At 42.4% G+C, this 57671-nt stretch carries 59 protein-coding genes, 1 tRNA gene and 1 other RNA gene (2 of these 61 running past the window's edge); 15 read left to right on the top strand and 46 right to left on the bottom strand.

All coding sequences use genetic code 11. The annotated features are described in order from the left end of the window. Window positions 1–2007 carry the 5' portion of a 3-hydroxyacyl-CoA dehydrogenase NAD-binding domain-containing protein gene (locus ACFVSW_RS06955; protein WP_387313914.1) on the bottom strand. 378 nt of this gene lie to the left of the window's left edge, so only the first 2007 of its 2385 coding nucleotides appear in the window; it begins with the start codon at window positions 2005–2007; its stop codon lies off the left edge, out of view. Between the two features lie 211 nt (window positions 2008–2218). On the opposite strand from ACFVSW_RS06955, the gene ACFVSW_RS06960 reads away from it, so the two are divergent. The 3 genes from ACFVSW_RS06960 (at window position 2219) to ACFVSW_RS06970 (ending at window position 3103) form a co-directional block, all read left to right on the top strand. Beyond that, window positions 2219–2350 (top strand): YuzL family protein, encoded by a 132-nt coding sequence (locus ACFVSW_RS06960; protein WP_024031016.1) that lies wholly within the window; start codon window positions 2219–2221, stop codon window positions 2348–2350. 103 nt (window positions 2351–2453) lie between these two features. Then, window positions 2454–2747: a hypothetical protein gene (locus tag ACFVSW_RS06965; protein WP_387313916.1), complete on the top strand. Its 294-nt coding sequence runs from the start codon at window positions 2454–2456 to the stop codon at window positions 2745–2747. A gap of 17 nt (window positions 2748–2764) precedes the next feature. Next, entirely contained in the window at window positions 2765–3103 is a 339-nt protein-coding gene (locus ACFVSW_RS06970) for a spore coat protein (protein ID WP_387313919.1), read from the top strand. Window positions 3104–3209: 106 nt separating this feature from the next. Here ACFVSW_RS06970 and ACFVSW_RS06975 read toward each other — a convergent pair whose 3' ends face one another. The 4 genes from ACFVSW_RS06975 to ACFVSW_RS06990 form a co-directional block, all read right to left on the bottom strand. After that, a complete protein-coding gene (locus tag ACFVSW_RS06975; RefSeq protein WP_387313921.1) occupies window positions 3210–3989 on the bottom strand; it encodes an IucA/IucC family C-terminal-domain containing protein in 780 nt (259 codons plus the stop codon). Then, window positions 3982–4800, bottom strand: coding sequence for an ABC transporter ATP-binding protein (locus tag ACFVSW_RS06980; RefSeq protein WP_387314119.1), 819 nt, complete (start codon window positions 4798–4800; stop codon window positions 3982–3984). The genes ACFVSW_RS06975 and ACFVSW_RS06980 overlap by 8 nt, the downstream gene beginning before the upstream one ends. A 74-nt stretch (window positions 4801–4874) precedes the next feature. Further along, window positions 4875–5930 carry a FecCD family ABC transporter permease gene (locus tag ACFVSW_RS06985; protein WP_387313922.1) on the bottom strand — a complete coding sequence of 352 codons (1056 nt, stop codon included), beginning with the start codon at window positions 5928–5930 and terminating at the stop codon, window positions 4875–4877. Continuing rightward, window positions 5927–6931: a FecCD family ABC transporter permease gene (locus ACFVSW_RS06990; RefSeq protein ID WP_387314122.1), complete on the bottom strand. Its 1005-nt coding sequence runs from the start codon at window positions 6929–6931 to the stop codon at window positions 5927–5929. Before ACFVSW_RS06990 ends, ACFVSW_RS06985 begins: the two co-directional genes overlap by 4 nt. Window positions 6932–7123: 192 nt before the next feature. On the opposite strand from ACFVSW_RS06990, the gene ACFVSW_RS06995 reads away from it, so the two are divergent. After that, complete coding sequence (locus ACFVSW_RS06995) at window positions 7124–8092, top strand: ABC transporter substrate-binding protein (protein ID WP_387313924.1); 969 nt, start codon at window positions 7124–7126, stop codon at window positions 8090–8092. Between the two features lie 45 nt (window positions 8093–8137). Here ACFVSW_RS06995 and ACFVSW_RS07000 read toward each other — a convergent pair whose 3' ends face one another. The 3 genes from ACFVSW_RS07000 to ACFVSW_RS07010 all read right to left on the bottom strand — a co-directional run bounded on the left by ACFVSW_RS07000 (window position 8138) and on the right by ACFVSW_RS07010 (window position 10404). Beyond that, the gene (locus ACFVSW_RS07000) at window positions 8138–8272 is read right to left on the bottom strand and encodes a hypothetical protein (RefSeq protein WP_387313926.1); all 135 of its coding nucleotides are present in this window, start codon (window positions 8270–8272) and stop codon (window positions 8138–8140) included. A gap of 38 nt (window positions 8273–8310) precedes the next feature. Further along, complete coding sequence (locus tag ACFVSW_RS07005) at window positions 8311–9480, bottom strand: FtsW/RodA/SpoVE family cell cycle protein (protein WP_387313928.1); 1170 nt, start codon at window positions 9478–9480, stop codon at window positions 8311–8313. A 156-nt stretch (window positions 9481–9636) separates the two neighbouring features. Beyond that, window positions 9637–10404, bottom strand: a complete 768-nt coding sequence (locus ACFVSW_RS07010) for a DUF4931 domain-containing protein (protein ID WP_387313931.1) — start codon at window positions 10402–10404, stop codon at window positions 9637–9639. A 173-nt stretch (window positions 10405–10577) separates the two neighbouring features. Between ACFVSW_RS07010 and ACFVSW_RS07015 the strand changes: the two genes are divergently transcribed. After that, complete coding sequence (locus ACFVSW_RS07015) at window positions 10578–11360, top strand: undecaprenyl-diphosphate phosphatase (protein ID WP_387313934.1); 783 nt, start codon at window positions 10578–10580, stop codon at window positions 11358–11360. Window positions 11361–11468: 108 nt separating this feature from the next. Here ACFVSW_RS07015 and ACFVSW_RS07020 read toward each other — a convergent pair whose 3' ends face one another. Next, window positions 11469–12131, bottom strand: coding sequence for an FMN-dependent NADH-azoreductase (locus ACFVSW_RS07020; RefSeq protein ID WP_387313937.1), 663 nt, complete (start codon window positions 12129–12131; stop codon window positions 11469–11471). A 293-nt stretch (window positions 12132–12424) separates the two neighbouring features. On the opposite strand from ACFVSW_RS07020, the gene ACFVSW_RS07025 reads away from it, so the two are divergent. The 5 genes from ACFVSW_RS07025 (at window position 12425) to ACFVSW_RS07045 (ending at window position 16601) form a co-directional block, all read left to right on the top strand. Continuing rightward, window positions 12425–13363 carry a substrate-binding domain-containing protein gene (locus ACFVSW_RS07025; protein ID WP_387313939.1) on the top strand — a complete coding sequence of 313 codons (939 nt, stop codon included), beginning with the start codon at window positions 12425–12427 and terminating at the stop codon, window positions 13361–13363. Continuing rightward, a complete protein-coding gene (locus ACFVSW_RS07030) occupies window positions 13357–14226 on the top strand; it encodes an ABC transporter substrate-binding protein (protein ID WP_387313941.1) in 870 nt (289 codons plus the stop codon). Before ACFVSW_RS07025 ends, ACFVSW_RS07030 begins: the two co-directional genes overlap by 7 nt. A 75-nt stretch (window positions 14227–14301) precedes the next feature. Then, entirely contained in the window at window positions 14302–15000 is a 699-nt protein-coding gene (locus tag ACFVSW_RS07035; protein WP_387313943.1) for an ABC transporter permease, read from the top strand. Continuing rightward, window positions 14997–15740 (top strand): ABC transporter ATP-binding protein, encoded by a 744-nt coding sequence (locus ACFVSW_RS07040; RefSeq protein ID WP_387313945.1) that lies wholly within the window; start codon window positions 14997–14999, stop codon window positions 15738–15740. Before ACFVSW_RS07035 ends, ACFVSW_RS07040 begins: the two co-directional genes overlap by 4 nt. A gap of 102 nt (window positions 15741–15842) precedes the next feature. Further along, window positions 15843–16601 (top strand): (S)-benzoin forming benzil reductase, encoded by a 759-nt coding sequence (locus ACFVSW_RS07045; RefSeq protein WP_387313947.1) that lies wholly within the window; start codon window positions 15843–15845, stop codon window positions 16599–16601. Window positions 16602–16636: 35 nt separating this feature from the next. On the opposite strand, the gene ACFVSW_RS07050 is transcribed toward ACFVSW_RS07045, so the two are convergent. The 10 genes from ACFVSW_RS07050 to ACFVSW_RS07095 form a co-directional block, all read right to left on the bottom strand. After that, window positions 16637–18010, bottom strand: a complete 1374-nt coding sequence (locus ACFVSW_RS07050) for a sensor histidine kinase (protein WP_387313949.1) — start codon at window positions 18008–18010, stop codon at window positions 16637–16639. Then, window positions 17988–18698 (bottom strand): response regulator transcription factor, encoded by a 711-nt coding sequence (locus ACFVSW_RS07055; RefSeq protein WP_387313950.1) that lies wholly within the window; start codon window positions 18696–18698, stop codon window positions 17988–17990. Before ACFVSW_RS07055 ends, ACFVSW_RS07050 begins: the two co-directional genes overlap by 23 nt. A gap of 555 nt (window positions 18699–19253) precedes the next feature. Next, a complete protein-coding gene (locus ACFVSW_RS07060) occupies window positions 19254–20774 on the bottom strand; it encodes a flotillin lipid rafts scaffold protein FloT (protein ID WP_387313952.1) in 1521 nt (506 codons plus the stop codon). Window positions 20775–20792: 18 nt separating this feature from the next. After that, complete coding sequence (locus tag ACFVSW_RS07065) at window positions 20793–21338, bottom strand: NfeD family protein (RefSeq protein WP_387313954.1); 546 nt, start codon at window positions 21336–21338, stop codon at window positions 20793–20795. A 704-nt stretch (window positions 21339–22042) separates the two neighbouring features. Continuing rightward, window positions 22043–22777 carry an amino acid ABC transporter ATP-binding protein gene (locus tag ACFVSW_RS07070; protein WP_387313956.1) on the bottom strand — a complete coding sequence of 245 codons (735 nt, stop codon included), beginning with the start codon at window positions 22775–22777 and terminating at the stop codon, window positions 22043–22045. Between the two features lie 105 nt (window positions 22778–22882). After that, complete coding sequence (locus tag ACFVSW_RS07075) at window positions 22883–23578, bottom strand: amino acid ABC transporter permease (protein ID WP_387313959.1); 696 nt, start codon at window positions 23576–23578, stop codon at window positions 22883–22885. Beyond that, complete coding sequence (locus ACFVSW_RS07080) at window positions 23565–24389, bottom strand: amino acid ABC transporter substrate-binding protein (RefSeq protein WP_387313961.1); 825 nt, start codon at window positions 24387–24389, stop codon at window positions 23565–23567. The genes ACFVSW_RS07075 and ACFVSW_RS07080 overlap by 14 nt, the downstream gene beginning before the upstream one ends. Before the next feature lie 146 nt (window positions 24390–24535). Continuing rightward, on the bottom strand, window positions 24536–25960 hold the full coding sequence (locus ACFVSW_RS07085) for an amino acid permease (RefSeq protein ID WP_387313963.1): 1425 nt from the start codon (window positions 25958–25960) through the stop codon (window positions 24536–24538). A 191-nt stretch (window positions 25961–26151) separates the two neighbouring features. Further along, window positions 26152–26967, bottom strand: a complete 816-nt coding sequence (nadE, locus tag ACFVSW_RS07090; protein ID WP_387313966.1) for an ammonia-dependent NAD(+) synthetase — start codon at window positions 26965–26967, stop codon at window positions 26152–26154. A gap of 62 nt (window positions 26968–27029) precedes the next feature. Continuing rightward, complete coding sequence (locus ACFVSW_RS07095; RefSeq protein ID WP_387313969.1) at window positions 27030–28109, bottom strand: serine hydrolase domain-containing protein; 1080 nt, start codon at window positions 28107–28109, stop codon at window positions 27030–27032. A 210-nt stretch (window positions 28110–28319) separates the two neighbouring features. On the opposite strand from ACFVSW_RS07095, the gene ACFVSW_RS07100 reads away from it, so the two are divergent. Next, entirely contained in the window at window positions 28320–28832 is a 513-nt protein-coding gene (locus ACFVSW_RS07100; RefSeq protein ID WP_387313972.1) for an acyl-CoA thioesterase, read from the top strand. A gap of 30 nt (window positions 28833–28862) precedes the next feature. On the opposite strand, the gene ACFVSW_RS07105 is transcribed toward ACFVSW_RS07100, so the two are convergent. The 5 genes from ACFVSW_RS07105 to ACFVSW_RS07125 form a co-directional block, all read right to left on the bottom strand. Beyond that, window positions 28863–29861, bottom strand: coding sequence for a DUF3231 family protein (locus ACFVSW_RS07105; protein ID WP_387313974.1), 999 nt, complete (start codon window positions 29859–29861; stop codon window positions 28863–28865). A 76-nt stretch (window positions 29862–29937) separates the two neighbouring features. After that, on the bottom strand, window positions 29938–30915 hold the full coding sequence (locus tag ACFVSW_RS07110; protein WP_387313977.1) for a cation diffusion facilitator family transporter: 978 nt from the start codon (window positions 30913–30915) through the stop codon (window positions 29938–29940). Window positions 30916–31045: 130 nt separating this feature from the next. After that, window positions 31046–31279: a hypothetical protein gene (locus ACFVSW_RS07115; protein WP_387313980.1), complete on the bottom strand. Its 234-nt coding sequence runs from the start codon at window positions 31277–31279 to the stop codon at window positions 31046–31048. A 296-nt stretch (window positions 31280–31575) separates the two neighbouring features. Beyond that, the gene (locus ACFVSW_RS07120; protein ID WP_387314125.1) at window positions 31576–32577 is read right to left on the bottom strand and encodes an AI-2E family transporter; all 1002 of its coding nucleotides are present in this window, start codon (window positions 32575–32577) and stop codon (window positions 31576–31578) included. Window positions 32578–32669: 92 nt separating this feature from the next. Continuing rightward, window positions 32670–33680 carry a polysaccharide deacetylase family protein gene (locus ACFVSW_RS07125; protein WP_387313982.1) on the bottom strand — a complete coding sequence of 337 codons (1011 nt, stop codon included), beginning with the start codon at window positions 33678–33680 and terminating at the stop codon, window positions 32670–32672. 353 nt (window positions 33681–34033) lie between these two features. Between ACFVSW_RS07125 and ACFVSW_RS07130 the strand changes: the two genes are divergently transcribed. After that, complete coding sequence (locus ACFVSW_RS07130; RefSeq protein ID WP_387313984.1) at window positions 34034–34255, top strand: hypothetical protein; 222 nt, start codon at window positions 34034–34036, stop codon at window positions 34253–34255. A gap of 67 nt (window positions 34256–34322) precedes the next feature. After that, window positions 34323–34955 carry a DUF2085 domain-containing protein gene (locus tag ACFVSW_RS07135; RefSeq protein WP_387313987.1) on the top strand — a complete coding sequence of 211 codons (633 nt, stop codon included), beginning with the start codon at window positions 34323–34325 and terminating at the stop codon, window positions 34953–34955. A 67-nt stretch (window positions 34956–35022) separates the two neighbouring features. On the opposite strand, the gene ACFVSW_RS07140 is transcribed toward ACFVSW_RS07135, so the two are convergent. Both ACFVSW_RS07140 and ACFVSW_RS07145 read right to left on the bottom strand, forming a co-directional pair. Further along, a complete protein-coding gene (locus ACFVSW_RS07140) occupies window positions 35023–35634 on the bottom strand; it encodes an undecaprenyl-diphosphatase (protein WP_387313989.1) in 612 nt (203 codons plus the stop codon). A gap of 267 nt (window positions 35635–35901) precedes the next feature. Further along, entirely contained in the window at window positions 35902–37149 is a 1248-nt protein-coding gene (locus tag ACFVSW_RS07145) for an MFS transporter (protein ID WP_387313992.1), read from the bottom strand. Window positions 37150–37550: 401 nt separating this feature from the next. On the opposite strand from ACFVSW_RS07145, the gene ACFVSW_RS07150 reads away from it, so the two are divergent. Then, a complete protein-coding gene (locus ACFVSW_RS07150) occupies window positions 37551–38192 on the top strand; it encodes a spore coat protein (protein WP_387314127.1) in 642 nt (213 codons plus the stop codon). 97 nt (window positions 38193–38289) lie between these two features. Here the strand turns inward: ACFVSW_RS07150 and ssrA are convergent. The 15 genes from ssrA to ACFVSW_RS07225 all read right to left on the bottom strand — a co-directional run bounded on the left by ssrA (window position 38290) and on the right by ACFVSW_RS07225 (window position 53186). Beyond that, window positions 38290–38647: a transfer-messenger RNA gene (gene ssrA / locus ACFVSW_RS07155) on the bottom strand. Between the two features lie 166 nt (window positions 38648–38813). Next, window positions 38814–39281: an SsrA-binding protein SmpB gene (gene smpB / locus ACFVSW_RS07160; RefSeq protein WP_387313994.1), complete on the bottom strand. Its 468-nt coding sequence runs from the start codon at window positions 39279–39281 to the stop codon at window positions 38814–38816. Window positions 39282–39373: 92 nt separating this feature from the next. After that, on the bottom strand, window positions 39374–41749 hold the full coding sequence (gene rnr, locus ACFVSW_RS07165) for a ribonuclease R (protein ID WP_387313996.1): 2376 nt from the start codon (window positions 41747–41749) through the stop codon (window positions 39374–39376). Between the two features lie 25 nt (window positions 41750–41774). Further along, the gene (locus tag ACFVSW_RS07170; RefSeq protein WP_387313997.1) at window positions 41775–42521 is read right to left on the bottom strand and encodes an alpha/beta hydrolase; all 747 of its coding nucleotides are present in this window, start codon (window positions 42519–42521) and stop codon (window positions 41775–41777) included. A gap of 262 nt (window positions 42522–42783) precedes the next feature. Continuing rightward, window positions 42784–43017 carry a preprotein translocase subunit SecG gene (gene secG, locus ACFVSW_RS07175; protein ID WP_024031179.1) on the bottom strand — a complete coding sequence of 78 codons (234 nt, stop codon included), beginning with the start codon at window positions 43015–43017 and terminating at the stop codon, window positions 42784–42786. A gap of 107 nt (window positions 43018–43124) precedes the next feature. Then, complete coding sequence (locus tag ACFVSW_RS07180; protein WP_387314000.1) at window positions 43125–44042, bottom strand: DUF7916 family protein; 918 nt, start codon at window positions 44040–44042, stop codon at window positions 43125–43127. 86 nt (window positions 44043–44128) lie between these two features. Further along, entirely contained in the window at window positions 44129–45427 is a 1299-nt protein-coding gene (gene eno / locus ACFVSW_RS07185; RefSeq protein ID WP_387314002.1) for a phosphopyruvate hydratase, read from the bottom strand. A gap of 45 nt (window positions 45428–45472) precedes the next feature. After that, window positions 45473–47005 (bottom strand): 2,3-bisphosphoglycerate-independent phosphoglycerate mutase, encoded by a 1533-nt coding sequence (gene gpmI / locus ACFVSW_RS07190; RefSeq protein ID WP_387314004.1) that lies wholly within the window; start codon window positions 47003–47005, stop codon window positions 45473–45475. Beyond that, window positions 46998–47759: a triose-phosphate isomerase gene (gene tpiA, locus ACFVSW_RS07195; protein ID WP_387314006.1), complete on the bottom strand. Its 762-nt coding sequence runs from the start codon at window positions 47757–47759 to the stop codon at window positions 46998–47000. The genes gpmI and tpiA overlap by 8 nt, the downstream gene beginning before the upstream one ends. 22 nt (window positions 47760–47781) lie before the next feature. Next, window positions 47782–48966 carry a phosphoglycerate kinase gene (locus ACFVSW_RS07200; RefSeq protein WP_387314007.1) on the bottom strand — a complete coding sequence of 395 codons (1185 nt, stop codon included), beginning with the start codon at window positions 48964–48966 and terminating at the stop codon, window positions 47782–47784. Between the two features lie 90 nt (window positions 48967–49056). Then, a complete protein-coding gene (gene gap, locus ACFVSW_RS07205; RefSeq protein ID WP_387314010.1) occupies window positions 49057–50064 on the bottom strand; it encodes a type I glyceraldehyde-3-phosphate dehydrogenase in 1008 nt (335 codons plus the stop codon). A 51-nt stretch (window positions 50065–50115) separates the two neighbouring features. Beyond that, window positions 50116–51138, bottom strand: coding sequence for a sugar-binding transcriptional regulator (locus tag ACFVSW_RS07210; protein WP_387314012.1), 1023 nt, complete (start codon window positions 51136–51138; stop codon window positions 50116–50118). Between the two features lie 132 nt (window positions 51139–51270). Then, entirely contained in the window at window positions 51271–51528 is a 258-nt protein-coding gene (locus ACFVSW_RS07215; protein WP_387314014.1) for a glutaredoxin family protein, read from the bottom strand. A 17-nt stretch (window positions 51529–51545) separates the two neighbouring features. Beyond that, the gene (gene rpoN, locus ACFVSW_RS07220) at window positions 51546–52868 is read right to left on the bottom strand and encodes an RNA polymerase factor sigma-54 (protein ID WP_387314016.1); all 1323 of its coding nucleotides are present in this window, start codon (window positions 52866–52868) and stop codon (window positions 51546–51548) included. Window positions 52869–53114: 246 nt separating this feature from the next. Then, window positions 53115–53186: transfer RNA gene (locus tag ACFVSW_RS07225), tRNA-Arg, on the bottom strand. 206 nt (window positions 53187–53392) lie between these two features. On the opposite strand from ACFVSW_RS07225, the gene clpP reads away from it, so the two are divergent. Further along, window positions 53393–53995 (top strand): ATP-dependent Clp endopeptidase proteolytic subunit ClpP, encoded by a 603-nt coding sequence (clpP, locus tag ACFVSW_RS07230; RefSeq protein WP_387314018.1) that lies wholly within the window; start codon window positions 53393–53395, stop codon window positions 53993–53995. Between the two features lie 98 nt (window positions 53996–54093). Here the strand turns inward: clpP and ACFVSW_RS07235 are convergent, their stop codons facing one another. The 5 genes from ACFVSW_RS07235 to ACFVSW_RS07255 all read right to left on the bottom strand — a co-directional run. Beyond that, a complete protein-coding gene (locus ACFVSW_RS07235) occupies window positions 54094–54351 on the bottom strand; it encodes an HPr family phosphocarrier protein (protein WP_024029099.1) in 258 nt (85 codons plus the stop codon). Window positions 54352–54466: 115 nt separating this feature from the next. Beyond that, on the bottom strand, window positions 54467–55417 hold the full coding sequence (whiA, locus tag ACFVSW_RS07240) for a DNA-binding protein WhiA (RefSeq protein WP_387314020.1): 951 nt from the start codon (window positions 55415–55417) through the stop codon (window positions 54467–54469). 47 nt (window positions 55418–55464) lie between these two features. Beyond that, window positions 55465–56451, bottom strand: a complete 987-nt coding sequence (locus ACFVSW_RS07245; RefSeq protein WP_387314022.1) for a gluconeogenesis factor YvcK family protein — start codon at window positions 56449–56451, stop codon at window positions 55465–55467. Continuing rightward, entirely contained in the window at window positions 56448–57341 is an 894-nt protein-coding gene (gene rapZ / locus ACFVSW_RS07250; protein WP_387314025.1) for an RNase adapter RapZ, read from the bottom strand. The genes ACFVSW_RS07245 and rapZ overlap by 4 nt, the downstream gene beginning before the upstream one ends. 21 nt (window positions 57342–57362) lie before the next feature. Beyond that, window positions 57363–57671: the 3' portion of an 8-oxo-dGTP diphosphatase gene (locus ACFVSW_RS07255; protein ID WP_387314130.1), read on the bottom strand. It continues 150 nt past the right edge of the window; the window shows 309 of its 459 coding nt (coding positions 151–459); its start codon lies off the right edge, out of view; the stop codon is at window positions 57363–57365.

Consider the following 57671-nt stretch of genomic DNA (forward strand, 5'->3'; position numbering starts at 1 on the left):
TAAGAAATTATTCTCCCGTGCTTCTTCAGCAGAAGTTGAAACCTTCGCCATCGCAATCGTTTCAAATACTTTGTTGGCCACGTTTTGCAAGTCAAATGGGACGCCGTTAGGCAGGTTTTCTAAATGCTTCATGTAAAGCTCTTTATTTCCACCGCCGCCTGGAAGCAGGCCGACACCCACTTCGACAAGACCCATATACGTTTCGGCTGATGCTTGGATATGTGCTGTCGGCATGCATACCTCTGCTCCGCCGCCAAGCGTCATTCCAAATGGGGCAGCGACAACCGGCTTCGAGCTGTATTTTACCTTCAACAAGGCCTTATGAAGCTGGCGGACAATCATATCAAGTTCAAAAATATTGTCATCCTGCACTTCCATTAACATCATGGCAAGGTTCGCGCCGACACAGAAGTTCTTTCCTTGGTTGCCAATGACAAGACCTTTATAGTTTTTCTCAACCTCATCAACCGCAAAATTTATCATTTGGACAATATCGAGACCAATTGCGTTATTTGGTGAATGGAATTCTAACAGCGCAACGCCATCGCCAAGATCAATTAAGCTCGCACCGCTGTTCTTTTTAATTACACCTGTTTGTTCCTTTATTTTTTTCAGGTCGATTGCCTTTGGATTGTATTCTACTAGTCTATATTGACCGTTATGATAGAAGAACAGCTCGCCATTTTCTTCTAAATAGAAGGATGAATTTCCTTTTTCCAGCATTTCCGTTACCCATCCTGGAACTTCCACACCGGCTTCTGTCAGCTTTTTGACGGATTTTTCAACGCCAATGGCATCCCATGCTTCAAAAGGACCCATATCCCAGCCGAAGCCCCATTTCATTGCACGGTCAATCGCGACGATATTGTCGGCAATTTCACCTAGAAGCTGTGCAGAGTATACGAGCGAAGCAGATAAAGTATTCCATAAGAATTGTCCGGCACGATCATCTGCATATATAAGCGCTTTCAATTTGTTCGCTGTGTCTTTTTCCTGCTTGCTTAGCTCAACAGAAAGCGCAGACAGTTTTTTGCGTGGACCGTATTCTAATGTTACTGGATCGAGTTCAAGTATCTCTTTGCCTTTTTTCAAAAAGAAACCTTGTCCGGATTTGCTTCCAAGCCATCCATTATCAAGCATTTTCTTCATAAATTCAGGTACTGCGAAAACTTCTTTTTCTTTGCCTTCCACTTTTTCATACACATTATTGGCAACGTGATAGAAGGTATCCAAACCGACAACATCCAGCGTGCGGAAGGTGGCGCTTTTCGCCCGGCCAATTAACGGACCAGTGATGGAATCTACTTCACCAACGCTGTAACCGCGTTTTAGCATCTCTTGAACGGTAACTAGGAGGCCATAAGTGCCAATTCGGTTGGCAATAAAGTTTGGTGTATCCTTTGCCACAACAACGCCTTTTCCTAACACATCCTCACCAAAGGTTTTCATAAACGAAAGGACTTCCGGGGCCGTATATTGAGACGGAATCACTTCCAGCAATTTCAGATAGCGCGGCGGGTTAAAGAAGTGTGTTCCAAGGAAATGCTTTTTAAAATCGTCGGAGCGTCCTTCTACCATTGCTTCTACTGAGATTCCAGAGGTATTAGAGCTGATAATACTGCCGGTTTTACGATATTGGTCGACTTTTTCAAAAACTTGTTTTTTGACGTTGAGGTTTTCTATGACCACTTCGATCACCCAATCAACATCTTTCAGCTGGACTAAATCGTCTTCAAGGTTTCCTGCTTCAATAAGCGCAATGTTCTTCTTAACTGCCAGCGGTGCCGGCTTTTGCTTTAATAATTTTTGAAGGTTGGCAGCACTGATACGATTGCGTACCTGTTTATCTGCTAATGTAAGTCCCTTTGCTTCCTCTTCTTTCGTTAATTCGCGCGGCACAATATCCAATAATAATGTTGGAATACCGATGTTTGCTAGATGGGCGGCTATTCCTGCGCCCATTACCCCGGACCCCAGTACCGCTGCTTTTTTAATCAATTGGTTCAACATTGTCTCCCCCTTCAACACTTTGAATGAATACTCATTCATTTTTTTGTCAAAAAAAATACATAATTGAATGAGTTCTGTTACTATTTACTATAAAAGATTTTGAAAATTCCTGCAACAGATAAGTGCGGAAAATTGAAATTTTTTTGAATATTTATTTTTCGCAACATAAATCCCCTGTTTGGGCATGCTATTTCCTGAGGTGATAATGATGGCGAGAGTGAAAAAGGATCCTTCCAAAGCAGGTGTAAGTGCCGCTAGTGTGAAGGGCAATGGCGGCCCGGGATACGAAGCTGCTGGGAAAGACAAACAAAACAGCCAGAATAACCAATACAAGCGATAGTGGAAACAGGCTGAGTGCTTCAGCCTGTTTTTATTATTGTATAAAAATCCCTATTTGAGAGACCATATAATCGTAAATAGTTCACTTAATCAGGAGGGGTATTATGCAGCAGCAAAATATGAATATGCCAAACATGAACATGCAGAATCAGCAAATGACGATGCAGCAGCCGCCAGGAATCGTTTCAACAAAGGATTCCCTTTATTTAACGGACATGATGTCGTGGAATTTACTCTCTGCCAAGAAAGCACACTTTTTTGCGGCTCAGTGCCAGGATCCCGAGTTGAAGGCAGAAGCAGAAAAGTGCGGCCAAATGCATCAGCGCCATTACCAGCAGCTGCTTCAGCATCTAGGCATACACGCGAGTCAGCAACAGCCGCTTAACAACATGCAATAGTAGGAGGAATTATTAAAATGAATCAAAACCAGCAAAAGATTCAAAATCCGGAAACACAAGTCCCAAAGACACCACAAATGAACGAGCGCGATTTCATTAATGATTTACTGACAACAGAAAAATATATGACCAGCTCGTATAGCATGGCAATGCATGAAGCTAGTCATCAAGGATTGTACCAGGGCATTATGCAGATTTTCACGGAAACACAGCAATGCCAGCGTGATCTTTATGACCTGATGTTTAGAAAAGGCTGGTATGCGATTGAGCAGGCAGACCAACAAAAGCTGCAGCAATCGTATCAGCAGTTTCAGGGATATACGAATCAGTTTCCGAGCGGCGGGACGGTGCAATAAGGAAAAAACCGGAGGAAATTTGGAATCCTCCGGTTTTTTATATCTGTGCTGATTTCCGATGCTGCTCATTCAGCTGTTTAATTTCATGAATCATGTGCTTCACTTTTCATGCAAAGTTTCGATCTGAGCCGCAAACATTTTCTCCATCTTGACATCTTCCATCCTTTGCAGAATGGGTACATGGGCAGGTTTTGCAGCGCTTGCCTGCTGGCAGCTGATAAGTATAGCAACAAGTTTTTCTTATTCTTATCTGCTGATCCCGTTCCTCCATATACGTTTTTTCACCAAAGTATTTTTGTAATGGATTCACGTTGTATCGACCAAATAATTGTCCCTCTGCTTCAGAAATTAAATAATCGAAGTCATTCGCAATATTATCGTTCTCGATATCTTTTAATTCGGTTTCATACATCCAGAATAAGTAGACAGCAATATTTTCCCACAAGATCAGCCTTGAAATTCCGATTGTTTTTTCCAGCATTATGATTATCGGAGAAATATTGTTGGCAAATAGGTCCTTGATAACACCTTTCCGCCAGTCAGAACGATCCTTCCCATCCCAATCCAAAAGAGTTAAATCCGTTAGAGAAATGGAAGGAAACCAATCCTTTTCTGGTTCGGCTGGTTCCATTTTTACATTATCTAATGAGACATTCATTTTTTTATTCCAGACAGTCATCGCATAAAGGGAGATGACCGCTAAAAAAGCATACCTTTTCATAAAAATGGATGCAGCTATTTTGTCCGAAGGGGCACCGAGGGTCTTGGCCAAATTTCCCATAAAGTCCTTAAGGTACGACTCATCCAGCAAATCCGCAGCAATGAATGAATGATCCAAGCTTTCAGTAAACCTATATTTTTTCAATTGAAGAATGTTGTCAGCCATTGGACGCGACCGCCTTGTTTAAAATACATCTTCCTTTTCCATAGGGAATGCATAGCGGTGTCCCAAATAATGGATCCATTGTGACCTCACAGTCCATGCCAAACACATTTTTGACAAGACTGCGATTGATGACTTGCTCAGGCAGCCCTTGGGCATACACTTGCTGGTCCTTTATCGCCACCACATTATGGGCATAGCGGCAGGCAAGGTTAAGATCGTGGAGCACCATGACAACAGTCCGCTTTTTCTTTTCATTTAATTCAAAAAGCAGGTCAAGAATTTCGATTTGGTGGGTCATATCTAAGTAGGTTGTTGGTTCATCTAATAGGATAATATCGGTATCCTGGGCCAAGGTCATCGCAATCCAGGCACGCTGTCTTTGTCCGCCGGAAAGAGAATCGACGGTTCTTTCCTTTAATTCTTCCAGACGCGTCGCCTTCAAGGCATCATTTACCTTTTTCTCATCTTCTTCAGACCATTGCTTTAACCATGATTGATGCGGATAACGGCCTTGTTTGACGAGCTGAAGAACGGTTAATCCTTCGGGTGCGGTAGGTGACTGCGGCAAGATAGCCATCTTTTTCGCAATTTCCCTTGTCGAAAGCTTGGCGATTGCTTTCCCTTCAAGAAGCACGCCCCCGGACTTCGGCTTCAAGAGACGGGCGATTGAACGAAGAAGCGTTGATTTTCCACAGCCATTTCCGCCAATAAAAACGGTAATTTCACCTTTAGGGATTTTCAAATCCAACTCATTTATAATGAGTGTCTCTCCATAGGAAAGGGATAAATTCTTCGTTTCAATCGCATTCATCATCTTGCCAGCTCCTTTTTAGCTTTTATCGAGACGGCAGGCGTGTGAAATTGCCTTCACCTGCATTTTTCGTTTTAAGCGTTTCTTGTTTTAAAAAGTAAGTAAATAAAGTATGGCGCACCAATTCCAGCTGTAAATACTCCAGCAGGCACTTCTAATGGTGAAAACAGCGTCCGCCCGATTAAATCCGCAATCATGACAAGAATTCCGCCAATTAGGGCCGATGTCGGCAGCAGTGCACCAAACGAGGAGCCCACTAACCTTCTCGCCATATGCGGCGCCATTAAGCCAACAAAGCCAATCCCCCCGGCAAACGCGACCGAGCTTCCAATCAGGGCGGTGCTGATCATTAATAGCAGAAATCGTTGTTTTTGCACTTTGCCGCCTAAACCGGTGGCAACCTCATCGCCAAGCTCTTGAATATTAATTGTCCTCGCTGCCACGATGGCAATAATGAGAAAAATAACTGTCCAAGGAACGAGCGTTGCGACGTTTTTCCAATTGGAACCATAAACCGTCCCGGTAATCCAAATATTCGCCTGACTTGCCTGATAAATCGGCCCCATAATCATCATTAATGTCGTTAAGGCCTGCATTAACGTTGATATACCGATTCCGATTAACACGAGCCGGATGGGGGAAACACCATTTTTCCATGCAAGAAGGTAGACTAAGAAAGCCACAACCCCTGCACCTAAAAATGCGGCTAACGGCAACCAGGAGATACTAACGGTTAAGGCATTATTTTTATCGCTAAAGATAGCGAGAAAAGCGACCACTGCAACTGCAGCTCCCCCTGTAATCCCAAGGACATCCGGTGAGGCCAGCGGATTGCGAATCATCCCTTGTAATATCCCGCCGGCAACTGCTAATGAAATACCAACCAGTAACGCAACAATAATTCTTGGCAACCGGAACGATTTGATAATCAGTGACTCCATCTCTGGGCCGCCGCCGAATAACACTTTTACCACGGTAAGCGGGTTAATTTTCATCTCTCCTGTTCCCGTGCTAATGACAAAAACAAAGAAAGTGATAACTAAAAGGATTGTAAAAATAAAGGCAGCTTTTCGATCAATTAAAAAGGAGAGTTTCCCCTTAAAAGGACGGAAATTTTTATAGTTATTCATCGGCCATTTAACCCCCTTCTTGCAATGTAAATAAAGAAAGGAGTGCCAATGATCGCTGTCATGACCCCGACTGGTACTTCGGAGGGCATTAAAATATATCTAGCACCGATATCGGCTGCAAGCAGCAGTATCGCTCCAAGAATACCGGATAGGGGAATGACCCATCGATGATCAATCCCGATGATTGCTCTCGTAATATGAGGGACGACAATGCCAACAAAGCCAATCGGACCGGCGACTGCTACAGCACCGCCGGCTAATAAAATTACAAGCACGCCGACGGTTATTTTTAGCAAACCAGTGTTTAAACCCAGTCCTTTGGCGACATCTTCCCCCATGGACAGGATATTCATTTTTCCGGCGATAAGAACGGCACCAATCCAGCCTATACCTATGTAAGGTAAAACGTTTTGCAATGTCTCCAATTTTCGCCCCTGGACAGACCCGGCGAGCCAAAACAAAACCTGCTCGAGCGACGCTTCATCAATAACCAATAACCCCTGTGTAAAGGAAGAAAACATTGCCGCGATTGCTGCACCAGCTAATGTCAGTTTCATCGGAGTTAACCCTTCTCTTCCAAAGGAGCCGATGGCATAAACGCTGATCGCGGCAACTGCTGCACCAATGAAGGCCAGGCCATTGAAGGCTTGCAAGTCATTCACTGAAAATAAGGTAACTGCGACAACCACGGCAAAACCTGCCCCGGCATTAATGCCAAAGATTCCCGGTGATGCCAGCGGGTTTTTTGTTAAGGTTTGCATTAGCGCACCGGCAATTGCCAGGCTTGCCCCAACTGCGGAAGCAATTAACGCGCGCGGAAGTCTCACGGTTTTAATAATGATATGTTGATTTGAGCCATTATAATTCGTAAAGGTATCGATGGCGGTTCGCCAGCTTGTTTCGGTATAGCCATAAATGACACTGGCACATATTAGCAGCAGCATCAGTAATATGGCGGCGAAAAGTCCCGCCCATTTTAATTGCCTAGTTTTTAACAGCATCATATTGAAACCTTTCTAGCATCGTCTGTAGTTATTGTTATAGGTTTAGTTTATCTCTAATTGATAATGATTGTCAATGACTATGAAAATCATTTTCAATTAACCGTTGACATCGTCCTTTCATTCATTTTATGATAAGGGTGTCATTGAAAATGATTATCATTTACATTTTTTAAGGAGGATACATATTTCATGAAAGCTATTAAAACATTACTATCCCTTTTCTCGGTCATCGCGATTTTATTATTGGCTGCATGCGGCGGCACGGACGAGAAGACAACAGAAAAGAAAGACACTCCAACGACGGCTGCCGAAAAAAGTTACACGGTTGACCATGCAATGGGCTCCACGTCAATTAAAGGAACACCGAAAAGGGTTGTTATTTTAACAAACGAAGGAACTGAAGCGTTGTTATCGATGGGTGTGACTCCTGTTGGTGCCGTTAAATCGTTTACCGGAGATCCATGGTATGACCACATTGCTGATAAAATGAAGGAAGTTAAAGTAGTGGGAGTTGAAAGTGAAGTCAACGTGGAAGCAATTGCTGCCCTAAAACCAGATCTCATTATTGGCAATAAAATGCGTCAGGAAAAAATTTATGAACAATTAAGTGCGATTGCCCCGACTGTGTTTGCAGAAACGCTTCGCGGCGACTGGAAGGAAAACTTCAAATTGTATGCTAAAGCGTTAAATAAAGTGGATAAAGGAAATGAAGTCCTGCAAAATTACGATTCCCGCATTGCGGACATTAAAGAAAAGCTTGGCGATAAAAAGAATATGAAGGTATCTATGGTTCGTTTTATGGCTGGAGAGGTTCGGATATATCATAAAGATACGTTCTCAGGTGTCATATTAAATGATCTTGGCTTCGCCCGTCCAGAAAGTCAAAATGTAGATGATTTTGCCGAAAGAAATGTCACGAAAGAACGTATTCCAGCGATGGATGGCGATATCCTTTTCTACTTTACTTACGAAACTGGGGATGGCAAAGGCTCGCAATTGGAAAAGGAATGGATTGCCGATCCTCTATTTAAGAACCTTGAGGTAGCCAAGAAAGGTGAAGTCCACAAGGTGAACGATACGATTTGGAACACAGCTGGAGGCGTGCTGGCAGCCAACCTAATGCTAGATGATATTGAAAAGATCTTTTTGAAAAAATAAGATTGAAGTTGAGGACCGTCTCTTTAGACGGTCCTTGTTTTTTGTTTATTCCGGGCCGGGAGTTCCTACTTTTTTCATGGCTGGATCATCCCCCTCGGCGATTCCGCCAACTGGAGTGGGAATCCCGCCAAACTGCACTGGGATTCCGCCAATCTCATACATATTCTCCAAAAAGCACAAAAAAAGAGCGCACCACCTGCCGCTCTCTCTCTTCGAAACTATGCTGTTGTCGAAAACATGTATTTTTTATAATGGTAGCGGATTGAAAAGATTAAACCTAGGCCCAGCATATTCCCCATTAATGCGCTCCCCCCGTAGCTGATAAATGGAAGCGGAATACCTGTGATTGGCAGCACGCCAATCGTCATGCCGATATTTTGGAACACGTGGAAGGTAATCATGCTGATAACCCCGACACAAATATAAGTATAAAAGTTATTCTTTGTTTCCATACCGACCTTGGTAATATGGTAAATCAGCAAGAAAAACAAACTGATTAACACACTGGCACCAATAAAGCCATACTCCTCGCCTACAACACTAAAAATAAAATCCGTTTGGCTTTCTGGCAAATAGACTTCACGGTTGCCCAGGCCTTTGCCGCTCGTCTGTCCTGAACCGATTGCAAGCATCGATTTGGTCAGCTGATAGCCTGTCGAGCTTTGGTAATTATAAGGATCAAGCCATGAATAAATCCGGCCAAATTGGTATTCCTGCACGCCAAGATATTTTTCTAGAACTGCCGGATTCCATAACACGAAGTAAAAAACCGTTCCAACAACTACAATACCTACCGAGAATATCGGAACCAGCAATTTCCAGGTAATTCCCGAAATAAAAACCATCCCTAATAAAATTGCCAGAAAGACAAGCCCTGTTCCCAAGTCCTCCTTGATTATCAGCAATAACGGTACCATTGTTACGATACCCATCTTGATTAACAGCCATAAATCAGATTGAATCGTCTTTAGCGTGTTTTTTTGATGATGTTGATCAATAACCCATGCAAGGCCAAGGATGATGAATACTTTGACAAACTCTGAGGGCTGAATCGTCCCAATTCCAGGAAGCTTGAACCAGTTTTTTGAGCCATTGATTCGTGGCGCAATCGAATCCGGTGCAAGGATTAATAGAATAAGGAGCAAAAGTCCAAACCCATATACATACCAGGTAAGCTTCCGCAGCTGGTCAGAATCAAAGGTCATAACAACTCCAATGATAATGCAGCCGACAACATACCAGCCAATTTGAAAAATTAAAAAGTTCCGATCATATTGCCCGCTTGATTGAGCACTATAAATTGCGGCACAGCTCGCCAAAAACAAAAGCAATAATATTAGAACAAGACTGTAATCCAGTTTAGAAGTTGTGTTTTTATTTGAAGTCAATTTTAAGTCTCCACCTTAAAAGCACGCATGAGTTTCGACTCCAACCCAGGCATGGAAATAAATTTAATAGAAAAACTATACATTCCTTCATTATATTTTTAAAAACAGCAAATCACAACTTCTAACTGCGAATGGTTTTATTTACATACCAATGTCCTACATATTAAAATAAATTCTCCTCACCTCGCCCGCCATCCATTCCAGATTATTCGGCACTTGGGGAATGCCGTATCCGATATACAGTGGGGTTGTAACAAAACGGGAGACAACCTTCGCATAGATTTTATTATCTATATGATGAAAAAAGACATTATAGCTCGATGCCTTGAATGGAAAATAGTTCAAAATATAATGAACCGCCGTTTGCAGGTATTCTGAAAAGCTTTCGTGGTAGCTAGAATCCTCCATCTCGATATTAAACTCATAAAATCCTACCCGTGGCTTTGTCGACAGCGTAAACCTGGGACCCCCATCAACTGCAGCAATCTCGATTCCCTCGAACATTTCATGAGTTAGCTTTTCTTTATAGTCAATATCATGTAAGCCGACAATCTGCATATGTGGATGGGCAAGCGTACCGCCCGACAATGGTCCATGGTTTTTGAAAAAAATAACCGAGCGATAGCTGCCGGTTTCCTCCATCTCCAGCCAATGCTTGATGCCGAACTTGATCAGCCTATGTAAATGTACCTTTGTGTAGGTCGATAATTCAGCATGGCAATCATCCGTTTCAATTAACACCGTTTGATAAGCATTTTCTAAAACTGGATATTTATTTTTCAACAGGATAATCGGTCCATCAACATCGATGAGGGCGGTCAGCTGGTCTCGTTCGCAAAACGGGCATGCCTGCTCCTTGTTTCGAATATTTTCTGGCTTTTTGACACCGATTGACGTATTAAAATGCAGATGAGAATTTGCCAAACGCGTTACTCCTCTCTCAAACTTGGATATTTCTATTTTATGGGAGAAGACGTATCATTTGCACTAATTTTGTTTTATATTTCATCAGTAAATCAAAGTTTCATTAAATCGATACTTTTTGCATATCTATTAAATGTACAGGCTTATCATTATTTTAGAATGAGAGGTTGTTTATGTTAACAAAACTGGAAGCACTTATTCTCGGAATTATCCAAGGGTTAACGGAATTTTTGCCAATTAGCAGTACGGGGCATCTTTATTTAGGCAGGAATTTATTTAGTTTACAGGAAGCGGGGCTTTTGCTCGATACGATGCTGCATGTAGGGACATTACTTGCTGTCTTTGTATTTTATAAGGCTGAATTTATAAAAATTATTAAAAATCCGTTTAGTAAATTAACGTTTTTGTTGGTTGTCGGGACGATTCCCGCCGTTATCTTCGGGCTCGCCTTTAAGGATTATATTGATGAAATTTCGAAGACAGGGGTTACGATTGGCTGGGAGTTTTTACTGACTGGGTTATTCTTGTGGCTTGCTGATTCCGCGAAAAACGGTCATAAAAAAATGGACAATATCAGCTATAAGGATGCGTTTATCATCGGCACCTTTCAGGCGGTTGCGATTATGCCAGCGATTTCTCGTTCCGGGATGACGATTGTTGCTGCGCTTTGGCGTAAATTGGACCGTGAAACGGCTGCCTACTTTTCCTTCCTTTTATCAACACCTGCGATTGCCGGGGCGATTGTCCTGCAAACGAAAGATTTACTGGGCGGCGCTGGTGAGGAAATTTCTTTATCAGCCTTGCTTGTTGGAATCGTCTCTTCTGCCATCTTCGGGTATATTGCGGTTAAGTGGATGATCGGCTATTTGAGAAAGCATTCATTAAAGCCGTTCGCATACTACGTCTGGGCTTTAGGATTACTCGTCTTAGTTTTCCAATTTACTGGCAAATTCTAGCCTAATGTGGCCGGGAAAAATGGATCCGCAAATAATCATGCTGGTTTCGCAAATAAAACTGCTATACGGGTATTAAAAAGCGACTCGAAGCTTTCGAGTCGCCATTTTTTATAATGTAACTGTTTGTTTTGCCATTTCTCTTGCTGCTTCAGTTGCTTGTTCTTTCGCTTTGGCGATGATTTCGGGTGCCTTTTTTGGAAAATGGTCCATTCCCTCGGCAACAACCGTTTCCATTAGGTCGAAGCCAAGGAATTTCAACGCTTTCATTAAATAGCGGTCGCCCATTTCAAATTCGACCATCGGACCACTGGAATAAATGCCGCCGCGTGTTTGAATGTGAATCGCCTTCCTGCCTGTTAGCAGTCCTTTAGGTCCATCAGCGGTGTTCGTAAACGTTTTTTCAGCAATAAATAGGCAATCCATAAACGATTTTAAGATAGCAGGAGCACCGAGATTCCAAATCGGTGTAACAAATACATAATAATCTGCAGCAATAAAGCGATCAGCGAGCGCATGCATTTTTTCTAGCTTCGTCCGCTCAGCTTCACTAAGCTGTTCTTTTGTGTAGCCCATAAAGGATAATTTCGCGCGCGCAGATAATAAGTCCATATCGATTTCCGGGATATCCATATCATATAAGTGCATAGGCTCAATTTCAACATCCGGCTGGATGCTTTTGAACTCTTCTAAAAATACTTCGCCAATCTGCATTCCTTTTGAAAGTTTACTATCTGGTTTTGGATTGGCCGTAATATAAATAAGCTTTGACATGTACATCCCTTCCCTTTTACCACAAATTTTTTCCTCTATTATTATACTACCTCAAATTCACTTGCTCACCATTGAACAATCCGTGAAGTTTATGAAAAAATTGTGAATTTCTTACTTATGAGACCTTCATTTTTGAAAAACTTATCTAATTAATATAATTGCTTCCCTATGATATTTTGAACAGTTCGTGACAATTCTAAACAAAACCAAACGAAACACAACAAAACTTAACAAAAGTCACATCCAATATGATACGATTTTTTTAAGATTAGGAAAAAGGAGGGAAAATGGTTATGGATGGCAAGGCTTATACACCGGATGAAGTGGCGCAAATCTTTCAAATCTCCAAACATACTGTTTATGAGCTGATCAAAAGAGGCGAGCTCCAAGCCTTTAAAATCGGCAATAAAATGCGGATTGAACAGGCCGAGCTTGAAAGATATAAGGTGAATACAAAAGCTCCGATAAAGAAAATTGCGGCTGAACCAATGCCGGTTAAGCCGACCTCATTAATTCGGTTATCTGGCAGTCATGATTTTCTTGTCGAACATTTCACTAAACAAGCGGCAAGCGCGCTAAACTTACAGATTCAACCGTCATACATAGGCAGTCTGGAAGGGTTAATGATGCTTTACCGGGGGCAGTGTGATATTGCCGCCATTCATCTATTAGATCCAACATCACAGGAATATAATCTGCCTTTTATCCATCAGCTGTTTGTTTACGAATCGATTTTGGTGCTGAGATTGGCCGCAAGAGAACAAGGGTTTATCGTTGCGGGAGGTAATCCGAAAAAAATTCAAGACTTTCATGATCTTACTAGACAAGATGTTCAATTTATTAACCGCCAAAAAGGGGCCGGGACAAGGTTTTTACTAGACTCCAAGCTTTCAAGCTATGGAATAGATCCTCGGCAAATTAACGGATACGGTACGGAAGAATGGAACCATTTGTCCGCAGCCTCCTACATAAGCAGAGGCATGGCGGATGTTACCTTTGGAATTCAGTCTGCCGCGAGCCACCTAGGACTTGATTTCATTCCAGTCTCAAAAGAAAACTTTGATCTTGTATTCCGCTTTACCGCTGAAAATAGTCAATGCTTGACAGAGTTGATCGATTACTTGCAGTCGGACAACTTTAAAGATAGCTTAACCGATTTAGAAGGCTATTCGATTCAAGAATTAGGAAAAATCACCTATCAAACTAGAAAAACGGAGGAAACAACATGTTAAGAAAACGTTATTTTGCAGTCCTATTTGCTTTAATGCTATTAGTTTTATCAGCTTGCGGAAACACGGACACAAAAGATACCGCCGCCGCAAAAGAGAAAAAAACAGCACCGAAACCAGCACCAACGGAAATGATTCTCGCCACGACAACAAGTACACAGGACAGCGGTTTATTGGATGTACTAGTCCCAATGTTTGAAAAAGAAAACAATGTTAAAGTTAAAACGATTGCAGTCGGAACAGGGCAAGCATTAGAAATGGGCACAAAAGGTGAAGCTGATGTCCTGCTTGTTCATGCTCCAGCGGCTGAAAAGGAAGTAGTCGATGCAGGTGATGCAATCAACTATAAGCGGGTAATGTATAACGACTTTATTTTAGTAGGACCGAAGGAAAATCCAGCTGGTGTCAGCGGCGACGATATTAAAGGAGCCTTCAAAAAATTAGCAGACAGCAAAGCTACTTTTGTTTCCCGCGGCGATGACTCCGGCACACATAAAAAAGAACTTGGGATCTGGACTGCCGAAAACATTAAGCCAGCCGGCGATTGGTATGTATCAACAGGACAAGGCATGGGGCAAACGTTACAGGTTGCTGCTGAGAAAAAAGGTTACGTGTTAACAGACCGTGCAACATGGTTAGCGCAGGAAAAGAATTTGGATACTTTGCAAATTGTTGTTGAAGGCGGAAAGGATTTAATGAATATCTATCACGTGATGCAAGTAAATCCTGAAAAACATGATAAAGTGAATAGTAAAGACGCTGAAAAATTTGTAAACTTTATGATAGATAGCAAAACGCAAGACGTGATTGAGGAATTTGGCAAGAAAGAATATGGCCAATCATTATTCTTTAAATACACTGAATAATTTTTAACTGGGAACGGGGTCCTGAGACCCTCTTCCTATCCTACTTCTAAAGGGAATCCTGGAGGCATTACGTTTATGGAACTACTAATAGATGGAATAAAAAAAGCAATTGATATGATCCTTTCCGGTGACAGGGAAGTTTTTGCGATTACCTGGCTGACATTAAAAGTCTGTCTTATTTCCATTCTGATTAGTACGCTCATCGGATTGCCGCTTGGAATTTTCCTTGGATTAACTAGATTCAAAGGCCGCAGAATTCTACTATTATTTATTAATATCGGGATGGGGCTGCCTCCTGTTGTTGCCGGGCTGTGGATTACGATGCTGTTATGGCGCTCCGGCCCGTTAGGAGATCTAACCCTCCTCTATTCACCGACAGCGATTGTCATGGCACAAATTTTAGTGAGCCTGCCCATCGTTACGAGCCTGACATGTACGGCATTCCAGCAAATCAGCGAGAAAATGCTCTTGCAAATTAAAGCACTTGGAGCAACAAAGATGCAGACATTAATCATCCTTATCAAACAATTAAAGATTGCGATTTTGGCGGCAATCATGGCGGGATTTGGCCGCGTTATCGCCGAGGTTGGCGCCGCGATGATGGTCGGCGGGAATATTCTTGGTGATACAAGAATATTGACGACGACAATTGTGATGGAAGTTTCAAAAGGTAATTTTGATATTGCCTTAGCCTTGTCGTTTATTTTACTATCCGTTGCCCTGTTGATTACGGCCGGGTTAACATTTTTACAGCAAAGGAAGCGAATATCATGAATCCGTTAGTTGAGCTGAACAATATTACCTATAAAGCCCAAAATAAATCGATTCTTGATATTCCTGAATTTCAGATTCATGCAGGTGAATTTCTCGGGATTATGGGACCTAACGGTGCTGGAAAAAGCACGTTGCTTAAGGTGTTAGCTTTTCTTGAGAAGCAATCGAGTGGTGATATTCTCTACCGGGGTGAGTCCATTCCCAAGGGGAATGTGCCGCTCGAGCTGCGCCGGAAGTTCTCGATTGCCCTGCAGCAATCGTTGCTTCTTGATGGAACGGTGTTTCATAATATCGCCATTGGCTTAACCTTAAGAAAAATGCCAAAAACAGTTATTAAAGATAAAGTGGCACACTGGCTGGAGCTTTTCGGCATCAGTCATTTGGCGAAAAAAAACGCCCTTTATTTATCCGGCGGCGAGGCGCAGCGGGTTAACCTGGCACGGGCAATGATTGTCGAGCCGGAGATTCTTTTTCTCGATGAACCATTTTCCGCTTTAGACTTTCCGACAAAGATTAAGTTAATGGAAGATTTCAAGGGCATTATTGAAACTGCCCGAACAACGGCTGTATTTGTCAGCCATGATTTAATGGAAATTAACTATCTCACTAATCGACTGGCGATTATTGTCAATGGTGAAGTAAAGCAATCCGGACCCACCCCTCGGGTCCTAGAACATCCTAATTCTTCCACCGCATCCTTCCTAAACGAGTGGAAGAAATTTTATCCCCTTGCACGTTGAAGCAGTTCCTACGGGAGCTGCCTTTTTTTGTTTGATTTAAACTCCCACGGGGCATAAAATAGGATATACAAATGTAGCTTGGATCTAAGGGGGAGTTTTTCAATGAAATATGTAGTGATTACCGGGGCATCTAAAGGGTTAGGTGAGGCGATTGCCAAACGGCTTATCCACGAACAAATCGCGATTGTATCTGTATCCCGAACTGAAAATAAAGAAATCAAAAAGCTGGCTTTAGAAAATGACCTTTATTATAAGCATTATTCCTGCAACCTCTCGTTAGAAAAAGAAGTACAGGAAGTTTTTATGGAAATTGCTCATAGTCTTTTTCAAAAGGAACCACAGGAAATTCTTCTATTTAATAATGCCGGTGTGGTTGAGCCGATCGAAACGGTTGGAAATTTAGATCAAACACCAATAATTAGCAACATCCAGGTAAATTTAATAGCGCCAATTCTTATCAGCAATTTATTTTTTAATAAAGCACAATCCACGAATACAAAGATTCAGGTTATTAATGTAACCTCAGGGGCAGCCGTCCACCCGATTGAAGGCTGGAGTGTGTATTGCAGCTCAAAGGCCGGGTTAAATATGTTCACGCAAACGGCCGCATTAGAGCAATTGAACTTGAAAACCAACAATACGATAATCGCCTTCAGTCCCGGCATCATGGATACCAATATGCAGGAATCGATTCGGTCCTCGTCCAAGACAGCCTTTAAGGATTTAGATAGATTTATCGAATATAAAGAAAAAAATATGCTGCTTGGTGCAGATGTGGTCGCGGACGCTTTAGTGGATTTGGTACTTAGCGGCAATGTTGAAAGTGGGAAAGTGTACAATATAAAAGATTTACTGGCATAAACGGATAGGGCCCCTGCGTATAGCAGCGGCCTTTTTTAGTCCTCCTGTGGAAACCATAAAGTAATGCTGGTTCCCTTATTCAACTTGCTTTTCACCTTGACGACCCCTTTATGGGCATCCATCAACGCTTTTACGATTGAGAGCCCGATGCCGACACCGCCTGTTTTACGGTCGCGCGATTTGTCGCCGCGATAGAAGCGTTCGAAAATATGCGGGATGTCGTCCTCATTCATTCCCGAGCCTTCATCTTGTATCCTAAAGCCGACATAGCCATCCTTTTCCGTCACCACCGAAATGGTGACATTTTTCCCTGCTGGTGTATATTTCAGTGCATTATTTAAGATATTCGAAAGGATTTGCATCAATCGGTCCTTGTCCGCCTCAAACATTTCCTCCTGTGGCGGTTCTTCAATCCGAAGTCCGACGCCCTTCTCCTTAAACAACGGCATAAAAATCTCCCATAATGCCGCCAGCACACTGCCGGCTTCCAATTCGATTTTTTCGAGCCTAATTTGCGGATTCTCCGCTGCAAGCAGTTTTTCTAGTTCATTGACGAGTCTCACTAAGCGCATCAGCTCTTCATGACTTGTTTGTAGGCGCATTGGGGTCGGCTCCCAAATTCCGTCCTGAAAGGCTTCGATTTGGCTTCTTAACGTCGCAAGCGGTGTCCGTAGCTCATGGGCGAGATCGCCGGTAAATTGCTTACGGAGCATTTCTTCCTTTGCCAGTGACTCGGCAAGATTATTGAAAGAAACAGCAATTTGTTTTACCTCTGTTGGTAATCCCGACAATGGAATCCGAATATCAAGGTTATGCTGCCGGAGTTCACCCGCGGCAAATGATAGCTTTTTCAAACCCGAAGTTAATTTTTTTGAAAAAAGCATACTAAAGATAATGGCGAGCACAATCGTCAAACAAACGGCTGCATAAATGTACAATTGAATTGTTTGAAGAAAGGTATTTTCATCGTCAATTAAGCCTTTCGGGTAGATGGCCACGAGTCTTCCAATCATCGCATTATCGACTTTTAGTGTATAGGTTTTGGAGTGCCACTCTTCCCCAACCGGTGCCGGTTCTGTTAACCCGAGGCTATTTAACATGCCGCGGATATTCGAGGAGTCCATTTGGATTTGCCCGAAACGATCATACAATTGAAAATAGAGCTGATCGGTCATCGCGTGCTCATGGAAAAACCCAAACACCGGGTCGCTTGTAAAATGGCCGTTTTTTTGAAAATCCTTTTCAATTTCTGTAATAATTCTATCAATCTTTTTTTCGCGATTGCGGTCTAAATAGCTATTAAAGCTTTCTTCAAAGCCATATTGGATAAAAAAGCTGACAATCAAAATCCCGATCATCGAGATGAGCACTAAGTAAAATAGGATTTTAGACCGGAGCGTTTGCAGCATCTAGTACCCCTCCAAATTTATAGCCCATCCCAAAAACGGTCACGATAAAGTCCGGCTGCCTTGAGTCTGTTTCAATTTTTTTCCGAAGGTTTTTGATATGGGTATCAACACTGCGTTCGTAGCCTTCATAATACATGCCTTCGTCCTGAATTTTTTCTAATAAGTCCATCCGGCTGTATACGCGGCCGGGATTCACTGCCATATTGGTTAACAGTTTATATTCAATCGGCGTCAAGATAATGGAGTTTCCGCAGATGGTTACTTCTTTTTTTATTAAATCAATGGCTAGTTTTCTGCCGTTAAATTCAAGCCTTTCAACCTTTTCTGTCTTTTTCACCCGTCTTAAAATCGCTTGAACGCGAACGACGACTTCCCTTGGACTGAATGGTTTGGTTAAATAGTCGTCTGCCCCCATGACAATTCCATTGATGCGGTCATCCTCGGCCGATTTAGCAGTCAGCATCAGAATTGGAACGTCCGAATCTTTCCGCACCAGCCGGCAAACCTCTTCACCGGAAATATCGGGCAGCATTAAATCTAAAATAATCAGATCAGGATCGATTGTTTTCGCCTTTTTCAAGGCATCAATTCCATTATCAGCACTATGAATTTCATAGCCTTCTCTTTCTAGGTAAGCTTCGAGAACTTCTATGATTCTACGTTCATCGTCAACTAATAATATTTTCATTATTATCACTCCCCATATCTTTACTATATCATCTTGGGTCTGTGATGTTTTTAACTTCACAAATTCACCACAACTTCTTCATAACATCTTCAATCTTTCTCGTTAAGATGTAATTGTAGTTAGGAAAGAGTCGATAACGTAAGGCCCCTCATAGTTTTGGTTATCAGCTCTTTGATGCAGTACATGGTTATCGACCATCTTACTCATCCCAAATTTAACCTCTCTTTTTTTTAAAATAGTAAGGGCGTCCCGATCGCTGGGACGCCAATTTTTTTTGCTCTGTTAAACTAGCCTGTTGATTTCCGTTCCGGGCGCTTGCTTTCCGCGGGCGGGTCCTGGAGCCTCCTCGGCGCATCCGCGCCTGCGGGGTCTCCAGTGACCCGTCTATCCCGCAGGAGTCAAGCGCCCTCCACTCCAATCAACTGGGTGTAAAATTAACAATGAGCATTGCCAGAGCCTTTATTTTTAAAAAAATCCTGATTGGGTGTCAGGCACCTTTGCTATTTTGTAACGCAAAAAAATCCTTATCAGATTCGATAAGGATTTTTTGTCTGTTTATTCGTCTTTTTTCTTTACTTCTTCAGTCAATTCTTCAATGCTTCGCTTTACATTGCCTTTTCCTGAATAGTTTTCAATCAACTCTTTTACATCAATACCACTTGATGCCTTTAATGACTCTTGCAGGCTTGCCATTAAGTTGGTTGCATAGCTGGTGATTTTATTGGCGCCGCCATTTTCGCCAGTGCCGCCGCCAGTATCGACAACGGTGATTTTATCAATATTGGATAATGGGGCTGCGACTTGCTTCGCATATTCAGGAAGCATTTTGACAACCATGTCGAGAATCGCAGCTTGACCGAATTGCTCGAACGCTTCGGCGATTTTTTCTTTCGCTTCCGCTTCGGCCAAACCTTTTAGGCGGATAATCTCTGCCTCTGTTGAACCCTGCGCCTTTTGTGCTTCCGCTTTTGCAAGACCGTCGAGACGAATCCGCTCGGCTTCCGCCTTTGCCATTGCTTCGATGCGGTATTTATTGGCTTCCGCTTCAGCGATTTCCCTTGCTTTGTTCGCTTCCGCAGATTGCTCAACAGAGTAACGGTCGGCATCGGCCTTTTTCTTTACTTCGGAATCATATTGACGTTCGCGGCGAAGTATTTCTTTTTCTTCTAACTCAATTTGTTTTTGTCTTTCAATAATCTTGATTTGCATTTCTTGTTCCATTACATCCTGTTTTGATCTCGCTGTTTCAAGATCATAGGCTTGGTCTGCCTTCGCTTTGGCAATATCCTGTTCACGGCGGAATTCAGCGACTTTCAACTGATTGACTTTCTCAGCTTCAGCGATTTCTGTTGACCGTTCTAATTCATTACGCTTTGCTTCTTTAGAAGCTTCGGCTTTTTTAATCCGTGTTTCTTTTTCCGCTTCAGCTGTCGCAATATCGGCATCACGTTTTACTTGAGCGATTCGCGGTTTACCAAGTGAATCAAGGTAGCCATTTTTGTCACGGACATCTTTAATCGTAAACGATACAATTACTAAGCCCATTTTAGCAAGATCCTGCGAGGCAACGCGTTGGACCTCTTGGGAAAATTTATCGCGGTTTTTGTAAATTTCTTCGACTGTCATCGAGCCAAGAATGGATCTGAGGTGACCCTCAAGTACTTCCCTTGCTTCATTTTCGCGATCTTCCTTTGGCTTGCCGAGAAACTGTTCAGCTGCTGTGGCAATTTCACTGATCGAACCGCCGATTTTAATAATCGCGACACCATCGGCCATCACCGGTACACCTTGTTCGGTATAGACTTCTGGAGTGGTTACTTCAAGCTTACTTGAAAGCAAGCTAAGCGGTTTTGCTTGTTGGAATACTGGTAAAATAAAGCTCCCGCCACCGCGGATAATTTTGATTTTATTTCCGGCCTCGTCCACGTGGACACTCCCGTTTCCAAGAAAACTACCAGTTACAATTAGGGCCTCATCCGGTCCGGCTGTTCTGTACTTTGTGATAAATACACCAATTAAAGCTATGAAAATAAGTACGACAATCCCGACGATGACCCAAATAATATTAAAATCCATTTTTCTATTCCCCCTTATCTATATATAACTTTCTAATTGATGGTGAACCGTAACCTGGAGCACGCCATCCTTGACCTGGACAACAAGCACGCTTGTGCCATTAGGAATTTGGTCGCCATCAAAGCTTACAGCTGGTTTGGCAATTCTTCCACTCGTACTTTCAATTATCACTTCACCGTAGCCATCCGCTGGGATTGAGGTAATGACTGTCCCGACTCGGCCTTGCAGATCCGATTCTTTATAGACAAGCGATTCCTCCGCGGAAGACAATGGTACGAGCACAAAGACATTTAGTAAGGTTACCACAATGAATGCGGCAACAGCTGAGATACCTAAAATGAGTAAATAATGTAGTGATGATAGCTTTTCAAACAAGTAGCCGCTTGCAGACATGATGGTCACGAAGGAAAAGATCAGTACAGGGTTCAGGAAGTGCAGCCCTCCGTCCCCAGTTCCATTAAAATGAAACACATCGGCAAACAGTACATATAAAACCGTTAAAATACCTGCAATGATTAAACCATACAAATAAATCGTTTCTAAAGGAATGCTAAAAGGCTCCATTTACATCACTCCCTTTTTGTATTTGGAACAAATCCAAAGGAAAGCGGGGACTACGATTTCAGAAAAATTTAAGCATATAGCATCTTCCCCTTCCCCTTCCTTTGTGTTATGTATATTGGGTAATACGGATGAAAAGAGATAAAGTTTCATTATTCACATATATTTTATCATTATCTGCCAACTAAAGAACCTAACAACTTTCGACACATTTCGCGCAAGGCGGGAGGTGACCTGTGGTTTCGAAAAATTCGGTTCGTTTAATGACGGTCTTTTGTTACTGTCCGAGCTTTTTTTACCCTTTTGGTCCATGGGATTATCTCTCATGGTCCGTATGAGCATTTCTTTCCCCTATTCGGTCCATGAAACCTCCTCTCATGGACCGGCGGAACCCTTTTTTACCTTTTTCGGTCCATGAAACTCCCTCTCATTGACCGGCGGAACCCTTTTTCCACTCTTCCGGGCACTAAGAATCGTTCTCTGTGACCGGCATGCTCCTTTTTCCACTCTTTCGGGCACTTAGAATCCTTCTCTGTGACCGGCAGGCTTCTTTTTCCACTCTTTCGGGCACTTAGAACCCTTCTCTGTGACCAGGCAAGCCCCTTTTCCCCTCTTACGGTCACATAGAACCCCGGCATAACCGTTTTTCCGCCTATGGTCACTCACTTAAACGCAAAAAAAGTGCCATAGCACCTGGCTATAGCACCTTACTGAATCATATTCAAAAACTTTCTTGTTCGTTCTTCTTTTGGATTGGTGAAAATTTCTTCAGGCTTGTTTCGTTCGACGATGACGCCGCCGTCCATGAAAATGACTTCGTCGGCAGCCTCACGGGCAAAGCGCATTTCATGGGTAACGACGATCATGGTCATCCCTTCCAAGGCGAGATCCTTCATTACTTTCAATACTTCGCCTACCAGCTCGGGGTCGAGGGCGGAAGTTGGCTCGTCAAACAGCATGACCTCCGGTTCCATTGCCAATGCCCGGGCAATGCCGACACGCTGCTGTTGACCTCCTGAAAGCTGGGCAGGATAGTAATCGATCTTGTCGCCAAGACCTACTTTTTCAAGCAGTGCCTGCGCCTTTTTCCTTACTGCCGTTTTATCCTCACCTTTCACAATCACAGGACCCTCCATCACATTCTCAAGTGCTGTTTTATGAGGGAAAAGATTATAGTTTTGAAAAACCATTCCTGTTAAACGGCGAAAGGACGCGACGGACCTTTTCGGAACCGACTTCGAAAAATCAAGGCTTTGTCCTTCAATGGAAATGGACCCATTTGTCGGTGTTTCGAGCACATTTAAACAACGGAGCATTGTCGTCTTCCCAGATCCGGACGGTCCAATCACAACAACGACCTGACCTTTTTTGACCTCTAGGTTAATTCCTTTCAAAACCTCTAATTGACCAAACTGCTTATATAAACCTTTAATTGAAATCATCGTAAAACTCCCCTGTAAAAGGTTAAAATGGCTGGTACAGAAAAAAGCAGCAATTCGCCGAGTCCCTCCGGTCCCACCTCTAACACCTGTCTTCTAACCTCCAAATCACACATACCGATCCAATCTTCTTTCCATAAATCCTTGAAGCACGGAAAGGAAGAAGCAAATCACCCAATAAATAAGTGCGGCTTCGGAATAGACTAATAAGAATTCATAGTTTGCCGCCGTAATTTCCTGGGCGCGGCGGAACATCTCGGTAACAAGGACAACGGACGCGAGAGAAGTATCTTTTACAAGACTAATAAACGAATTTGATAATGGCGGCAGGGATACTCGCGCTGCCTGGGGCAAGATGATTCGTTTTAACGCCTGGGTATATGACATTCCAATCGAATAGCCCGCTTCCCACTGTCCTTTCGGGATTGAAAGAATCGCAGCCCTAATTATTTCCGAGGCGTACGCTCCCACACTTAGGGAAAAACCAATGACGGCCGAGATAAATGGATCAATGGTTATCCCGATATTCGGAAGCCCATAAAAAATGATAAATAATTGCACCAATAAGGGCGTTCCCCGGATAGCTGAAACATAGATTCTCGCAATGATTTGAAAGAACTTCACATGTGAAATCCTGGCGAGCGCTGTTAAAACAGCTAAAATCAAGCCAATAATAAATGAAATAATCGTTAAGGGAATCGTGTTCATAACAGCACCCTCCAGCAGCGGCCGGAGGGAGGTTTTGGCAATATCAACTAATCTTGCTGTTCTTTCCGGGTCAGCAAAAATACTATTTAAGTACATCTTCACCAAACCATTTCTCAGAGATTTTTTTATACGTGCCATCATCAATCATGTCTTTTAAAGCTTTGTTTACTGCATCGACAAGAGTCTGATTATTTTTTCTAAACATAAAGCCACTGTGTGAAGCATCAGCTTCCGTTGCGACAACTTTTACCGGTGCGTCAGGCTTTTGCTTTTTAAAGTCTAAAAAGGCAATTTTATCGTTGATGGTGACATCGACACGCTTCGAAGTGATTAAATCGACGGCTTGGGTAAAGCCATCTACACCGACTATATTCGCGCCATATTTCTTTGCCAAATCTGCATAATTGCTTGTTAGTGATTGCGCTGACTTTAATCCTTTAATGTCTTCAAATGCTTTCACTTTATCATTATCCTTATGAGCGATAAGGACACCCGCTGAACTGATATAGGGATCAGAGAAATCATATTTTTCTTGACGGTCTGGGCGAATTCCCACCTGGTTGGCAATCATATCAAAACGCTTCGCATCAAGACCGGCAAATAAAGAATCCCATTGCGTTTCCTTGAAATCAGCTTTCACTCCTAAACGCTTAGCCACTTCCTCAGCAACCTCGACATCGAACCCAGTCAGTTTTCCAGATGAATCATGGAAAGTAAATGGAGCATATGTACCTTCTGTTCCAATTAAGATCTTTCCATCTGCTTTTACTTTTTCCAATAAATCTGCAGACTGATTAGTCCCTGTTTTCTTGTTATCGTTAGTAGCTTTGTCACCGCTTGTTCCACAAGCTGACAAAATGAACATAAAGCTTAATAATAGTGCAAAAAGAACGGATAATTTTTTCATTTTTCAAACTCCTCAATTCTGATTGTTTTTCTCGGATTTAATAATCTTATTACATCCCTATATTTCTGTCAAAGAAATTACATCGAGATTCAAGATTATTTTACCCCTTTTTGGAAAATAAAAACCTATCAGGGAATCCTGATAGGTTAGGCCGATAGCATTTCGTTTTGCTTTACTTTCGTTCGCCTTTTTAATATTGGTCGATAAAAGATCAGTCCGCTCGCTAATAAAATCATTCCATAAGTAAATGTTTTTACATCAGCCGTTCCGGCGATAATCACCCAGAGAGAATAGATCGTCGATAGTAGTGCAATGATACCATCTGTAACCCTAGATTTAACGCCTTGATAGGTTTCACCTGTTATCACCAATTTTAGCTGATAAACCGAAGAAATAAAGTATGGCACCAAATAAGCTAAGGTGGCAATGACAATCACGAAGTCAAAGGCTTCAGAAATTGATTTTGAAATCGTTGAAAAAATAAACAGCTGCGCTAGACCATTTGTCAATATCAGTGAAAACGATGGCAGCCCCTTTTTATTTTCCTTTAAAAAAGCAGGAAGGAATAATCCTTGCTTTGCCGCCTGATATGGAACTTCCGCACTTAACATCACCCAACCGATGGTAGAACCAAATAAACTGATTAAGCCAACCCCGGCCAGCACCTTGCCGCTTACTGGTCCTAAAACAGCTTGAATCGCATCAATCATCGGCTTGTCTGAGTGAATGAGTGTGTTCTGATCCAACATTCCCATCACCAGTGTGCTAATCCCCATATAAATTGCCAAGGCAATAAAAAGCCCGAGAATCGTCGCACGCCTCACATCGGTTTGCTTCTTGGCACGGCCGGCAAAGACAACTGCCGTTTCAATACCGATAAAGGCCCACAACGTATTTACTGCGGCATTGTTGACTTGCGACATCATTCCAAGAGCATGTCCAGCTGCGTCCGCTCTTTCGGCCACGAACGGCAGGATATTACTTTTTTCAAAGGCAAACAGCCCAACCAAGATAAAGATGAAAAATCCAGCCACTTTCGCAGCTGTTGCCGCAAAATTCAAGCGGCCCGCGCTTTCCATTCCACGTAATATGATAAAGTGAATGCCCCATAACATAACCGTACAAACGATAAATGTTAAGCCATTACCAACTTTCAGCGTAAAGCCGCCAATCGTAAACCACGGCGCGTTGCTCGTTAGAATAGGAAAGAAAGTTGAAAAATAGCCGGCGAAGGTAGTAATAACCGCAACAATTCCGGCAAGATTTCCAATCCAGTAGCCCCAAGAAGACATAAATCCTGATAAAGTTGACGCCTGCGAGCCTGGTTTAAACAGCTCTTTGGCATATATTTGCGGTCCGCCTGTAAGATTGGGCTTCCTTGTTGCCAAATTGCCAAACACAAGTGCGATCATTAAGACCCCGAAGCCTGTCAACAGCCATGCCGCGATGACCCCGGCCGGACTTGCTGCCTCTGACAATGACCTTGGCAGCATGAAAATTCCTGAACCGACCATATTGCCGACGACAAGTGCCGTTAAAACCCAAAATCCTAATTTATTTGCTTTACTCATGGTGAACCCCTCTCGATGCTTTCTGCTCATAATCATGTTACAAGGATACTCTCGGACAAATCCTTTGTCAATGGAAAATTTTATCGTGGTAAAGTATTAGAGAGCTAAATTGCGAGCCTAAATTAATCTATAATTTCCTGTGTATGACCACAAAAAAGAGACTGCCGGGCATGGCAATCTCTCGTTCAAGCTTATTTCCACCAGCCATCAAACATGTTGGCCGGAAGCTGACGTTTATGTTCGGTGACAATATAGCGCTTTTCAATTTTCTCGGCGGCCGCTTGTGACACCGGCTTTCCTTCAAGGTAATCGTCCAATTCATCATAGCTGATGCCTAGTTCGGTTTCATCGGCCTGGCCGGGTTTTTGATCGAGCAAGTCTGCTGTCGGAACTTTTAAATAGAGGCTTTCTTCGGCGCCAAGCTCGATTAGCAAGGCTTTTCCCTGGCGTTTGGTCAGGCCTGTCAATGGCAGGACATCCGCCCCGCCGTCGCCATACTTTGTATAAAATCCGCTGACTGCTTCTGCAGCATGATCTGTACCGATGACAAGGAGCCCTTCCATGCCGCCGATTGCATACTGTGCAATCATTCTCATTCTCGCCTTTACATTTCCTTTTTGATAATCACTAAGATGTCCAGCCTCGGAGTCATATTCTTTTTGCACTTCATCAACAGCTGCCTTAACATTAAAAATCAGTTCACGGTCAGCATTGATAAACGCCAATGCACGTTTGGCATCTTCTTCATCCTGCTGGACTCCATATGGAAGGCGGACCGCAATAAATACAGCTTCCGCACCTTCGCTCCGCAGCTCTTCGACCGCAAGCTGCGCCAGCCTTCCTGCAAGTGTGGAATCCTGACCGCCGCTGATTCCTAGCACATACCCGTTTGCCTTTGTTTTTAACAAATATTTTTTCAAAAAGTCAACCCGTTTACGGATTTCCTCTTTCGGATTAATGTTCGCGGTGACATGTAACTCTTTCATAATCTGTGCTTGCAAACGCATTACTTGAGCCCCCTAGCTAAATTCATTGATATAATTACTGTACCATAAACGCCGGTCATCCACTAAAATTTACTGGGAGCTTCACTTATCATTTTATAAAGATCGTTTGAAACCTGATGGATGTCAATCTTACTGTCACGAACATTCAAGAGGATTGCCATTGCGGTTTTATTTTTAAAATAAACATGCAGCGATTCCCATCCGCCCACGACACCACGGCTATACACTTTATCATTTGTCACATAGAGACCTAAACCATACTTCGATTTTGGTCCTGCTGTCAGCATTTTTGTTAAACTGTGTTTGGATACAAGCGTTCCATTCATTAACGCCTCATCGAAAAGGCATAAATCAAGGACCGTGGAATAAATATCACCACAGCCAAAAAGGACATTGGTCTTCAGGGGCTTGGCCGGGATCAATTGAGTTCCAAGTTTAAGATAGCCTGTTGAATAATGGGCGGCCGCTTGCTCCTCGGTAATAAAACCTGACTGGCGCATCGAAGCCTTGGTAAAGATATTCTTTCGGATATATTCATGGAGCGGCAGCCCCGATACTTTTTCGACAATAAGCCCGAGGACCAAATAATTGATATCATTATAATCCCACTGAGTCCCTGCTGGAAATCGAATCGGTTTGGAAGCTATTTTCTTCACTATTTCTGCCGGCTTCTTATTGCCGGTATGCCAGCGGGGAGTATCTATTCCGGATGTATGGTTTAATAAATGGATGATTTTTATCTTCTTCCCATTTGGAAAGTCAGGAATATAAGCGGCCACTGCATCTTGAATTGATAATTTCTGTTTATCCTCAAGCTGCATAATACTGGCGGCGACGATTAACTTCGTAATGGAAGCAATCGGATGGGCAGTCGCTGGCTGGTTTGCGATTTGCTGCTGAAAATTTGCAAACCCCGCTCCCTCATGGAGAATGATTTGATTTTCCTTTACAATAGCGAAACTGCCATTTAAGTGGTTTGCAATTAGATAGTTTCTTAGCTTTCGCTGCAGGTTTGTTTCATTCTGTTTCGTTTCGAAATGAGCGGAAACATTATGTTCCGGCTTTAGTAAATATGGATTTTTTAGGAATCCTACGGTCCCGATGAAAAGAGAGATAAACCATACAATCATTTTCCATTTCACGTCTAATCACATCTTCCTCTATTCCATTTAATCATTCTTGGGTTTATTATGGATGAATAAACAGTGAGTTACTCTATTTTCATGCAATATGGAAATTTTTTCGAGTACAAAATCTCCTTATGGTAAAAATAGGTTTATTGTTATCTACAATGGAGATTACACACTGTAACCGTTTAGTTATTTTTCAAAAGAGAAGCTGGAGGGAATTTGATGGAAGCCAAAACATGTAATGAATCAAGAGTAGTGAGAACCAGCAGGATTTTTCCTAATGATGTCAATAACCATAATACGTTGTTTGGCGGGAAACTGATGAGTGATGTCGACATGGTCGCTTCTATTTCAGCAACGAGACATTCACGAAGGGAGTGTGTCACAGCATCGACTGACTCAGTTGACTTTCTTAGTCCAATTTCACCACAGAACTCGGTTTGTTTCGAATCCTTTGTTACCTGGACCGGTACATCTTCGATCGAAGTGTTTGTAAAAATAATTGCCGAAAACCTCATTTCCGGTGAGCGAAAAATTGCGGCAACCGCCTTTTTGACTTTTGTCGCACTCGATGAAAATGGGAAACCAACACCAGTGCCGAAAATTGTTCCCGAAACCGAAGAAGAAAAAAAGCTATACGAAACAGGCAGCGAACGAGCTGAAAAGCGCAAATTGCATCGAAAAAACAGTAGAGAACTGGCAAATTATTTTACTACAATGAAACCATGGGAATAAGGAAAAGTTCGCTATATTAGCGAACTTTTTCTATAAATTCTGCAGTTTTCTTCTATCAGGAGCATGCGGCGGTTTTTGCATCCAGCCGCGCTCCACCATCAACTTAAATCCCTTCGCGGAATAAAGTAAAATTTCAAGGATGTACTTTTCATAATATGCCGCAAGGTCTGTGCGCATTGACAATGACAGTGCGTGGCCAATCAGGGTAACATCGATACTATTCAAGTTGAAGAAAAGCGTCACAACTAACCTTTCAGAAAACGGTGATACCGTTGAATCCGTCACTTCCATGCTTGTCGATACATTCCCTAGCAGTTCCACCCTCATTAGGAGGTCATCAAAAGTTCTAATTTGATATTCAGAAATTTTCTTTCCTTCTTGGATATAAGCATGAATTTCCTTATCCTTGACAACTTGAAGCAAGCCCGTACAAAGTAAGATCGAAAAATAATTTCGCTCCGTATTAAAAAAGATTTCCGTAATTTCAGCGACATTTAAAGGCCTTTTTTTCCAAAAACCGCTAATATAGGACTGATGTTCAACATACTCCACTTTGTCTGGATATGGGACCATCGGCGGCCTATCATAGACACCCTTCTCAAGCATGATCGTTGTTGCTTCCCGATATAACTTTGTCGTGTTCTGGACCATCTCGACAAAAAAATCCATCACATCTTGACGGGCAATATTTACCGTAATAAAGCTCGTATTAATCATACTCATTCGGTTCATCGAATAGACAAAGCTTAACCCAAACATATCATAAAATATCGGAGGGGCTGACAAATTCAAATCTTTTTCGGAGAAGCCCTCAGGAATTGGTATGCCCTCTTCGTTAAAAATTTCGCTAATCCTTGCAACGTGTCCTTCAGATATCTCATAGGCTTGCTGCAAAATTTTCTTGATTTGTTCATCTTGATTGTGATGAAGAAAATAGGTTAATAAACAAACAGCCATATTCTCTTGGAGATAGACAGCCCACAATCCGCCAATTTCTGAACTAGATAATCTTATGCTGTGTTCAGTCATTTTGGAGTCCTCCTATAATAGTGCTTTACGAATAGAGTCCCAAGCGGCAAGCTGGATTATTCACGAAACCGGGACATCATTCTTCTGCGTTTGAGTCATTGCGTTTCTGCCACGTCATCACTCCATCTTCTTCATCAAACTCAATTGTGACATCAACAACGCCTTTTTCGGCCATGATTTTTTCTTCTAACCGATCTTTAATATCGTCTGCTGCAGCCACTGTTAATTTCGGATCTACCTCAATTTCCAATTCAACGTGGAGGTCCTCGCCCTCTTTAATCACAGTAATCTCTTGGATATCCATAACATCTGGATCCGCCATGACCATTGCTCCGATTTTGTCTTCCATTTCTTCATCAGCCTGCCCAATCACTCCGGCAGCATTATCTAAAAAGACTTTGCCAACAACGAAAAACATCATTGCTCCAATCAGCATCGAGGCGATTCCTTCCAGCTGATGGAATTTCGTGAAATGAGATAGGACCACAGCAATTATTGCCAGCAGACCACCCAATGTCGCAACAAGGTCTTCCATGAACACAAGCTTGGTTGCGGGTTTTGCTCTTCCTAAATTAGCAAATGTATTTACAAACACATTCGTGCCGCTTGCTTCTATTTCAAGTTCATGTAGGATTTCTCTCATCGCTTTAAAAAGAACAAAGGTTTCTAGGAGAGTGGAAACCCCTAAAACAATAATATTGATGATAAAACCCTCTGACTTCGTTGGATGAATGACATGATGCCAGCCTTCGCGAATCGTTTCAAACGCCATAATACCCACGATTAACACAGCACCTAAAAGAACGAGGTTTACTAAGCGGCCAAACCCATTTGGGAATTTTTCCGTCGGTGCCTTTTTACTTAAGGCTGAACCAACGAACACAAAAAACTGGTTGGCAGCATCACCGAGGCTGTGCATTGTTTCCGCAAACATCGCAACATTACCAGTAAACATAAAGGCGGCACCTTTAATAATTGAGATGACCGTATTAATAATCGCAGCTAGCATCGCTGATTTATTGCCGCGTTTTAAAAGTTGAAATAATTCTCCCATCGAATCCTCTTTTCTGTTCCTAAAATGACCTACCCTTACTATTTTCTAAAAAAAGATATTTCATAAAAAAAAGCGAAGACAAGTATTGGAAAAAATAAAAAAGACCCCCAGCCGTGGGAGTCAGTTTTGTTTATAAGTTTTCCAGCACCATGTTTAAGCGGTTTGTTCGTTCATTTTTTTCATCCTCTGAGGCTAAATCATATTTTTTCAACAAATGGAACACTTCATTCAGGATTTCCTGTGTATGTTCTTTTGCAAAAAATTGCGCGAATAATGGCTTCATTTTTTCGGGTAAGAAAGCCGCCTGTGATTCGTATTTACTCTTTACATCTTCATGTGAATGATTCAGCTTGCATTCGCTCATGCTTATTCCTCCTGGCTCTGTAATAGCTTTAGCATAACAGAAATCAAGCAAATAACAAAAAGCGCAAGCGCCCTGTTCAGCGGCGTATGGCCTGGAGCGCTCCAACTGAGATAAAGGAAACACGAAGAGCGGTAGCGATTCGATGTTGACTTATCGTAGGGCGGAGAGCGAAGGACACTAGCCGCTAGGGCGCTGGAGCTGGATTCAAAAAACTAGGTCAAAGTTATCCACACTTAAATGAATCTATAATTTCCTAGACAAAGAAAAAAGCCCAAGAATAATCGAGGACCTTTTCGTTAGACTTTTTTAGTTTCTGTTACTTCTAAGACATCCAATAGGAAAACAAATACCGGAATCCCGACAATCAGTCCCCAGACACCAAAGAAATGCTCAGAGAATATTAACACTATAAACGTATAGAAGACAGGCAGATTAGTCTTGGAGCTCATTAGATTTGGATTTAAAATATAAGCCTCGACTCCATGGATAATCGCAATCGCGATGCCGACATATAGAACTTTCATCAAACCGCCGATACTATAAGCGATAATAATGAGCGGAATTAATGATATTATCACACCGGCAACAGGAATAAGCCCCAACAGAAAAACCATAATCGATAAGCCACCCAGCTGAGGGAAATCGAGCAGCCATAAGGAAATCGTTGTTAGAATACAGTTTACAAGAGCAATGATTAATTGCGCTTCAATTACTTTTCCAAAAGTTCTTACGAATTTGCTGGCAAAAAACTCAACTTCAACGTAAATTGAGGCAATTTTGCTCGTTCTAAATTTCTTTGTAAATTCAATCAACCGCGGCTTTTCCAGTAAGAAGAATAAACTTAACAAAAGCGCTAAGAGAACTTGTAAGGTAATTTTACTTATATCTGTAAAATACTTTAATATAAACGTAACACCCTGTTCTAAATAGCTGGAAATTTTGACTTCTTCAATTCGTGTCACGATATAATTTAGAACAAAGTTATCATGCTTCGACGTGTAAAAGGTTGTCAGCTGCTTGATTAATGCAGTAATCTCACCGGCAATCATCGGCAAATACATGATTAAGCCATAGGAAAGCAAGCCAACAATACAGGCATACGAAATGATAACAATCAACTTACGGTTAAGCGGAATTTTCTTTCCAATGAATTGAACGAGCCGATCCATTAAAAACGCAAAAATAAATGTTAGCAAAATCAAATTAATCATGCTTCTCATCGCATAAATAATGACTGCAATGACAATAAATATTGAAATTCTTTTGAAACCGCTGCTCTGCAAAAGTTTATTTATCATAGACAATTATCAAACCCCATTTTTTTTCTATGGCTCAAGTGTTACTATTTTGATTATAGCAAATCAGTAGTTATTTTGTCTTATTTGAACCGTTATCTCACCTTAAATTGGTAAGGGGTCATCGAGCTGTCGAGTGCTTTTCCTTCATAGCCATTTTTACTTAAATAGTCGAAAAGTGCAGGCAAATGGGCAAGCGTTTCTTTTCTTTCGTGTAAAAGAATCACAATGGGACCATCATGTTGTGTCATTTTCTCTAATTGATTAATGACACTGTTGACATACCGTGCATCCTTATAATCCCAATCCCTGCTGTCAATATTCCAATCCCACATAATATACCCATTATCATCTACCGCTTTTCGATATTCAGCCGTCATTTTCGGAACACTGCCATACGGCGTTCTCATGATATACGAATCGACACCGGAAATTTCTTTCAATGTGTTACGGTTCTGGGTTAATTCAGCGATAACTGAATCGGCTGACGCGTAAAACTTTCTCACATCATGTGTTACGCTATGAAGACCGACCGTCTCTCCCTTTGAAACCATTAATCTTACCGCATCTGGATAACTGCGAATATTCCCATCAAGCATAAAGAAGGTTGCTTTAAAATGATATTTTTCTAGAAGCGAGATGATATCACCGGAAAATGGAGCCGGGCCATCATCAAATGTTAAATAAACCGTCTTATTGTTCCCTTGCTGCTCCGTTCTAGTCTGTCCTTGCTCTGCTGCATCGGATTCCTTTGCTGGTGGTTGAGTAGTACCTGTTTCGTTTGTGGAAGGCTGCTCCGCGGTATTATCTTTAGTAGTAGTATCTGGCAGATGATCTTGCTTGTTTCTCCATATTTTCGCTTGATCTTGCAGTTTCTTCATCCGTTCTATTTCAAGTCTTGCATCCGCTGTATCCCTGATGATTGTTTCTGGTGTTGGCCCCTTTGCTATTGCCCGATTAATAGGGTTATTTTTTTGGTGATTACTAGGTCCACTTGCAGCTTTTGCCTGAAAATAATTGCTCACAAATATCCCTGCAAACAAGAACCCAATTACAATAACGACAATGATTGTCCCTTTTGTCCAACCGCTCTTTAGTTTCCCCATGGTTCTATCCCTCTTTGATGGTTTTATTTTTCTTTCTCCATTATAGACGAAATCCCGCTCAAATTGTTACTAATCTATTAAAAATATTACAATACTATTAAAAAAGTAGTGAGAATAGTAGAAATATAGCTGATACTGTCTTATTTTCCCTAAACTGCACATCTTATTCACACTTTTTTCATAAATATCTCTTAAGACCATAATAACCGAAATTTGGGAATAATGGGTAAAGTTTATTTAGAAATTTCAAAAAAGTAAGAAGCAAGTTTTCTTCTACATAAACATAGATATCATTATAAGAGATTTTTTTGGCAAAAATGGGGTTGCCTTACTTTTATGATGGAGGTGGTTTCGTGTCTGGTGGGCTAAAAGCACTACTTTACATTTTATCATTTTTCGTTCCGGTTGTCGGCATTATTTTAGGGATTATTTGGATGAATGATGAGGACCTCGAGAAAAAAGCCATTGGCAAAACCTGTTTAATTGTTGGAATTGTCTCTATTGTTCTAAGCTGTGTTTGTTGGTTCGCCGCATCAGCACTGTCACTTGGACCGGCGTTTATGAACGGTTATTAACATTTAAACAAAGAAGAACCCAATTCATCCGAGTGGATTGGGCTCTTTCCAATAGGAGTGATTATAGTTGTTACATGAAATATTGCATTTCTTCGGAAGAGCAATCTGCCATCAAATGGAGGACCGGTCACTCCAGGCATCAGGGGAAACGCTTTCCGTCTGCGCCCGTGATACAGGCATCTATATCGGTATTTTTTCAACACTAACCTATTTACATTTGTTCAAAAGAAAAGCGAAAATAACGATTCCTTCAATAAAAATGAGCTTCTTTCTTCTATTATTAATGGTGCCGTTAATGATTGACGGTCTTGGCTCTTATATACACCTTTTTGAAAGTAATAATATTAGGAGATTGGTGTCAGGCACCAGCTTTGGTTTTGTATTGCCATACTTTCTTTATCCGTTACTTTCAGCAAAATCTCTCGAAGCTTCAAGTGAGCCGGTGATCAAGCATGGCAGGGATTTGTTCGCTCCATTATTTATAAGCTGTGGACTGGGAGGACTTATTTTTTGGGAATGGCTGCCCTTTTATCTTTTAGATGGTTTTATCATTTTGACGGTGATAGTTTGGTTTAGCTTGTGTGCTTCATTTCTGTTTTCTTGGCTAGAAAGGGTGCGGTTGAAGTCCGCCTTTTCCATCTTTTGCGGTTTAACCTTCCTTAGTATTCTTTCCTTGTTACATGATTTGGTCAGTTCTTGACTGCATTTCATTATGGGGGAAAACGACAAAACCTCTTTGAATCTAGGTTCAAAGAGGTTTTTCTTTTTTAAAAATTTTTCGATTTGCCGTCAGCCTTCGCTTTTACCGGCAATAACGATTGCTCTACTTTTTCATATTTCGTAAGGACAGTTTTCACAAAGCCAAGCTTTGGAACTATCCAGTAGGTAACTAGTGCGGCAACGATTCCAATAAGTGCGCCGGTTACCACATCGCCAGGATAGTGAACGCCGACCCAAATCCGGGAGACCCCTACGAAGCAAGCAAAAACAAGCCATAGCCACCCTTCTTTTTTCCGAACGAGCCAAAACGAAAAACAGACAGAGAAAAACAAAATCGAATGATCACTCGGAAACGCATTGTCAACCGCGTGGGCAATAAGCTGGTTTACATGTGGCAGCTCAGCAAATGGCTGGTTATGGTAATACATGGTTCCGGCAATTTTCCCCAGGACTTCGGCGAGTAGAAAAGCAACTCCACCTTGAATTACCATCATTCTATTTTTGTTGGTTTGAGTAAACCAATAAACTAGCATACCTAATGCTAAAACAATGATCATGTAATCGGCCATGAAGATGGCGATTGGATTTAGCGAGTCATGTTCTTTCCCTATATCATTAATTGCTCGAAAGACATCAACATTTAATTGCGAAATAGACATATTTTATGTTTCACTCCTGATTCATTACTTTTTTCTAGGTGCCCTGTACTATTATCGTTTAATTAGCTTTAAATAGTCCTTAACCATTTCTTAATTTTTTCTTAAAATAATACTATAATCGATTAGAGCTCAATAAAAAATGGACTAGATGACTAATTTTCAAACTAAGCCCTTAGTTGTATATCCAAAAGAAAAATGGCGGATGAGGAGAAGGGGCAATTGCCCTGCAATAAAGGAAAAAGCAGAGAAGTAGGATTCTCTGCTTTGTTATTTAGAACCGAGGACTTCCGGTTTAGGCTGCTGTTTCTGATTATAAATTGGCAAAATGAAGAGCAAACCGATGAGAAACAAGACGGCGGACGTTTCAAACGTGGCTACCAATGAAAATTGCTCCTTTAGAATGCCAGCAACACTCATTGTTATGACCATTGATCCGGCGAACAGCGGGCTTAAGATACCGTTGACGCGGCCGATAAAGGCCTCTTCTGTTTTTTGTAAGATCAGAGTATTGATCCCGATTTGAATACATGGCATCATTAGGCCGTTACAAAACTCCGCAATCAGTGTAATCCAGAGGTTTGTCGACCAGCCCATAACAGCGATGCCGATGCCATTAACGAGCATTCCAAAAACAAGTAAACGCTGCGGTGGTACATTTTTCGCAAAAACCATCGCCACTGCCCCGCCAATAATCATCCCGACCCCATTGACCATAAACAGCCATTGAAGGCTTTCCTTTGGAAGGTTCAGCTGTTCGGTGACAAGGAAAATCGATAACGGATTAATGAAGCCAATTCCGAGTCCTGCGGCCATAAAGCATAGCCCTAATAGACTTAATTCTTTTTTCCCTAAAACATACTTTACTCCACTTTTCATTTCCTGCAGTAATGTGGATTCACCCACTTCTTCTAATGGACGATCCTTCGGCAGGAAGGCAAGTGCTGCGGCTGAAAGCAAGAATGCTGTGCCGGTAACAGCAATTGAGATATCAATGCCAAACGATTGAAAGATGAAAGTTCCAATAATCGGGCCAAGTACCATAAATAAAGCAAAGACAGTTTGATAGACAGACATCGCCTGCTGCACTTGGTCTGCCGACAAATGCATTTTAAACAATTTCATCCCAGACGGCTGGGAGAATTGTGAGAGAATCGCTGAGATTAATGTCGCGAAAAACACGATTTTCCATGTTCCGAAAATAAGTGTGATCAGCACAACAAATATTGAAACTGCACTTAAAATATCGCACCAGACCATTGTCTTTTTCGGTGCCCAGCGGTCGGCAAAGGTCCCGCCAATAAAGGAAAATATAAAGATTGGCGCGAATTCAGCCACTGAAATCATCGAGACGGCAAACGCATCCCCTTTGGTCTGTTCCATTACAAACAGCAGAACAGCAAAGTTCCGGACCCAAATACCTATCTGTAAAAACAATCCAGACATAATAATCGCAAGAAAGACTCTGTTGCGAAATAAACCACCCGGTGGTGCGGGTTGGGTTATGTTATTTTCCATATAAAAACCTCCTACGTAAATTTCTGGCAGGAGGCGGCACAATACAATTTCAAAGCGGCAAAATATCCCGGCGTGAGGGGACACTATGATCTTATCGACTTGTATAAAAGTACAGACTAATCCTATCCAGAAAAAAGATTATATTTTTTTCATGAGAAATAGGATTATAAGATCATCGTTCCAAGGTCACCCTTCCGTTTTTTGTAAGGTTTATTCTAAATGATTTGGAGCATTAAATCAAGTATTAATCCTTTTTTATTCTGCGGCTCCCTAATTAGTCATTATTGACATGGTATTACTTTTTAAAACGAACAATTCATTAGGCATGTTGTTGAATAACTCCCGTTTTCTGAAACATAATAACTATGGTTGTTTAATTTCGTTAGGAGGAGATAGTGATGATGCAAAATCAACAGGGACAAACGCACCAAAATATGCATACAGGGACTGTGCCGCCGCAAATGAACCATGGCGGTCACGAAGTATTTGATGTTCATGAAGTTCTTTCTGGAGCCATTGGCACAATGGATTCGTACATGCTTCTGCGCCAGCACGTAAAAGACCCAGAACTGCTAGATATTCTCGATCGCCAATATCAATTTATGCAAGAGGAATACAACATCACGGTGGAGTGTTTCAAGTCGGGGCAGAACCCTTCAAAACCGACACAAAGCTATAAAATGACCCAGGGGAATGACTTTATCTATGGTTTAACACCATCCCAGCCGAAAAAGCCGGTGCAATCTCCTACAGAACTTACCGATGCTTGCGTTTCCGGCATGATGCTTGGCTCTGTCAAATCAGGCGCATCCATGAAAACCATGGTTGCCTGTGAGGTGACTAACCCGGTCGTGCGGCGCGTGCTTGCCGATTCGGTGCCAAATTGCATTGAGATGGCTTACGAGCTCTCGATTTATCAAAATAAACATCATTACTATCAAGTGCCGCAGCTAGCCCAGCAGGATATGCAGCAGCTGCTAAATGCTTATGCACCGGCACAGGGGATGCCGAATAATAATATGAATATGAATACGACACATTAATTTGCAATTTCTTTTTAAAGGAAAAGCTACCCTAATTTGATGATAGGGTAGCTTTATTTGGATTAAAAAACAAATAAAAAACCACCAAATATGTATTTGGTGGAGACGGCGGGAATCGAACCCGCGTCCAAAGATATCGCCACTTAAGCATCTACGAGTGTAGTCGATATATTGGTGTTTCACTGAGCCTTCTGCCTATCGACCGGCGTCCGGTCAGCTAGCCTGGTTGTTCTCTTCCTTCATCCTCAGGCGGTGGAATCCGGCGTAGCCCACTTAGAGTGAGTCCCTTACCCTACCACATGGGCAATGGAGGGAGGAACCGCTATGCAGTATTAAGCTGCGAAAGCGAGGTTGTTGTTAGTTTTGCCAGTTATGGCTTTGACGTTTTAACGAGGCCGATCCCCTCGACTCGCAACCTAAGCTCAAACTACCCCTGTCGAATCCGTAGCGTCCCCATATAAAATGTGCTTAAATCTAGTTAAAGATTCTAGCAACAGACGTTAGGAAGCTCAACAATTGTGTGAGCAAAAGTTATCATCGCAACTTGGCGACAAACTTATTATAACACATTGTCAGGAAATTTCAATTGTAAGTATTTGTAAGCTATGTTTTTATGGCATCTTACATCTTCTGACGGTCGCGGAATGCTCGTTCGATTTCGCGCTTCGCTTCTTTTTGCTTTAAGACTTCACGCTTATCATAGTTTTTCTTACCCTTTGCCAGACCAACTAAAACCTTACAGAAGCCATTTTTTAAATAAAGTTTTAGTGGAATAAGGGCATATCCCGCTTCTTTCGTTTCTCCAATTAGCTTATTAATTTCCCGCTTATGAAGTAATAGCTTGCGTGTTCGTAAAGGGTCATGATTAAAAATGTTTCCCTGCTCATACGGGCTGACGTGCATCCCGAAAAGAATCGCTTCGCCATTTTGAATCCGCGCATAGGCATCCTTTAAATTCACTTTTCCGGCGCGAATTGACTTGATTTCAGTCCCCTGGAGAACGATGCCGGCTTCGTATGTTTCTTCGATAAAATAGTCATGGTAGGCTTTTTTGTTTTGCGCGACTACCTTTCCTTCACCTTTTGGCATTTGTTTCACCTCATCTATGGATTTATTTTAGCAAAAAAAATGAACTACTACAATTGAAAGAGAGCCTCTCATGAAAGGCTCTCTCTAATTAATTATTTATTTTTCCGTTTTATACTTTTTGACTTAGGAACATTTTCGTAAAATTTGCGTTTCTTCTTCGGTTTTTTACCTTGACCTCCGCCTGTTTCTTCCTTTTGGCTGCCGCCTTTATTTCTACCTTGTTTGCCGTTTTGATTACGATCTCCCTGTTTATTGCGGCGTGGCTTGTGTGTTTCACTACCCGTTTTAAAAACCTTCGGCGTCGCGGAACGTTCTCTGCGAGGGGTTCCCTTCATACCGACAATCTCAAAATCAATTGCGCGCTCTTCCTTATTGACTTTTACCACCCGAATGGTAATTTCATCGCCAATTCGGAACACATTCCCCGTCCGTTCGCCAATCATGGCGAGATGGCGCTCGTCATAGCGATAGTAATCATCGGTCATATAACTGACATGGACAAGACCTTCAATCGTATTTGGCAGTTCGACAAACATACCAAAATTGGTTACTGAGCTGATAATTCCATCATACTCCTCACCAACCTTGTCCTCCATGTACTCCGCTTTCTTCAAATCATCTGTTTCCCGTTCCGCATCAACGGACCGACGCTCCATTTTGGAAGAATGGTCTGCAATTTCGGGAAGGCGGGCATTCCATTTTTCCCGCGTTGTCTCATCCAGCTTTCCTTCAACCAAATATGTCCGAATCAAACGGTGAACGATGGTGTCCGGATAACGGCGAATTGGCGAAGTGAAATGGGTATAGAACTCCGTCGATAAGCCGAAGTGGCCGAGACTTTCCGGATCATATTTCGCTTGCTGCATCGAACGCAGCATGACCTTTGAGACAACCATTTCCTCCGGCTTGCCTTGAACCTCTTCAATGATCTCTTGAAGGGCGCGAGGATGCACGTCATTGGCTGTGCCTTTTACAATGTAACCAAAGTTGGTAATAAACTCGAAAAAGCGGCGCAGTTTATCTTCCTTTGGATCCTCGTGAATGCGGTAAATAAATGGAACATCCAGCCAGTGGAAATGTTCAGCCACCGTTTCATTGGCAGCTAGCATAAACTCTTCAATTAATTTTTCCGCTACCGAACGCTCACGCAGGATAACATCGGTCGGTTTTCCATCCTCATCGACAAGGACCTTTGATTCTTTGAAATCGAAGTCAATCGCTCCACGCTTCATCCGTTTATGGCGGAGAATGGCAGCCAGTTCTTCCATCATTTCAAACATCGGCACAAGCGGTTCGTATCGTGCCCGTGTTTCCTCATCCTGATCAACAAGAATTCGATTCACATCATGATAGGTCATCCGCTCGGTTGTCTTAATCACACTTTGAAAAATTTCATGGGAAACAACTGCGCCTTCCGATGTGATTTCCATATTACATGAAAGCGTGAGCCGGTCCACTTTGGGATTTAACGAACAAATTCCATTCGACAGTCGGTGCGGAATCATTGGAATTACACGGTCGACTAAATAAACACTCGTTGCCCGCTCCTCTGCCTCGAGGTCGATTGGCGTACCTTCTTTTACATAATAGCTGACATCCGCGATATGGACACCAAGCTTGAAGTTGCCGTTCTCAAGCTTTGTTACCGTTACTGCATCATCAAGGTCCTTGGCATCTGCACCGTCAATCGTAACAATCGTTTCATTCCGAAGATCGCGGCGATTAACCAATTCGCTTTCATCTATGGTGTCAGGCACCTCATTTGCCTGCTTTAATACCTCATCAGGAAAAGCCATTGGTAAGCCATGCTTATGTATGACTGACAGGATATCCACACCTGGATCGTTTTTGTGACCGAGGATAGTGATGACTTCGCCCTCTGCGCTCTTTCGCCCCTCGGGATAGGTAACGAGTTTAACAACAACTTTATGTCCTTCCACTGCCCCTTTTGAAGCGGTTTTGGGAATAAAAACATCGCTGGCGAATTTTTTATCATCAGGAATGACAAAGCCAAAGCTTTTGCTTTCCACATACGTCCCCACGATTTGCTGTATGCCTCGTTCAATAATGCGGATAATGCTTCCTTCACTGCGAGTTCCTGAGGTTTCTGATGAAACGCGCGCTAAGACGGTGTCACCGTGCATCGCCGTGTTGGTTTCATTTGGCGGAATAAAAATATCATCCATCCCGGGTTCATCCGGTACGACAAACGCGAAGCCTTTCGCATGACCGATTAGCTTTCCTCTGATTAAATTCATTTTTTGCGGCAGGCCGTAACGGTTACTGCGTGTTCTTACGACCAATCCCTTTTCTTCCATTTGGACAAGGGCTTTGACAAACTCCTTAAAATCACTTGAGTCTTGGATGCCAAATGCCTCTTCTAGTTCTTGGACAGTTAACGGCTTATATGCCTCGTCTCTCATATATTGTAAAAGCTTGTCAATATGTTGTTGTATGTTATCTTCCAAGCGAATCCCTCCTTTGGGTGCTTTATTATTCGTGCCAGTCCAGCTTTTCTAAAAAGGCATAAATATCCTCATGCAGTTGGTCACGTTCTTTATCGAGCGTGATTACGTGGCCCGATTCTTCATACCATTTGATTTCCTTTTTGAATGACTCGATTTCGTTGTAAATAATGTTTGCACTTTCGGTATTAATCATATTATCGTGACGGGCTTGAACCACGAAGGTCGGTGCATAGATCATCTCGACATTTTCGCGGACATCGGCGATTAATTGCTGTAGTGCTTTCAACGTTTTCATTGGAGTTTGTTTAAACTCATTCATTTCCTTTTCGATTTGCTCATCTGTTTTTCCTTCGCGCTTTTTAAATTCACGGGCATATTCGAGAATTCCTTCATACATCACTTCTTCACTTTTTATATGCATCGGCGCACACATTGGTACAATCGCTTTTATAGGTACAGTGTAACCTAATTTCAAGGAAAATACGCCGCCAAGAGACAGTCCGGCAACCGCAATTTCTTCGTGACCATTATTTTTTAAAAATTCATAGCCATTCATGACATCCTGCCACCAGTCTTCAGGTCCAGTATGGACAAGTTCTTCCGGCGGTACACCATGTCCCTTGTAGTGAGGCGCATGGCAGGTGTAGCCTTTTTTTTCAAGAAAGCGGCCGAGCATCCTGACATCAGCGGAATTGCCAGTGAATCCATGAAGCAGCAAAATGGCCCTCTTTCCGCCTTTGAAGGTAAATGGCTTAGGTAGGGTGACTTTCATTAAAAAAACTCCTTTTATATTTGCTTATTTTTAGTTTAAGCAATGTAGCGATGAACATGCTAGGAAAAAGGCTTGCGGCGGGGGGAGTTTGTTTTATATTTTGTAGATTCCGCCAGTTTGGGTGGGGATCCCGCCGATTTTTAGGTTTCGCCAACTTGGGCCGGGATTCCGCCAAACTTGGCCAGGATTCCGCCAACATAGATCGCTCCTGCAAACTTCAACAAAAAAACCCGGCACTTTGGCCGGGTTTTAACTGTCTATATTAGATTTTGAAGTAAGTAACAGCAAGGGCAAGAATGAAGAACAATACTGATAATACAATCGTAATACGATGTAGAATCAAGTCAATTCCTCGCGCTTTTTGCTTACCGAAAAGGGATTCAGCACCACCAGAAATGGCACCGGATAATCCAGCGCTTTTACCTGATTGAAGTAAGACAACCCCAATTAGTCCAATACTTACGATTACTAATAAGATAACAACAAATGTATGCATGAAGGCCACCTCCTGTAGACGTACATTTTCACAGTAAATTAAATTTACCATATTATTTGACTTTTAACAATAGCGAGATTTGAGATTGAGGGTGGTGGCCGTTAACTTTATCTCAAAATCGAAGAAGCCATTCTCACAAATGTATGCCTTTTGCCTCTTACAACGATGGAATAGGTCATAATGTTCTCCGGAATTGTCATTCCAGCCGCACCAGCATCCCCAACATGAAAAAGATCGGCTCCAGCCATTTTACTATTTAAAGCAATTTGTTTAATCGTTGCTTCATCAGCGCCTTCCTGACTCGTTCCTGTTGTCAGAATAGCCAGGGCGCCCTTTTCATGAACCGCATCTACTAATTTTGCTGTTTTTTCAACCGTGAAGCCTGGTACTGTTCCAGGTGATGGGATAAGGATGATATCGGCTCCTTCCTCGATAAATGAATGCAGCGTTTCCGTTGACATAAGGCTGCCGCCTGCCTCACCGGCGACACCGGCACTGTGCATTTTTCCTGCGATAATTAGGCCTTCCGGACCAAAAATCCTACGTGCCCTTCCAATCGCCTTTGTTATTTCCGCATTGGAAACACCCGTTTTTGGATTTCCCGTTAAGCAGACAAAATCAAAGCCTAATTCTTTCGCTTTTTGCAATGATCTTTCTGTAGCAAGACGACCTTCAGGGAGTTCTACTAATGCTTCTACCTTCTCAGCATCCAAATCAACCGGCTCTAGATTTAACCCAATTGGCCGCCCAACAAGTTTATTTAACGTCCACACAAGGGTGTCAGGCACCTGATCTTCTAAACCCGCCATGCTCGGATTAAAGACATCGAAGAAATTTACTAGAATAAGATCGGCACCAAATGCAGCAGCCATTTCAGCATTGGTAACAGCTGTATAATAAGGTGTAACAGCGCCAATCACCTCGGCGACCATCGTTCTCCCTTCTGACGCAAGAATCGATTGCAGCAAATCCCTGCCGTTCATTTTTTCAAAATCAGCTGCCGTACAATCTAATAACCTTTTCATACTTTCCGCCTCCTCTTTATATACAAAAAGTACCACATATTCAAAAAAAAGGCACTCAATATGCGAGTGCCTTTTGGGGTAGAAAATTATTTACTTAAGTTATAGAAAGATTTAAGACCGTTGTATTGTGATGTTTCACCTAAATTGTCTTCGATGCGAAGTAATTGGTTGTATTTCGCGACACGGTCTGTACGTGATGGCGCACCTGTTTTGATTTGACCAGCGTTTGTTGCAACGGCGATATCAGCAATTGTATTATCTTCTGTTTCACCAGAACGGTGCGAGATAACAGCAGTGTAACCTGCGCGTTTTGCCATTTCGATTGCATCGAACGTTTCAGTCAAAGTACCGATTTGGTTCACTTTAATAAGGATGGAGTTGCCAATTCCTTTTTCGATACCTTCAGCTAGTTTCTTCGTGTTTGTAACAAATAAATCGTCACCCACTAATTGAACTTTTTTGCCAAGGCGCTCAGTTAATAGTTTGTGGCCTTCCCAGTCGTTTTCGTCTAAGCCGTCTTCGATGGAGATGATTGGGTATTTATTAGCTAGTTCTTCGTACCAATCAACCATTTCTGCAGATGTTTTTACGACACCTTCGCCAGCAAGATGGTATTTACCGTCTTCTTTGTTGTAGAACTCAGAAGATGCAGCGTCCATCGCAAGCATAACTTCTTCACCTGGTTTGAAGCCGGCTTTTTCGATGGCTTCAACAATTGTTTGGAGTGCTTCTTCGTTAGAGCCTAAGTTTGGCGCAAAACCGCCTTCATCACCAACAGCTGTGTTAAGACCTTTGCCTTTAAGAACTGATTTTAATGTATGGAAAATTTCTGCACCCATACGAAGCGCTTCTTTAAAGCTTGGCGCACCGACAGGCATGATCATGAATTCTTGAATGTCGACGTTGTTGTCAGCATGCTCGCCGCCGTTAACAATGTTCATCATCGGCACTGGAAGCTGCTTTGAATTGAAGCCGCCAAGGTATTGGTATAACGGAATATCTAGGTAGTTTGCTGCTGCGTGAGCAACGGCCATTGAGACACCAAGAATAGCGTTGGCACCTAATTTGCCTTTGTTGTCTGTGCCATCAAGCTCGATTAACGCGTGATCGATAGCCACTTGATCTAAGACACTGAATTCTTCGCCAACAAGATGTGGCGCGATAATTTCGTTTACGTTGTCAACTGCTTTCAGAACACCTTTGCCAAGGTAACGAGATTTGTCACCGTCGCGAAGTTCGACTGCTTCATACTCACCAGTTGAAGCGCCGCTTGGAACTAATGCGCGGCCGAAAGCGCCTGATTCTGTAAAAACTTCAACTTCAACAGTAGGGTTACCGCGGGAATCTAATACTTCACGTGCATATACATCTGCAATAAATGGCATGTAAATCTCTCCTTAAAATTAAGTTTTTCAATTAGTTTTCAGCTTTTATTTTATCAATGATTTTCCCGTCATTTCAGCCGGCTGATCCAGCTTTAATAAGTCTAACATGGTTGGCGCTAAATCACCAAGGATACCGCCGTCACGCAGTTCAATCCCTTGCTTCGTGACAATCACCGGTACAGGGTTGGTCGTGTGTGCGGTCATTGGCTCGCCTTCTAATGTTATCACTTCGTCAGCATTTCCGTGGTCAGCAGTGATGATGGCTGAACCGCCTTTTTCAAGGATTAAATCAATAACTTTCCCTAGGCATTCGTCGACTGTTTCGATGGCCTTAATCGTTGGCTCAAGCATGCCTGAATGGCCGACCATGTCCGGGTTGGCAAAATTTAAAATGATGGCGTCAACTTTATCATCTTGAATTTCCTTCAATAAAGCATCTGTTACTTCATAGGCGCTCATTTCCGGCTGAAGGTCATAGGTCGCTACCTTTGGCGAGTTAATTAATATCCGCTCTTCGCCAGGGAATTTTTCCTCACGGCCGCCGCTCATAAAGAAAGTGACGTGCGGATATTTCTCTGTTTCAGCAATTCTTAATTGCTTCAGTCCATTTTGCGACAGCACCTCACCTAAGGTGTTATCCAAATTCGATGGTTTAAAGGCAACATACCCGTTTACTGATTCACTAAAGTGTGTTAGACAGACAAAGTATAAATCCTTTGGATGCTTTGGTCCACGGTCAAAAGCGCGGAAGTCTTCGTTTGTGAACGTATTGGAAATCTGGATTGCCCGGTCCGGACGGAAGTTATAAAAAATAACGGCATCGTTATCTTGGATGGTTGCGACCGGCTGACCGTCCTCTTTTGTAATCACAGATGGGATGACGAACTCATCAAAGATTCCATGTGAATAAGAGTCCTCAACAACCTCTAATGGATTGCTGTAAGCTGGACCTTCGCCATAAACCATCGAACGGTATGATTTCTCGACGCGTTCCCAGCGCTTGTCACGGTCCATCGAGTAATAGCGTCCAGAGACGGTGGCGAATTCGCCGACACCGTACTCCTCCATTTTATCCAGCGTTTGCTGAATATATTTGGCTGCTGTTTTCGGACCGACGTCACGGCCGTCAAGGAATGCGTGAACGTAAACCTTTTCCACGCCCTCTTCTTTAGCGAGCTTCAACAAAGCAAACATATGTTGAATATGGCTGTGAACGCCGCCGTCTGAAAGCAGGCCGAATAAATGAAGGGCAGTGCCATTTTTCTTTACATGTTCCATCGCACCGGTAAAGGTTTCATTTTTTTCAAATTCGCCTTCGCGAATCGCAATGTTTACGCGCGTTAAGCTTTGGTAGACAATCCGGCCGGCACCGATGTTCAAATGCCCAACCTCCGAGTTACCCATCTGCCCTTCCGGAAGGCCGACTGCCTCACCAGATGCGGTTAAATGGGAATGAGGATACGTATTCCAAAGACGGTCAAAGTTTGGTTTCTTTGACTGTGCAACCGCATTTCCTTTTGTCTCGCCCCTGCAGCCGAAGCCGTCAAGGATGATGAGAGCAACTGGAGATTTACTCATAGCTTCCTGCCTCCAGTAGTTGTAAAAATGATTGCGGCTCAAGGCTTGCTCCGCCCACTAATGCCCCATCAATATCTGATTGTGCCATATATTCTTTAATATTTTCCGGTTTCACGCTGCCGCCGTATTGAATTCGAACGGAATCAGCAACATCTTGGGAAAATTGTTTCGCTACTACCTGGCGGATATGGGCACAGACATCATTCGCATCCTTAGATGTTGATGATTTTCCTGTACCAATCGCCCAGATTGGTTCATAGGCAATCACTGTTTGTTTTACTTGCTCATCGGTTAATCCCGCTAACGCTTTTTCAACTTGGCCGCCAACGAAATGATTCGTTTCGCCATTTTCACGCTGCTCTAGGGTTTCGCCACAGCAAACGATAGGACTTAAATTGTATTCGAACGCGGCAAGCGTCTTTTTGTTTACTGATTCATCGGTTTCATTGAACATTTCGCGGCGTTCTGAGTGACCGATGATGACATATTGTACGCCGAGGTCAGCGAGTGCTTTCGGGCTGATTTCGCCTGTAAACGCTCCTGATTCTTCAAAGTGCATGTTTTGTGCACCAATTTTCACATCAGTCCCTTGTGCTGCTTCTACAAGACTTTGTAAAAATAATGCCGGTGCACAGATCACAGATTCGATTTTGTCTTCGGCAGGAACTAGTCCTTTGACTTCCTCTGCAAAGCTTTTTGCTTCAGAAAGGGTTTTGTTCATCTTCCAGTTCCCTGCAATAATAGGTTTACGCATGGTGGCACATCCCTTCTTTTCCTTATTTATCGTTCAATGCGACGACTCCTGGCAATGCTTTGCCTTCCATAAACTCAAGGGAAGCACCGCCGCCTGTGGAAATATGACTCATTTTCTCTGCTAAGCCAAATTTCTCGACCGCTGCTGCTGAGTCACCGCCGCCAATAACTGAGTATGTACCTTGTGCTTCAGCAAGCGCTCCGGCAACTGCTTTTGTACCGCCGGCAAATTTATCGATTTCAAATACACCCATTGGTCCATTCCAGATTACCAATTTGGATTTTTGAATGACATCGCGATAAATTTCAGCTGTTTTTGGTCCGATATCTAGTGCTTCCCAATCAGCCGGAATTTCTTCAATTGCAACCACTTTAGTGTTAGCGTCAGCTGAGAAATCGTCCGCAACAACCGCGTCTACCGGCATGTAAAAATTAACGCCTTTCGCCTTTGCTTTTTCCATGAAGGATTTGGCAAGATCAATCTTGTCTGCTTCAAGCAGGGATTTGCCGATTTCGTGTCCTTGTGCTTTCACAAATGTATAAGCTAGTCCGCCGCCAATAATTAAGTTATCAACTAGTTCTAACAAATTTTCAATAACACCGATTTTGTCCTTTACCTTGGCACCGCCGATAATCGCTGTAAACGGACGCTCAGGATTGGAAAGAGCCTTACCTAGGACATCCAGTTCTTTTTCCATTAAGAAGCCGGAAACTGCTGGCAGGTTATGGGCTATGCCTTCTGTTGATGCATGTGCGCGGTGGGCAGCCCCAAATGCGTCGTTCACATATACATCAGCAAGTTCAGCAAAAGCCTTTGCTAACTCAGGATCATTCTTTTCCTCACCAGGATAGAAGCGGACGTTTTCTAATAAAAGCACGTCGCCTTCTTGCATCGTCTCAATCAATGCTTTCACAGAATCACCGTATGCTTCATCTGCTTTTTTCACATCTTTACCGAGAAGTTCAGTTAATCTTACGCCAACCGGTGTTAAGCGCATTTCTTCGACCACTTTTCCTTTTGGACGGCCAAAATGGCTTGCGAGAATTACCTTTGCACCTTGTTCCATTAAGTACTGAATCGTTGGCAGCGCGGCACGAATCCGCGTTTCGTCGGTTATTTTTCCATCTTGCATTGGTACGTTGAAATCTACCCGGCAAAATACGCGTTTCCCTTTCACATCGATATCTTTAAGTGTTTTCTTATTCATGTAAAGGACCTCCTTAAAGTGGCATTTATTTACGTAAAAAAGGGAAGGGGGCATCAACTCCCCGCTCCCCTTTGGAAAACCTAAAGCTTTTTATAGTCCTTTTGATGCGATGTAATCAACTAGGTCAACAACGCGGTTAGAGTAACCAACTTCGTTATCATACCAAGAAAGTACTTTTACCATGTTGCCTTCAAGAACCATTGTTGATAATGCATCGATTGTTGAAGAAGCAGTACTGCCATTGTAATCGCTAGATACTAATGGAAGTTCACTGTATTCTAGGATGCCTTTTAATGGGCCTTCGGCAGCTGCTTTTAATGCTACATTAATTTCTTCAGCTGTAACGTCTTTATCAAGTTCTGCAACTAGGTCCACAACAGAAACGTTTGGAGTTGGAACACGCATTGCCATTCCGTTTAATTTACCTTTAAGTTCTGGTAATACAAGAGAAACTGCCTTCGCTGCTCCCGTTGAAGTTGGAATTATGTTCTCAGCTGCAGCACGGGCACGACGATAGTCTTTGTGCGGCAAGTCAAGGATTTGCTGGTCATTTGTGTATGAGTGAACAGTAGTCATCATACCGCGCTTGATGCCGAATGTATCATTTAATACTTTCGCAAATGGTGCTAAGCAGTTTGTTGTACAAGATGCGTTTGATAATACATGGTGGTTGTTTGCATCATATTTATCTTCGTTAACACCCATAACGATTGTGATATCTTCGTTGTTTGCCGGTGCAGAGATGATTACCTTTTTTGCTCCTGCCTCAAGGTGTTTCGCTGCATCTTCACGTTTTGTAAAGCGACCAGTTGATTCAACCACTACTTCTACGCCAAGCTCACCCCAGCCAAGTTGTGCAGGATCGCGTTCAGCGATAACTTTTACTTTGTGTCCGCCAACTACTAGGTATTCGCCGTCAACGGTTACGTCTTCAGCTAAAGTACCGTGAACAGTATCATATTTTAAAAGGTGTGCAAGCATGTTTGCATCTGTTAAGTCGTTAATTGCCACGATTTCCACATTGCTATTGTTTAAAGCCGCACGAAATACGTTACGACCAATACGTCCAAATCCGTTAATACCAACTTTTACTGTCATGATAAAATTCCTCCTTATAATGGGTAGAAATATATTTTTCTTAAAAAGGATTTACCCTTTTAATAACCTTTTTGCCGCACCTTCATCAGTTATTAAAATCGTCGCTGCCGGTGCTTGTTTTAAGTATGCTTTAATTGCCTTTGCCTTTGAGGATCCGCCTGCCACCGCAATGACATTCGGAATCGTAGCAAGGTCTTCGCGCTGAAGTCCAATCGTTAATACCTTATGGACAATCTCGCCTTCTTCATTAAAATAATAACCAAACGCCTCGCCGACGGCATTCCCGGTTTCGAGCTTTTGCTGAATCTCGGGAGTCGTTTTTCGCCGCTCAGCCATTGTGATAGCATCCCCAATCCCATGAAGTACCATGCTTGCGGATTTAATTAGCTCTAAAACCTCATGAATCTCTGGCTCTTTGATGAGGGATTGATAAATTTCTGAACTAACCTGATCAGGAACATAGAAAACACGATGTTTAGAATCGGTGTTTTTTGCCATATTCGAGCATATCGTGTTCGCTTGATTTGCGACATCCTCACCAACTCCGCCCCGAGCCGGAACAAAAAGCAATTTCTTCCGGGTAAGCTCAGGAGTTAATCTTTCTGCGATAGCAGCCATCGTTGAACCGCCAGTAACAGCGATAATATTTTCCCCTGTTAAAAGCTTTTTCATGCAGGCGGCACTTGCTTTGCCAAGCTCGCCCTTGACCAATGGTGACTCGTCGCTGTCGCCAGGAACAATGATGACACCCTTGATGCCAAGCCGGTGCTTTAATTCTAATTCCATCACGTCAATACCCTTTAATTCGCGCATTAAACCTTCTAAATCCTCGAGTAAATTTTTTCCTTCCGAAGTTAAACTCATTCCCACGCTGTTTGCGTAAATAAGATTTTGCTCTTTTAGGAAGTCTACTTCACTGCGCAGGATTCTTTCGGTAAGCCCGAGGCTGACTGCTAAACTTCTTCTTCCTACCGGCTGCATAAATCCAATGTATCGGAGGATAGAATATCTTTTTTGCAGGACGATAAGTAGGTCGGGTAATAATCTTTTTTGGATATCGATAAATGATTGCATGAGAGCATGCTCCTTAATTCTATGTAGTTGGTCAAAAAATGTCCACCATAGACATATTGTGTCCCACCTACACTAAAAAAAATCACCCCTGCTATGATTTTTATTCTAGCAGGAGTGAATCCCTATTTCAACTCATTTGATTGGCTTTTTTTCTTGTAAACGGTTACTTATGTCAAATTTGTCTACAAAGCCGAATCCGACTTCTTCCCCGTCCAAATGAACTACCGGAATCATCAGTCCATATCGCTCGGTTAAGTCATCATTTGTTTCAATATCGACTTCCTCGAAGGTGAATTCCCAATTCTCTTTTAGCTCAAGGAGAGTAGCTTTTGCTTTATCGCATAAAGGGCAGCGATTTCGTGTATATAATGTGATGGTCGTTTGTGTCATCGTTCTGTCTATTCCTTTCAATTAAACCTTTTCCGTTTCGAAGAGGAGGGGATTCCCAGCTGATCGCGGTACTTGGCGATGGTTCGCCTTGAGACTACGATTCCGTTTGTCTCCTTCAATTGATCGACAATTTCTTGATCGGAAAACGGCTTTTCCTTATTCTCTTCGTTTATTAAATGGCTAATCGCATTTTTCACCTGTGTCGATGAGGTATTTTCATCGGCTGCGACTGTTTGGATGGTACTCGTGAAAAATGATTTTAACGTGAAGGTCCCGTTTGGTGTCTGCACATATTTTTCCCGGACTGCGCGGCTGACAGTTGATTCATGAACCTCAAGCTCGGCGGCGACTTCCTTCATCGTCATCGGCACTAAATGGCGTGCGCCCTTTTGAAAAAACGACGTCTGTTTTTCGACGATTTTGGCTACCACCCTTGTTAAGGTTTCTTTTCGTTGTTCAATACTTTTGACAATCCATTGATAATCCTGAAGCTTATCCTGGATAAACCGGCTGACTTGTTGGTCCTGGTCCTTGAATTTTTTATAATAGGACTCATTAAGACTAATTCTTGGCATGGCATCATCAAACATCCGTACCGTCAGCCCTTCAGTAGATTGTTCTACAATCGCATCGGGAATAATGAATGTCGTGATTTCTTTCTGTAACATGGCCCCCGGCTTTGGGTCTAGAAGTTGGACTTCATCAAAAACATCTTGAATTTCTTTAAGAGATACCTGGAGCTCCTTAGCAATTTGCTTCCATTTCTTTTCGGCAAACGGAACAAAATAATTTGAAATAATCGTTTGTGCAAGTTCGTTAGTAGGATTTTGATAATAGATTTGCATCAACAGGCATTCTTGAAGGTCTCTTGCCCCGATTCCCGCTGGTTCAAGCGTTTGAATCACGGCAAATCCATCTTCAACTGATTCCTCTGATACCCGTAAGGTTGCTGCTATTTCTTCAAGGTCACCCGCAAAGTAACCGTTTTCATCGAGATTATCAATAAGGCGGCGGATGACTCTTAATTGCTCCGCAGTTAGGTTTGCTATATTTAGTTGTGAGATTAGATGTTCTTCAAGTGAAAATGGCTTATCAGCAAGCTGCTCAATCCAGTCCTTTTCTGACTTTTGATGCTTCCGGCGATTTCGGTCCATTAGAGGATTCATTGGCTGAACATTCCCATTTTCAATCTGCATAAGGGGATTTTCCAGTGCTTTATTTTCTAAAAATTCAGCAAGCTCCTGGGTCGAGTACTGCAATAAGGCAATCGCCTGCGACAACTCCTGCGTCATTGCTAACTTTAATGTCTGCTGCTGCCATAACCCTGCCTTTAAGTTCATGCCAATCCCCCCTTATGTTCCTATTTTACATGAAAGAAAGGATTTCGTGTATGGAAAATATTTTTTGAGGGGAAATGGGGGAAAGGTTTTTAGGTTTTGGCTACTTTTTTAGAGGTTATGGCTACTTTTTGATTAGTTTTGGCTACTTTTTTAGGAGTTATCGCCAATTAGACATTTTATGGAAATAAAATTATTTTTAAAAAATAAAAACCCCCTGTTTACAAAAAAAACAGGAGGCCTTCATAACGCGCTCGGAGGGAATCGAACCCCCATTTTAAGAACCGGAATCTTACGTGCTATCCGTTGCACCACGAGCGCTAAATTGTTGCGACTTACATATTATATGCTAGTTCCATTAATATTGCAAGCAAATATTAGGTTTTAAATTATGCTAGATTGGTTATGCTGATGTAGGGAAAGTTGTCGAACATTTAAAAGTTGAATTGTTTGACCTTTATTGACCATCAGTGTATGATTACTATACATATTATTTTAAACTTTCACACTCAGGAGGAGGAAGAAATATGAATTTGATTCCTACAGTTATCGAACAAACAAACCGCGGTGAACGTGCTTATGACATTTATTCCCGCCTACTTAAGGACCGGATCATTATGCTTGGCAGCGCTATTGATGACAATGTTGCTAATAGCATTGTAGCACAATTATTATTTTTAGAAGCGGAAAATCCTGAAAAAGATATTACACTTTACATTAATAGCCCTGGCGGAAGCATTACTGCCGGAATGGCGATTTACGATACCATGCAGTATATCAAATCAAGTGTATCAACAGTTTGTATCGGAATGGCCGCTTCCATGGGCGCTTTCTTACTTGCAGCCGGGGAAAAAGGCAAGCGTTTTGCCCTTCCAAATGCTGAGGTCATGATTCACCAGCCACTTGGAGGTGCTCAAGGTCAAGCAACCGAAATTGAAATTGCTGCTAAACGGATTCTTTTCCTTCGTGAAAAATTAAATGGAATTTTAGCAGAGCGCACTGGCCAGCCGCTTGAAATCATTCAAAGAGATACTGACCGTGATAATTTCATGACTGCTGAAAGAGCAAAAGAATATGGCTTGATTGACAGCATCATTACCCGCAACACACTTGATAAAAAAGAGAAATAATCGAACATTAGGCAACCGGCATTGAACCGGTTGCTTTTTTTTGCTTTCATTCATTAAAAAAGGATTCAACCCCTAAAACAGGCTGAACCCTTTCCTAATTAATTATCCTTTTGAATAAAATCTGTTAATGCGTTGATGGCTTTTTCTTCGTCGTCGCCGTCTGCGATAATATTAATCACGATTCCTGAGCCAACTGCCAGGCTCATTAATCCCATGATACTTTTTGCATTTACTTTTTTGCCATCTTTCTCTAGAAAAATATCCGCTGAAAAGCGGTTTGCCTCCTGAACAAATAGTGCTGCCGGTCTTGCTTGCAGACCTGTTCTTAATTTAACTTCTACTTGTTTTGCCAACATTATCTAATTCCTCCTTATGTTTTTAATCCTATATTATGATAACAAATTCATTATTTCACAAACTTAAAATCACTCAGCCCCAAAGCGGGCAATCTTCGGGATTCTTCAGAGCAGTTTACTTCCTCGAAGCTATTTCGCCCCCCCGGAGCTTCTCGGCAATCTCATCAATTTTCCGCAGACGATGATTAATTCCCGATTTACTAATGGAACCGCCGGAAACCATTTCACCTAGTTCCTTTAGGGTTACATCCGGAAATTTCAACCGGAGTTCCGCAATTTCTCTCAGTTTATCCGGTAAAATTTGCAAGCCAACCGTCGTATCAATCAAACGGATATTCTCTACCTGGCGGATGGAAGCACCGATTGTTTTATTGAGGTTTGCGGTTTCACAGTTTACCAGGCGATTCACTGAGTTTCGCATATCTCTGACGATTCGAACGTCCTCAAAGCGGAGCAGTGCGTTATGGGCTCCGACAATATTTAAAAACTCGGTAATTTTCTCTGCTTCCTTTAAATAGGTAATAAAGCCTTTTTTGCGCTCAAGCGTTTTACTATTCAGTCCAAATGTATTCATTAATTCGCATAAAGAGTCATTATGATCTTTATAGAGCGAAGCGATTTCCAAGTGATAGGAGGACGTTTCCGGATTATTGACAGAGCCTCCAGCTAAAAATGCACCGCGCAAGTAAGAACGCTTACAACACTTCTTTTTTACAAGCTCCGGCGAAATTTCGTGAATGATGGTGAAGCCATCTCCAATAATTTTCGTATCCTCAAGAATTTCCTTGGCCTGCTGGGATAAACGAACAATGTAGACATTGTTTTTCTTCAGGCGCATTTTTTTACGAACAAGCAATTCTACCTGCACTTGGTAACTCTTTTTCAATAATGTATAAATTCTTCTCGCAATCGCGGCATTTTCGGTTTGAATATCAACAACTAACTTACGGTTTGAAAAGGAAAGGGAACCGTTCATACGGATCAAAGCCGACAGCTCTGATTGAATGCAGCACGTTTTCACTTCCAGGTTAGTTAATTCTTTTTTCGTTTCCGAAGCGAAAGACATCCCCTCACCCCTTAATATAAAGACATTAATAAATTGCCTGTTACTATCTACGCTTCATATCGCTTTTTGGTTTCATCTACGAGCAAATTATATAAAATATTCGCTACTTTTTTCGGATCATGCCGGAGTGCGCCATTTTCCTGATAGGCAATATCCGCATGGACCACCTCAAGCCCCAGCTCAAATAGCTGTGGTAAATCGTACTGTACCGGGTCAGCCAGCTCTTCATTATAGCGCAGCTGCACATCCTGGGGAATTTCTTCATTATTGACAAGGACCGTATCGACAAAGGCGCAGCTCATATGGCTATATAAGGCCTTGACATGATCGCTCGCCGTATAGCCGTGCGTTTCCCCTGCCTGTGTCATGAGATTACAAATATACACCTTTTTCGCATTGGAACGGCAAACCTCATCCCCTAATCGCGGGACAAGCAAATTTGGCAGGATACTCGTATACAAACTTCCCGGTCCAATAATAATTAAATCAGCCTGGCGAATCGCTTGAATCGTCTCCGGCAATGGGCGGATTGCACTTTTAGAAGTTAAATACACTCGTTTAATTTTTTTCCCTGAATACGGAATCTTTGATTCCCCGGAAACAATTGCCCCGTCCTCCATCTCCGCATGCAGAACCACGCTTTGGTTCGCAGCCGGGAGCACTTTGCCGTGGACATTCAAGATTTTGCTCATCTCTTGAATGGCATGAACGAAATTGCCGGTAATCGATGTCATTGCCGCCAAGATTAAATTTCCCAGCGAATGTCCGGAAAGTTCATTTGAGGTTTTAAACCGATGTTGAAACATTTCCTCAACCAGTGGTTCAACATCTGACAATGATGCTAATACATTGCGTATGTCACCGGGAGGAGGAATATGCAGGTCCTCGCGCAAGCGTCCTGAACTGCCGCCGTCATCCGCGACGGTCACAATGGCGGTAATATCCACAGGAAATTGTTTTAAGCCTCGCAATAAAACCGGTAAACCTGTTCCTCCGCCAATGACGACAATCCGCGGCTGTCCGATCTCTCTCATGTTGTTTTATCCTTTCTCCTCTCAATGTCACGGTGGGAAACGCATGTCTTATAATCATTTTCAAAAAATCGGCCTAAATACTCAGCAAGGGCAACTGAACGATGCTGCCCGCCGGTACAGCCAATCGCAATCACCAGCTGTGCCTTTCCTTCCCGCTTATAATGCGGAAGCATGAAGCTAAGCAGGTCCGTTACTTTTTCCAAAAACTTTTGCGTTTCGTTCCATTTTAACACGTAGCTTGCGACCTCTTCATCCAAGCCTGTTTTTGGACGCATATGTTCAATATAATGCGGATTTGGCAGGAAGCGCACATCAAATACGAGGTCTGCATCGATGGGAAGCCCATGCTTAAATCCAAACGACATGACATTGACAGTAAAGATTAGTTGTTTATTTGCCGTAAATTCCGTTAATATCTTTTCGCGCAGTTCACGCGGTTTCATCTGAGAAGTATTGTAAATTAATTGAGCCCGGCCTTTTAATTCTTCCAGAAGTTCGCGCTCAAGCGAGATGCCCTCAAGAGGTAAGCCTGACTTGGCCAGCGGATGCGACCGCCTAGTTTCCTTATATCTGCGAACTAATGTCGAATCATCCGCATCTAGAAATAAAATCTGCGGCTTCACCCACGATGTTTCGTCGAGCTCATCCAATGCTTTGAATAAATGGTCAAAAAACTCTCTGCCCCTTAGGTCCATTACGAGGGCAACCTTATTCATTTTATTCCCTGATTCCTTCATAAGTTCAAGAAATTTCTGGAGCAGCGTCGGCGGCAAATTATCGACACAGAAGAACCCTAAATCTTCAAAGCTTTGAATCGCCACCGTTTTTCCTGCACCTGACATTCCGGTAATAATCACCATCTGGGTATCGCTAATCGAACCGGTACTCATTTTTAAATCCCCCTAAATATATTAACTTGGATCTAATCGATAGCTGATTAGTTGAAAATCTTTTGTATAAGTAAAAGTACCGTAAATGATGCCCTTTCCATGAATCATGTAATCGATGATATGATAATCACCGGCAGCCATCGGCAGAGCCTTCACCTGGTCTATCGGATGCCACGCCAGCTTCCCCTCTTCAGATTCGACTAAATCAATGCCATCTGAATCCGCTGCCATAAATGTAAACATCATCCATTCGGACAGAAGCTCATCACTTTCCTTCATAATCATTGTAAAAATCCCTTTTAATTGTGGATTTTTTAAATAGATGCCCGT

Source organism: Neobacillus sp. NPDC058068 (assembly GCF_042885335.1).
GTDB lineage: Bacteria > Bacillota > Bacilli > Bacillales > Cytobacillaceae > Neobacillus.

Excerpts from the sequence above, each read along its gene's own strand:
- ACFVSW_RS06960 (WP_024031016.1), top strand. The coding sequence starts at position 2,219 with ATGGCGAGAGTGAAAAAGGATCCTTCCAAAGCAGGTGTAAGTGCCGCT.
- ACFVSW_RS06965 (WP_387313916.1), top strand. The coding sequence starts at position 2,454 with ATGCAGCAGCAAAATATGAATATGCCAAACATGAACATGCAGAATCAG.
- ACFVSW_RS06970 (WP_387313919.1), top strand. The coding sequence starts at position 2,765 with ATGAATCAAAACCAGCAAAAGATTCAAAATCCGGAAACACAAGTCCCA.
- ACFVSW_RS06975 (WP_387313921.1), bottom strand. The coding sequence starts at position 3,989 with ATGGCTGACAACATTCTTCAATTGAAAAAATATAGGTTTACTGAAAGC.
- ACFVSW_RS06980 (WP_387314119.1), bottom strand. The coding sequence starts at position 4,800 with ATGAATGCGATTGAAACGAAGAATTTATCCCTTTCCTATGGAGAGACA.
- ACFVSW_RS06985 (WP_387313922.1), bottom strand. The coding sequence starts at position 5,930 with ATGAATAACTATAAAAATTTCCGTCCTTTTAAGGGGAAACTCTCCTTT.
- ACFVSW_RS06990 (WP_387314122.1), bottom strand. The coding sequence starts at position 6,931 with ATGCTGTTAAAAACTAGGCAATTAAAATGGGCGGGACTTTTCGCCGCC.
- ACFVSW_RS06995 (WP_387313924.1), top strand. The coding sequence starts at position 7,124 with ATGAAAGCTATTAAAACATTACTATCCCTTTTCTCGGTCATCGCGATT.
- ACFVSW_RS07015 (WP_387313934.1), top strand. The coding sequence starts at position 10,578 with ATGTTAACAAAACTGGAAGCACTTATTCTCGGAATTATCCAAGGGTTA.
- ACFVSW_RS07020 (WP_387313937.1), bottom strand. The coding sequence starts at position 12,131 with ATGTCAAAGCTTATTTATATTACGGCCAATCCAAAACCAGATAGTAAA.
- ACFVSW_RS07025 (WP_387313939.1), top strand. The coding sequence starts at position 12,425 with ATGGATGGCAAGGCTTATACACCGGATGAAGTGGCGCAAATCTTTCAA.
- ACFVSW_RS07030 (WP_387313941.1), top strand. The coding sequence starts at position 13,357 with ATGTTAAGAAAACGTTATTTTGCAGTCCTATTTGCTTTAATGCTATTA.
- ACFVSW_RS07035 (WP_387313943.1), top strand. The coding sequence starts at position 14,302 with ATGGAACTACTAATAGATGGAATAAAAAAAGCAATTGATATGATCCTT.
- ACFVSW_RS07040 (WP_387313945.1), top strand. The coding sequence starts at position 14,997 with ATGAATCCGTTAGTTGAGCTGAACAATATTACCTATAAAGCCCAAAAT.
- ACFVSW_RS07045 (WP_387313947.1), top strand. The coding sequence starts at position 15,843 with ATGAAATATGTAGTGATTACCGGGGCATCTAAAGGGTTAGGTGAGGCG.
- ACFVSW_RS07050 (WP_387313949.1), bottom strand. The coding sequence starts at position 18,010 with ATGCTGCAAACGCTCCGGTCTAAAATCCTATTTTACTTAGTGCTCATC.
- ACFVSW_RS07055 (WP_387313950.1), bottom strand. The coding sequence starts at position 18,698 with ATGAAAATATTATTAGTTGACGATGAACGTAGAATCATAGAAGTTCTC.
- ACFVSW_RS07060 (WP_387313952.1), bottom strand. The coding sequence starts at position 20,774 with ATGGATTTTAATATTATTTGGGTCATCGTCGGGATTGTCGTACTTATT.
- ACFVSW_RS07065 (WP_387313954.1), bottom strand. The coding sequence starts at position 21,338 with ATGGAGCCTTTTAGCATTCCTTTAGAAACGATTTATTTGTATGGTTTA.
- ACFVSW_RS07070 (WP_387313956.1), bottom strand. The coding sequence starts at position 22,777 with ATGATTTCAATTAAAGGTTTATATAAGCAGTTTGGTCAATTAGAGGTT.
- ACFVSW_RS07075 (WP_387313959.1), bottom strand. The coding sequence starts at position 23,578 with ATGTACTTAAATAGTATTTTTGCTGACCCGGAAAGAACAGCAAGATTA.
- ACFVSW_RS07080 (WP_387313961.1), bottom strand. The coding sequence starts at position 24,389 with ATGAAAAAATTATCCGTTCTTTTTGCACTATTATTAAGCTTTATGTTC.
- ACFVSW_RS07085 (WP_387313963.1), bottom strand. The coding sequence starts at position 25,960 with ATGAGTAAAGCAAATAAATTAGGATTTTGGGTTTTAACGGCACTTGTC.
- nadE (WP_387313966.1), bottom strand. The coding sequence starts at position 26,967 with ATGCGTTTGCAAGCACAGATTATGAAAGAGTTACATGTCACCGCGAAC.
- ACFVSW_RS07100 (WP_387313972.1), top strand. The coding sequence starts at position 28,320 with ATGGAAGCCAAAACATGTAATGAATCAAGAGTAGTGAGAACCAGCAGG.
- ACFVSW_RS07105 (WP_387313974.1), bottom strand. The coding sequence starts at position 29,861 with ATGACTGAACACAGCATAAGATTATCTAGTTCAGAAATTGGCGGATTG.
- ACFVSW_RS07110 (WP_387313977.1), bottom strand. The coding sequence starts at position 30,915 with ATGGGAGAATTATTTCAACTTTTAAAACGCGGCAATAAATCAGCGATG.
- ACFVSW_RS07115 (WP_387313980.1), bottom strand. The coding sequence starts at position 31,279 with ATGAGCGAATGCAAGCTGAATCATTCACATGAAGATGTAAAGAGTAAA.
- ACFVSW_RS07120 (WP_387314125.1), bottom strand. The coding sequence starts at position 32,577 with ATGATAAATAAACTTTTGCAGAGCAGCGGTTTCAAAAGAATTTCAATA.
- ACFVSW_RS07125 (WP_387313982.1), bottom strand. The coding sequence starts at position 33,680 with ATGGGGAAACTAAAGAGCGGTTGGACAAAAGGGACAATCATTGTCGTT.
- ACFVSW_RS07140 (WP_387313989.1), bottom strand. The coding sequence starts at position 35,634 with ATGTCTATTTCGCAATTAAATGTTGATGTCTTTCGAGCAATTAATGAT.
- ACFVSW_RS07145 (WP_387313992.1), bottom strand. The coding sequence starts at position 37,149 with ATGGAAAATAACATAACCCAACCCGCACCACCGGGTGGTTTATTTCGC.
- ACFVSW_RS07150 (WP_387314127.1), top strand. The coding sequence starts at position 37,551 with ATGCAAAATCAACAGGGACAAACGCACCAAAATATGCATACAGGGACT.
- smpB (WP_387313994.1), bottom strand. The coding sequence starts at position 39,281 with ATGCCAAAAGGTGAAGGAAAGGTAGTCGCGCAAAACAAAAAAGCCTAC.
- ACFVSW_RS07170 (WP_387313997.1), bottom strand. The coding sequence starts at position 42,521 with ATGAAAGTCACCCTACCTAAGCCATTTACCTTCAAAGGCGGAAAGAGG.
- secG (WP_024031179.1), bottom strand. The coding sequence starts at position 43,017 with ATGCATACATTTGTTGTTATCTTATTAGTAATCGTAAGTATTGGACTA.
- ACFVSW_RS07180 (WP_387314000.1), bottom strand. The coding sequence starts at position 44,042 with ATGAAAAGGTTATTAGATTGTACGGCAGCTGATTTTGAAAAAATGAAC.
- eno (WP_387314002.1), bottom strand. The coding sequence starts at position 45,427 with ATGCCATTTATTGCAGATGTATATGCACGTGAAGTATTAGATTCCCGC.
- gpmI (WP_387314004.1), bottom strand. The coding sequence starts at position 47,005 with ATGAGTAAATCTCCAGTTGCTCTCATCATCCTTGACGGCTTCGGCTGC.
- tpiA (WP_387314006.1), bottom strand. The coding sequence starts at position 47,759 with ATGCGTAAACCTATTATTGCAGGGAACTGGAAGATGAACAAAACCCTT.
- ACFVSW_RS07200 (WP_387314007.1), bottom strand. The coding sequence starts at position 48,966 with ATGAATAAGAAAACACTTAAAGATATCGATGTGAAAGGGAAACGCGTA.
- gap (WP_387314010.1), bottom strand. The coding sequence starts at position 50,064 with ATGACAGTAAAAGTTGGTATTAACGGATTTGGACGTATTGGTCGTAAC.
- ACFVSW_RS07210 (WP_387314012.1), bottom strand. The coding sequence starts at position 51,138 with ATGCAATCATTTATCGATATCCAAAAAAGATTATTACCCGACCTACTT.
- ACFVSW_RS07215 (WP_387314014.1), bottom strand. The coding sequence starts at position 51,528 with ATGACACAAACGACCATCACATTATATACACGAAATCGCTGCCCTTTA.
- rpoN (WP_387314016.1), bottom strand. The coding sequence starts at position 52,868 with ATGAACTTAAAGGCAGGGTTATGGCAGCAGCAGACATTAAAGTTAGCA.
- clpP (WP_387314018.1), top strand. The coding sequence starts at position 53,393 with ATGAATTTGATTCCTACAGTTATCGAACAAACAAACCGCGGTGAACGT.
- ACFVSW_RS07235 (WP_024029099.1), bottom strand. The coding sequence starts at position 54,351 with ATGTTGGCAAAACAAGTAGAAGTTAAATTAAGAACAGGTCTGCAAGCA.
- whiA (WP_387314020.1), bottom strand. The coding sequence starts at position 55,417 with ATGTCTTTCGCTTCGGAAACGAAAAAAGAATTAACTAACCTGGAAGTG.
- ACFVSW_RS07245 (WP_387314022.1), bottom strand. The coding sequence starts at position 56,451 with ATGAGAGAGATCGGACAGCCGCGGATTGTCGTCATTGGCGGAGGAACA.
- rapZ (WP_387314025.1), bottom strand. The coding sequence starts at position 57,341 with ATGAGTACCGGTTCGATTAGCGATACCCAGATGGTGATTATTACCGGA.